This is a genomic window from Winogradskyella sp. SYSU M77433 (assembly GCF_029911945.1).
GTDB lineage: Bacteria > Bacteroidota > Bacteroidia > Flavobacteriales > Flavobacteriaceae > Winogradskyella.
The window spans coordinates 288,357-346,027 of the sequence record NZ_JARYTG010000005.1 but is presented as its reverse complement, the minus strand read 5'-3'; the positions used below and the strand labels follow the sequence as shown (position 1 = coordinate 346,027).

Genomic DNA, 57,671 nt, shown 5'->3' with positions numbered 1-57,671 from the left:
TATTACCCGAAGAGTTATTTGGAGCTCCTTGTGCATACCAGTTATTGAAGTTAGATAAACTACCACCAATAGTACCAAAAGCTCCAACTCGCCAACCAGGTAAGGCATCTATTTGAGCTTGAATAGCGTCAGCTTCTTTTTGAAACTTATCTGCTTGTGCTTGTTTCTCAGCTTTTTGAGCTTGTAGCTCTTCTTTAGTTTGTGCAAAACCAAAAAATACAGCGAACATTAAAGAAGCTGATAAAAGTAATTTTTTATTCATAATGGATTAAATTTTAATAACTTAAGTTGCAAATATAAGTCTTTGTCAATTTTTACCCACCACAAAGCGATAGAAATCAACATTATATTAGACTTGTTTTTCTAATGAAAGTCACATTTATTTTTTCTTGAATAGCGGAACTGAAGAACATGCTTCGCCAAACATTATAGACTTTGCAATAGGTTTTAGTTTTTGAGATAATAAAACCAAAGCATTAGATGGTACAGGTTTGTTAGAGCAACCTTTTATAATTACAGGCAAATCTTTATAAATACTGAGATCTAAGTCTGAAATAATTGAAGAATAAATCAGAGATTCTAAATCGTTAAGCTCACCAATAACAGAGAGTTTAGCATACTCTTGAAGTTGAATGGAAATAAGCATATAAGCCCAATCAGGAACAATAGCATCTGTTGAACAATATATTGCAACATAGCAATCTTGATATTGAGACCAATCGTTCTCAGCAACATGAAGTCTAAAATCTTTTTCTCTAAGGACTAGACCTTCAAGTAACCAATCTTTAATATCAATTTGAACACGTTTTCCAACTGGATAATAGTCTTCTAAATCAATGACTTTAAGTTTACTGTTAGCGACTCTATTTATAATTTCTTCTGCCATATTAAAGCATTCCGAGCTCTAATTTTGCTTCTTCGCTCATTAAATCTTGAGACCAAGGCGGATCAAAAGTAATTTCTACTTCTGCATCTTTAACCTCGTTGATAGATTTTACTTTTTCTTCAACTTCTAAAGGAAGGGTCTCAGCAACAGGACAGTTAGGTGTTGTTAAGGTCATTAGGATTTTAACATCGTAATCTTCATTAACAAAAACATCATAGATTAGTCCAAGTTCATATATGTCAACGGGAATCTCAGGGTCGAAAATAGTTTTTAAAACTCTAACTATTTTATCTCCAAGTACGTTAGTATCTATAGTGGAATCGCTCATATTAATTCAATTGTGTTTGGTATGCAATGGCATACATTTTTAATTGTTTTATCATGCTCACCAAGCCATTGGCTCTTGTTGGTGATAGATGCTCTTTAAGTCCAATTTCGTCAATAAAATCAGTATTGGCATCAATAATATCTTTTGGGTGTTGGTTAGAAAACACTCTAATCAATATTGCAATAATACCTTTGGTGATGATAGCATCACTATCGGCTGTAAAATTTACTTTTTCATCAACCATATCGGCATGAACCCAAACTTTACTTTGGCAGCCTTTTATGATATGATCTTCAGTTTTATATTTCTCATCTATTAAAGGCAATGTTTTCCCTAAGTCAATCATATATTGGTAACGTTCTTCCCAATCATCAAACATTGAAAACTCGTCAATAATTTCGTTTTGAATTTCTTCAATAGTCATAGTCTCATTCTTTAAAGCAAAATTACAAAATAGCTATTGCTTTATAACATTTTCTTTTATGGATAACACTTTATTAACTAAAGCTTCTATCTCTTTAGGTGGATTTCCATGGTCAAACTCTGGAGTCATGTAGTGAATATCACCAATTTGTAAAGCTAAGGTAGCAGCAAGCGCTGCATCTGTGGCTCTATTATCTGTAGGAGCTTCCAATTTTGAAATACTTTGTAGGTCAACAGCTTCCATTAAGGTTTTGAGTTCTGCCCAATCAGAAGAGTTAATGGAATGATTTGTTATAGTTTGTAATCCTCTATCTTTCGAAAATTTGATACTTTTTTCTGAAATATTGAAATACTCATAAATACCTCTTGAACTCGTTTCATAAATTACAGAAGGACCATTATTACCATAAGATTTTATTGGTTTCTCTTGAATATTTCTTGGCTTCCCTTCAACCTTACTTGCTAAAATAATGGTTTCTTCTCCGTCTAGAAGTGATAAAACACCGTCTTTTAGAGTGAATGTTTTTATAGCAATTAAAGCATTTAAAAATTCACTTTCTACTTTACCTATTTCTGGTCCACAGAATTTTTTAGTAGAACCAATTTTATCGAGCGATATGCTATCTCCTTCAACGGTATAACTACCAAAGAAATTATTACAACCAGAACGTCCTGAAACCCGATTTGTACCTTCCTCAAAGGTGATACTCAGGTTTGTAGAAAGTATATCTTGATTAACAAGTTTTGAAATGCTATAAGTTCCAAAAATAGGGTCTTGCATAGCTTTACTTTTTTCTGCAACATCTTTAGTTGATTTGCACGAAAATGCAGTAATTAAAACGGTAAATATGCTTAGTAAAAATTTCATCTTTAAGTGTTTTATTATTCTAAGTTACACTTTTGATGCCAAAGTTTTACGATAACATCATAATTGCTTTTTTAAGGGCAGTAATAAAGGTGTCAATTTCCTCTTTGGTATTATAAAACATAAACGAAGCTCTAACCGTACCTGGAATCTTAAAATAGTCCATAATCGGTTGTGCGCAGTGATGTCCTGTACGAACCGCAATACCCATTTTATCTAATATTGTTCCAATATCGTAAGGATGAATATCACCAACATTAAAAGAAATCACGGATGTTTTATGCTGTGAGGTACCATAGATTTTTACACCGTCAATAGCTTGTAACTGAGCTGTAGCGTATTCCAAAAGTTCGTTTTCGTAATTTGCTATCGTATCAAAACCAACATTGTTCATGTAATCAATAGCGGCGCCAAAAGCGATACCTCCACAAATATTAGGCGTTCCAGCTTCAAATTTATGAGGTAAATCTGCGTACGTGGTTTTCTCAAAGGTTACTTCTGCAATCATTTCGCCTCCTCCTTGATAAGGTGGTAATTTCTTTAGCCATTCTTCTTTACCATAAAGTGCGCCTACACCAGTTGGGCCACACATTTTGTGAGCAGAACACACATAGAAATCTACATCTAATTCTTGTACATCAGCTTTAATATGTGGTGCGGCTTGTGCTCCATCAACTAAAACTGCGGCACCAACTTTATGAGCCTTTTTTATTATGGTTTCAATAGGATTTACTGTACCAAGCGCGTTAGAAACATGATTAACAAAGACCAATTTAGTGTTTGCGTTTAAAAGTTTTTCAAATTCTGAAAGCACTAATTCTCCTTCAGTATTCATTGGAATTACCTTTAAACTTGCTCCTGTACGTTCGCAAAGCATTTGCCAAGGGACAATATTACTGTGATGTTCTAAAGCCGAAACTATAATTTCATCTCCCTTGTTTAAAAGAGAAGAAAAACCATTAGCTACTAAATTAATACCGTGAGTTGTGCCAGAAGTAAAAATAATCTCATAAGCTTTTGCGGCATTAAAGTGGTTTTGAATTTTAATACGCGCTTGCTCATAAGCATCGGTAGCTTCTTGGCTTAAGGCATGAACTCCTCTATGTATATTAGCATTGTAGTTAGAGTAGTAATCTACAATAACATCAATAACTGGTTGTGGAGTTTGCGATGTTGCTGCATTATCAAAATATATCAAAGGCTTACCATTAACCTTTCGATTTAGGATTGGAAAGTCTTGTCTTATTTTTTCGACATTAAAATCTATATGTGATTTTGCAACATTCATTTATAAATCAAACCCAATATTTACACCAAGTTTACCAGCAATAATTTTAGTAATTCTATTTTTTAATTCAGGTATTTTTACAGAATCTAAAACATTGTTACTAAAGGCAAACATCAAAAGTGCTCGTGCTTCTTTTTCTGGAATACCACGTGAGCGCAAGTAAAACATAGCACTTTCATCTAGCTGACCAATAGTACAACCGTGAGAACACTTTACGTCATCAGCAAAGATTTCAAGCTGAGGTTTAGTGTTTATGCTAGCTTTATCACTTAATAAAATATTGTTGTTGGCTTGAAACGCATCTGTTTTCTGAGCTTCTTTTTCTACTAAAACCTTTCCGTTGAAAACACCAGTAGAATTATCACCAAAAATACCTTTGTAATCTTGATGACTTTCGCAGTTAGGCTCTATATGGTGAACTAAAGTATTGTGATCTACATGTTGTTTATCACCAATAATAGTGATGCCTTTCATTGTAGAATCTATACGCTCACCATTTTGGTAAAAGTTGAGGTTGTTTCTTATTAATTTTCCGCCAAAAGAGAACGTATGTACTTTTACAATACTTTCTTGCTTTTGGTTGATGAATGTATTGTCTATCAATGATGCTGATTGATTATCATTCTGAATTTTATAATAATCTACAATAGCACGTTTGTTACCAAAAATCTCAGTTACAGAATTAGTTAAAACAGGATTTTCTGTTAAACTCTGATGACGTTCAATAATTTGAACATGAGAATTCTCATCTACAATAACTAAGTTACGAGGTTGTAACATTAAAGCAGCTTCATTTCCTGTTGAAAAATGAAGAATTTGAATAGGTTTATCTACTAACTTATTCTTTGGAATATGAATAAAAGCACCTTCTGCAGAAAACGCCGTATTCAAAGCTGATAAACTATCTTTGGTTGCTATTTTATTGAAATAGTTTTCAATGACAATTCTATATTTTGGCTTTGTTAAAGCCGCAGACATTAAGCAAACATCTAAACCATCATGAGTGGTTTGTGATAAGTAAGAAGAATACTTTCCGTCAATAAATACAATCTTATACGAATCAATATCGTGTATAAAGTATTTCTTAATGTCTTTAAATTCTAGAGCATTTTCATTTTTTGGAAATACGCTATAATCGTGCTTTAAAATGGAGTTAAGAGAAGTATATTTCCAAGCCTCTTGTTTTTTGGTAGGAAAGCCTTCGTCTTCAAATGTTTTTATAGCTTCGCTTCGTATATCATGAACAGGAGAGTTCACATCTACTGTGTCCTCAAAAGCCATAAATGACGATACTAATTTTTCTTTTAAACTCATATAATTTGGTTCTTAGTGTTTAGTTTTTTGTCTCTAGTATAGATTAACCAAAGACTGTTACTATTACTAAATTTATGCGTTTGCTTCTTCTTTTATCCAGTCGTAACCTTTAGCTTCTAACTCATGCGCTAATTCTTTTGTACCTGACTTAACAATACGTCCGTTGTAAAGTACATGTACATAATCTGGAACGATATAATCTAATAAACGTTGGTAGTGTGTAATTACAATAACAGCGTTGTCTTTACATTTTAACTTGTTAACTCCATTGGCTACAATTCTTAAGGCATCGATATCTAAACCAGAATCTGTTTCATCAAGAATTGCTAGTTTTGGCTCTAACATAGCCATTTGAAAAATCTCGTTACGTTTTTTTTCTCCACCAGAAAAACCTTCGTTAAGAGAACGTGATAAAAACTTTCTATCGATTTCTAAAAGCTCAGATTTCTCACGAATCATCTTTAGCATTTCATTTGCTGGCATATCTTCTAAACCTTTAGCTTTACGAGTTTCGTTTATAGCAGTTTTCATAAAGTTAGTAACACTAACTCCAGGAATTTCTACAGGATATTGAAATGATAAGAAAACACCTTTATGAGCGCGTTCTTCTGCAGCAAGTTCATCAATGTTTTCGCCTTCTAGCATAATTTCGCCTTCGCCAACTTCATATTCTTCTTTACCTGCAATTACAGAAGCTAAGGTACTTTTACCAGAACCATTTGGTCCCATGATAGCATGAACTTCGCCTGGTTTTACTTCTAAGTTTATACCTTTTAAAATTTCTTTATCTTCTACACTTGCGTGTAAGTTATTGATCTTTAACATAGTTTTAGTTTGCTAATTTTATAACGTCTTCTTTATTTGGATCTGGTGCTTCCACCTTTAATATTTCTTTAATTTCTACGCGCCATGGCCAACCTTCTTCTCCTTCAGGTTTTGCTATTTTTTTTACTCTAACAGTTACAGGAACCATATCGGTAGCTTCTTTTTGAAATGGTTGTATTTGTTTAGCCAGTTGATGCATATTTTCATCAATTACTACACCATATATTTCGCTGGTAGTTTGAAAAACCGCGGCATCTGCATAATATACAAACTCACCTTTCATGGTTATAAAACCATCATTTTGATCGTAAGATTTTGCGCGATTTTCTTCGAGATTTACCGCTTTATTTTCTTCGTTTTTGCAAGCGAATAAAGCTAAGCATACTAAGATGGCTAGACTAAGTTTTTTCATTTTCAAAGTTTTATCCTACGGAACCTTCTAAACTGATTTCAAGTAATTTTTGAGCTTCTACAGCAAATTCCATTGGGAGCTTGTTTAATACTTCTTTACTAAACCCATTAACAATAAGGGCAATAGCTTTTTCTGTATCTATACCACGTTGGTTACAGTAAAAAATTTGGTCTTCACCAATTTTACTTGTGGTAGCTTCGTGCTCAATTTGTGCCGATTTATTTTTAGCTTCAATATATGGGAATGTGTGTGCTCCACATTCATTACCCATTAATAAACTGTCGCACTGAGAGAAGTTACGAGCATTTTCTGCTCTAGAATTTATTTGAACCAATCCACGGTAAGAGTTTTGAGATTTACCGGCAGAAATACCTTTTGATATAATTGTTGACTTAGTATTTTTACCTAAGTGAACCATTTTGGTTCCTGTATCAGCTTGTTGGAAATTGTTAGTTACAGCAATAGAGTAGAATTCGCCAACTGAATTATCACCTTTCAGGACACAACTAGGATATTTCCATGTTACAGCACTTCCGGTTTCAACTTGTGTCCATGAAATTTTTGCGTTTTTCTCACAAAGTCCACGCTTAGTTACAAAGTTGAAAACACCACCTTTACCTTCAGAATTTCCTGGATACCAGTTTTGAACGGTTGAATATTTTATCTCAGCATCATCTAAAGCAATTAACTCTACAACGGCTGCATGCAACTGATTTTCATCTCTGCTTGGAGCTGTACAACCTTCAAGATAAGATACGTAGCTACCTTCATCTGCAACAACTAGAGTTCTTTCAAACTGACCAGTTCCTGCTTGGTTGATACGAAAATACGTTGATAATTCCATTGGACAACGAACTCCTTTTGGTATGTAACAGAACGAACCGTCACTAAATACAGCAGAATTTAAAGCGGCATAAAAATTATCTTTTTGCGGAACAACCGTACCAATGTATTTCTTTACAAGTTCAGGATGCTCTTTTATAGCCTCAGAAATAGAACAGAAAATAATACCTTTTTCGGCTAATGTTTTCTTAAAAGTAGTTGCTACAGATACAGAATCCATAACAATATCTACAGCAACACCAGCCAATTTCTTTTGTTCATCTAATGAAATACCTAATTTGTTGAAAGTTTCTAACAATTCAGGATCTACTTCATCAAGACTATCGTATTTAGGTTTTTTGTTTGGTGCAGAATAGTAAGAAATGGTTTGAAAATCGGGCTTTTCATAATGCACATTGGCCCAATCTGGTTCGGTCATTTCTTTCCAAGCTTTAAAAGCATTTAGTCGCCATTCGGTCATCCATTCTGGTTCTTCTTTTTTCTTGGAAATAGCAATTACAATTTCTTCATTTAGACCAACAGGAAAAGTATCAGATTCAATATCTGTATAAAAACCATATTCATATTCTTTGGTTTTTAATTCTTCTCTTAAGTCGTCTTCGGTATATTTACTCATTGCGTATTATTCTGAGTTTTAAAAATTTTTAAAAGTCTTCCCTTTAGGAAGATTTAGATGGGCTTATAGCGAAAAAGATTCGCCACAACCACAAGTTCTATTAGCGTTTGGGTTATTAAAAACAAAGCCTGTTCCGTTTAATCCGCCAGAATATTCTAGGGTAGTACCAATAAGATACAGAAAACTTTTTTTGTCAACTATAATTTTTACGTCGTTATCTTCAAAGACTTTATCATCTTCAGCTTTGGCGTTGTCAAATTTTAAATCATAAGACAGACCAGAGCAACCACCACTTTTAACACCTACACGAATGTAGTCTGTGCTTGGGTTAAAGCCATCATCATTCATTAACTCAATGACTTTCTTTTTTGCAGTATCAGAAACTTTTATCATATCCTTATATACATTTGCTCTAAATAGAGGGCAAAGATACGATATAAGTATGGCTTTACCATATTACCTAACATTATATTAGAATATGATTTAATAGAAGTAATTTATTATTAGGGGAATCCCTTAAAATATAGTGTTTACGATGCTTTCAGTTTTGAAAAGCGTCGTGTGAGATAATACAATTCCTTGAGTGTATCTTTTATTTGACTGTTCGAAACTGTATTGGTATCAAAATTACCATGCTCATCTGTTAAAACTACAGTATCACAATGTGTACATGTAAACTCTGCTGTATGGTCTATGTTGGTTTTTGATCTGATATAATTGTGACCAAAGATGGCACAGGATAGGGATTTCTCTGTGGTAGGTTTCATAATAAGTTTAAGTTCATTAGGGCGATACAATTAACTAAAAATTATAAAAAAAGACGCTAAAAGGTTTTATTTTTCGATGAAATACACGGTTTAGATGAATTTCTCTTACAAAAGCGTTTAAAAAAGTTAGTTTTTCAATTATTGTAAGCAAGACAAAGTTTTATGATTCTAAAGAGAATAATGACTTAGAATAACTTAGCTATCAGAAGATTTCTAGCAAATTGTATCATAAAATACGGTATTAATACAGAACTATTTAAAAAAGCATAATACTTTTGCATTATGATAGAAGATAAAAACCCAAAGCGTACTCCTTTGAGTGAGTTAGGTGAGTTCAAACTTATTGAACACCTTACGGAACATTTTAAAATAACTCAGAAATCAACAATAAAAGGAATTGGTGACGACGCTGCCGTATTAGATTATGGTAAAAAGCAAGTGGTTGTGTCCACAGATTTATTGGTTGAAGGCATTCATTTTGATTTGAGTTATGTACCATTAAAGCATTTAGGTTATAAATCTGTGATGGTAAATTTATCGGATATTTATGCTATGAATGCGACAGCAACTCAAGTTACAGTGTCTATTGCTGTTTCTAATCGCTTTCCTTTGGAAGCTTTAGAAGAGTTATATGCAGGAATTACTACTGCTGCTGAAATCTATAATGTTGATGTTGTTGGTGGCGATACGACGTCTTCTACTTCTGGATTGATTATTTCTGTAACTGCGATAGGTGAAGTAGAAAGCGACAAAGCTGTTTTAAGATCTGGAGCACAACCTAACGATTTATTAGTGGTTAGTGGTGATTTGGGTGGAGCATACATGGGACTTCAAGTTTTGGAACGTGAGAAAGAAGTTTTCAAGGTTAATCCTCAGAGTCAACCAGACTTATCAATGTATACTTATATAATTGAGCGTCAATTAAAACCTGAAGCTAGAAAAGATATCATTGAATTGTTGAAACAATTAGAGGTAAAGCCAACTAGTATGATTGATATCAGTGACGGCTTATCTTCTGAAATTATTCATTTGTGTAAACAAAGTAAAGTTGGTGCTGACGTTTACGAAAATAAAATTCCACTAGATCCTCAAGTTATTTCTACATGTGAGGAATTTGAAATAGATAGCACAACAATTGCTTTGAATGGTGGAGAAGATTATGAGTTATTAATGACAATCTCTCAAGAAGATTATCCTAAAATTAAAGGAAATCCTAATTTAACGGTTATTGGATATATTGCAGAAGAAAGTAGAGGTATGCACCTTGTAACACGAGCAGAAGAAAAAATTCCGATTATTGCTAAAGGTTGGAATGCGCTTAATAATCAAGCATAAAGAGTTTTTGACTCTTTTCTAAGCGTTTGAGATGAACGCGATGCAATACAGAATTGATTTCTTTGAACTTTGGAGTTAATGGAATGAAGTTGCCATTGCCATCAATAGTCATTTCAGATTTACAGTGTTTACACTTGTATTCTTTAACATGATAGGTCACGGTTTTAGAGACTTTATAATCATGTCCGAATAAAGAGCAGTAAAGGTTTTTCATTTTTTTAATCTAGTCTTCAGCGATTAATGGATTCCGAGGAATTTAAAGATAAAAAAATGAGTTATTTACAAGTTATCAACATTTAATAAATCGATGAACTGAGTGTTTTTTGCTTTAAACGCATCATTCTATTGTTATACACGCGCTCTAAAGCAGAATTTATGTCCTGATGTTTAGGTGTAAGTTCTGTTAATTTACCATTGCTGGTAGTGGTCACTTGTTTTTTACAACACTTGCAAGTGTATTCCTTAACGTGATTGGTCACTTTTTTTGTGACTCGATAGTTGTGACCGAAAAGATCACAGTATAGTTTAGTTGGAGTCATGGTAGGTTATGTTTAAGGTTTATTTTTTAAATACCTTATAAACCTAGAAAAAAGTTTTCAAAAAAACGTCAAAAGCAATTTAATTTTCGATAAAGTGTTTTAAAAAGTAAGATAAATCTGATTTATTTTCAATATGGCTCATATGACCTTCTGATAAAACTTCTAAATCGATAGTAGTATCCTCAATTTTTTTCATCAAATGGGATTTATCAATAAGATTATCTTTCTCACCAATTATAATCAGTTTTTTGCCTTTCAAGTTTTTTAAGATTTCTAATCTGTTTTTTCGTCGCATCATACCTTCTTGCGCTGCAATATACCCTTGAAGCGGAGTTTGTAATGCTAATTTCAAGGCTTTTTCGTAATCGGAAGCATAGGTTACTTTGCTTTCTTCAGTAAACAAATTAGCAAAAGACAAGCGCACTAAACTTTCATATTGGGTTTGTGCCATTTTTATAGCACGTTTTCTTAAGGTTTTTCGCTCATTGTCATCAGCTTCAAAAGTTGAATTCATCAAACAGACACTAGAAACCATATTTGGTTGTAATTCAGCTAAAGCCAAAGCAACATAACCTCCCATGCTGTGACCTATAAATTTAGCTGAGTTGATGTCTAAATGATTCAGCACGGCCAAAACCGCTTCAGCCATAGCTTCCATAGTGTGGATGTAACCTAAGCAATCTGTTTTTCCATGGCCTAGCAAATCTATTTGAATAACGGTATGAGATTTGGTGAATTCTGGAACAAAGTCATTCCACATATCTAAATTCTCAAGGAAACCATGTAGTAAAACAAGCGCATCGCCTTTGCCAGAAACCTCATAGTTAATGACACTATTTTTGTATTCTAAAGTCATGAGGGCAAAGATAGGTTTCAAAAGCTACTTTTGCGACTTCATCATAATCATTTTAGTATATTTGGTAGCTTTCAAAATTAAAACTTGAAATACATGAAACGCAATCTCATTTTTACACTTATATGTTTTGTTGGAGTATTTTCCCTTCAAGCACAAATTAAAGAACAACAACTTGATAAACTTGTTGAGAATACTTTAAAAACCTTTGATGTTCCTGGAATTTCGGTCGGTATTTTTAAAGATGGTGAAGTGGTATATGCCAAAGGTCATGGAGTACGCTCTTTAACCAATAAAAAAGATATGAATGCCGAAACGTTGGTTGGAGTAGCGTCTAATAGTAAGGGGTTTACCTGCTTTGCTTTAGCCATGATGATTGATGAAGGTAAATTGAATTGGGACGATCCCGTTAGAAAACACATTCCAGAATTTCAGTTATACGACTCTTGGGTAACTGAGAATTTTACAGTTAGAGATTTGGTAACACATAGAAGTGGTATGGGATTAGGTGCAGGTGATTTAATGTTTTTCCCAGAAGGCAATGATTTTAATGTTGAAGATGTTATTAATAATGTAAAATATTTAGAACCAGAAACCTCGTTCAGAAGTAAATTCGCCTACAATAACAATATGTTCATTATTGCGGGTGAAGTTTTAAAACGTGTTAGTGGATTAACTTGGGAAGAATTTATTGAAACCAAAATCATGAAACTTGTTGGCATGACAAGTTCTAAAGCGTCTTACAACAGAGTGACGGACAAATCGAATATTATTGATGCGCATACTAGAGCAGAAGGTGAAGTTATTCAAATTCCACACGATTGGAGTGAAACCGCAAATGCAGCAGGTGGTATAATGAGTAATGTGTCAGATATGTTGACTTGGGCTAAATTTTTAATGAATGAAGCCGTAACCGAAAATGGAGAGCGTTTATTGAGTGAAGAACAATTTCATGAACTTTGGCAGTTGCAGACTCCATTAAAAGTTAGTGCTAACGATTCGTACGATTCTAACTTTAGAGGTTATGGTTTGGGTTGGTTTGTGACTGACGTTAAAGGAGGCTACAAACAAGTGTATCATACAGGAGGTTTAATTGGTACTGTTACCCAATTCACTATGATTCCGGATTTAGATTTGGCTATTGTGGTACTGACCAATCAAATGAATGGCATGGCTTTTAACACTATTACTAATACTATTAAAGATTCATATTTAGGGTATGAAGATCGTCATTGGTTAGAAAAATATGGAGCTAGAAATAGAGATTACTTAAAGTATAACGACAGCATTAAAGCTGAGGTTTATAATAATGTAGAAAAGGCTAAAAAGCAAGTATCACTTCCAAGTCCAGAACAAATTGTAGGTACATATACTGATGATTGGTTTGGTGACATTACCATATCTCACGATGGTAAATCATATAAAATTAAGTGTGAGCGTTCTCCAAGATTATTCGGTGAGTTATTACCATACAATGCTACTACGTCTGTGGCAAAATGGAACGACAGAAGTTACGATGCCGATGTTTTTATGCAATTCACATTTAATGAAAAGGAAGAAGTCGTTTCTGCAACGATGAAACCAATTGCTCCAATAACAGATTTTAGTTTCGACTTTCAAGATTTAGAGCTCAAAAAAACAAAATAGGATTACAATCGCTAGAATGCCATGAAGTATATGGGAAGCAAAGCGCGCTTTGCTAAAGACTTATTGCCAATTATTCTAAAAAATCGAAAACCGAATCAGGTGTATTTAGAACCTTTTGCAGGTGGTATGAATATGATTGATAAGGTAGATGGCATTCGTATAGCTAACGATCAGCACGAAGAATTGATAGCTATGTGGCAAGCCTTGATTTATGAGAATTGGGATCCACCAAAATCAGTTTCTGAAGCTGAATATAGACACATAAAGTATAATCCGAGTGAATACCCAAAGCATTTAGTAGCTTATGTAGGTTTTAATTCGTTTGGTGGCAAATGGTTTGCAGGTTACCGTCGCGATAAGCAAGGTAAACGTGATTATTGGTCCGAGCATTACCGAAATATTACCAAGCAAGTGCCAAATCTTCAAGGGATTCAATTGCGTTGTCAATCCTATACCGATTTAGAGATTCCTGACGAAAGTGTTGTGTATTGCGATCCGCCTTATGCATCAACTACGAAGTATAGAGATAAGTTTAATCACGAAGAATTTTGGGAATGGTGTAGACAGCAAAGTAAAGCTGGTCATAAGGTTTTTATCAGCGAATACAATGCGCCAGATGATTTTGAATGCATTTGGGAAAAAGGCTCAAAAACTACATTTTCTTGGCATGCAGAAAATCTATCGACTAAGGAAAGTGTGGAGCGACTTTTTGTTTTTAAAGGGTAATAAGCAGTATCTCTCTTTCGTCTCTTTGTCACACTGAGCCTGTCGAAGTGAAAGTGAACAATCGTTTAAATTTTAGATTCCGCATCAGGTGCGGAATGACAATATTTATTGACTATTCAAATTCTTAATCGCAGAAAACGCCTGATCCACCAAATGAATTTCAACCAAAACCGTAAACTCATTTGTGGTTGAAATCACCTCATAAAGTGAAATACCTTCCCAAGCAAAACGCTTAAAAATCTGATAATACAATCCCGAAATTTTAGAATTGTTTTCTGGCAAACGAATACTAATGGCCGACAAATTATCTTGCATTCCAATTTGGTTTTCAGCCTTAAAACTTTCTAAAACCAACTGTTTTTCTGAAGCTGAAACCACGATATTACTTTCGTAAATGCCTCTCGAAAAGCCATAAAAAGCTTTCGGATTAAAATTTTCCAACACTTTAGCATGACTTTCAATCAAAGTATCTGAATTCTGAAAAGTGAAATCCACAAGATTAGAGCGTACCGTGATATCACCTAGTTGATTGAGAATATTCTTTAATTTCTGTGATTGACGCAAATGTGTTGGTGGATTATAACGTCTTAACGCCATCATAATTGCACCTGTTTTTATAGGCTTTCGCAACATGTTGCTAATAGGTTGTTGCAACTCTTCGGATAAGGCTGAAAAGTTAATGATTTGCCTAAATAAGGCTTCTTCTAAAAAAGGTTGGGTGATGAGTATTTCCTCAACGCAAGATGCTATAGTCTTCATATCTTATGTGTCATTCCGTGCTTGAAACGGAATCTATCATTTCGTTATAACCTAATCTACAATGTTATTTATTTAACAATATGTGCAAAAATAAACTATTTCTTTAATTTTTATGTTTCTCACGAGTAACACTTATACATTTGCTTAAAAATTAGAGAAAAATGTTAGTATATAAATTTGGTGGCACCTCAGTAGGTTCGGTAGTAAACATGAATCATGTAAAGGATATCATAAATACCAAAGACCAAAAAATAGTGGTTTTATCAGCCATGTCTGGTACCACAAATGCCTTGGTAGAAATTTCGAGATTAATTGAGGTTGGTGAGGGAGATGCTGCCAAAGCGCATATCAAAACATTACACGAAACATACACAAACGTTGTAAACGATTTATTGCAAAACGAATCGTTACGACAAGATGTGCATCATTATGTCAATACCAGATTCGAAATACTTTCAGATGCTGTTGGTACTTCGTTTTCACAATTGTTACATAACGAAATAGTGGCTAATGGAGAACTGTTATCTACCTATATGTTTAGTCGCTTATTGCAACAAGAAGGTTTCAAAGCTAGACTTTTACCAGCTTTAGATTTTATGCGTATTGATAGTCATAACGAACCTGACAATTTCTATATCAAACAAAACTTAAACCGTTTAATAGAAAGTTCGGATGCTGCTGATATTTATATCACACAAGGGTTTATTTGTTTAGATGCTGAAGGAAAAGTAACCAACTTACAACGTGGTGGAAGTGATTATACAGCAACCATTATTGGTGCAGCTATTGAAGCCGATGAGGTACAAATCTGGACCGATATTGACGGTTTCCACAATAATGATCCACGTTACGTTAACGATACACAAGCCTTATCGCACTTGTCTTACGATGAAGCTGCAGAGTTGGCTTATTTTGGAGCTAAGATTTTGCATCCGCAAACCGTAATGCCTGTGCGTAACCTCGATATTCCGTTACGACTCAAAAACACCATGGCACCACAGGCACATGGTACGTTAATTACTAACAAAGTTCATGGTGAAGGTATCAAAGCTATTGCGGCAAAAGATGGTATTACAGCTATAAAAATTAAGTCGGTACGTATGCTGTTAGCACACGGCTTTTTAAAGAAAGTGTTTGAAGTCTTTGAGCGTTACGAAACCTCAATAGATATGATTACCACGTCTGAAATTGCGGTCTCTTTAACCATCGATAATACCACGCATTTAAAAGCCATAACCGAAGAATTAGAGCAATTTGCTACTGTAGATATAGACGATTATATGAGTATTGTCTGTTTGGTGGGCAACCATATTATTTACCATCCTGATACGCCAGAACTCTTCCAGGTGTTACAAGATGTTAATGTACGTATGATTGCCTATGGTGGTAGCAACAACAATATTTCACTTTTAGTAAATACTAGTGATAAGTTAGAAACTTTGCAGAAGTTACAACGTTATGTTTTTGAAGGGAAGGGTGTTGGGGTTTAAGATTCTCTAATTAAGAATTTCCTTAATAGCTATAAAATGATGATGAATTCCATTTATAGCCTTGATTGCAGAATATTTAGCCAAAAACTCTTTATCGTTTACAAATTCTTCAAGCATGGACTCAATTATGTAGTTTTTTATAGCTTCTTCAGAGGTTGCTCCTTTTTGATTTCCAACATGATTTTTATTTTTAAAAATAGCATATAGCATTTTTTCGAATGTTTATTTATATGTTATTAGATTGATTTGATAGTTGCAATATACAAAAAATGATACTTATTGTATGTTGAAAGCTGCATACAATAAGTATAGTTTTGGTTTATGGTGAATCAATTCATACTTAAAGAGTTTGGAAATCGAATACGTTTTTTACGAAACGAAAAAAATCTTAGTCAAGAAGAACTATCCTTTGTTACAGGTTTTCATAGAACTTATATCGGAATGATTGAACGTGGTGAACGCAATATTTCGTTGACCAATATTTTGGTTTTTGCTAAAGCATTTGAATTACATGTTGATGAGTTATTAGATTTTAGAAAGTCTAACTCAAAATTATCCTTTAAAGATTATCAATTTAAAAAGGATGATTAGATGAATAGAGCATATTATAAAAACTCAATAACCGAATTTTTAAAAGAAGACTCTAGTTTAATTCTTGGAAAACTAAGTCTAAATCACACAAATCGTTCTCTTGAAGATTTACAAAGAAATGCATGGGTTAAGCAGATTGAAATCCTAAAAAAAGAGTTGATAGGCTTAAATGGTTCTTTGTATTTCGAATTTCAGATACCTAGAATGGGTAAACGTGTTGATAATATACTTATAGTTAATGATTATGTGTTTGTATTGGAGTTTAAGGTAGGTGATGATTCATTTGGAAAAAACGCGCAACTACAAGTAATAGACTATTGTTTGGATTTGAAAAATTTTCATGAAGGAAGTCATTTTGCAAAATTAGTTCCGCTTTTGGTAGCAACTAATGCATACAATTCAGAATTTAATTTGGTTGAGGTTCTTAATCATAATGAAGTTGTAAAGTGTAGCCAAATAGGAATAAGAAATGCGATAAATATAATTACCAAGTCTTCAAATGAAGTAATTGATGTGTCAGAATGGGAGAATTCAATTTACAAACCAACACCAACAATTGTTGAAGTTGCTCAAGCACTTTACAAAGGGCATAAAGTTGAAGAAATATCTAGACATGATTCGGGTAACATAAACCTCAACAAGACATCAAATTATATTAGCAATGTAATTGAGGAGTCTAAGCAAAATAGTAAAAAGTCTATCTGTTTTATTACAGGAGTTCCTGGAGCTGGAAAAACTTTGGCTGGTTTAAGTATAGCTAATGATAGAATGCGCTCGCAAGAAGATGAACATGCTGTGTTTTTGTCTGGAAATGGTCCTTTGGTTGAAGTGTTGCGAGAAGCTTTAGCCAGAGACTATGTAATAACATCTAAAGAAAAAGGGGAGCGTGTTACAAAAGATGAAGCAAAGAGAAGAACGAATGCTTTTATTCAGAATATCCATCACTTTAGAGATGAATATCTAAAATATATCATTGAGCCAACAGAAAAAGTAGTTGTTTTTGATGAAGCGCAAAGAGCTTGGTCTAAAGAGCAGGTACGCTCTTTTATGAAACGGAAGAAGGGTATTGAAAATTTTGAAATGTCAGAGCCAGAGTTTCTAATTGATGTAATGAATAGGCACAAAGATTGGTGTACGATTGTTTGCTTGATTGGAGGAGGTCAAGAAATTAATACTGGAGAGGCTGGTCTAGAAGAGTGGATAAGAGCATTCGAAAAAAACTATAAAAATTGGGAAATTCATTTTTCAAACTCAATCATTAATAGTTCAAATTATATAAAAGAAGAAAAGCAAAGAATTTGGTTAAGAGAAAATGGAGTCTCTGAAACTGATTTACATTTAGCTGTTTCTGTTCGCTCATATAGGTCAGAAAAAGTTTCAGAATTTGTCCATGAGTTATTAGAATTAAATAAAGGTAGAGCAAAAGAGCTTTATTCAGAAATAAAAAAAACATTCCCTATTTACTTAACAAGGAATGTAGAAGTTGCTAAAAAATGGTTAAGGCAACAAAGTAAAGGAACAGAGAGATATGGATTAGTAGCGTCTTCGGGTTCAAGAAGATTAAAAGCTATAGGAGTTAATGTTAAAAATGAAATTTCTGCGCCAAATTGGTTTTTAAATCCAAGTGAAGATATTCGTTCATCTTATTTTTTAGAAGATGTTGCAACTGAATTTGATATACAAGGTTTAGAAATTGATAGAACATGTTTGATTTGGGGAGCTAATTTCTATTTGCAAAATGATAATTGGATTTACCAAAATTTTAAGGGTAGTAGATGGCAAAATATAAACAAAGAAGTTGATAAAGAATATCTTAAAAACTCTTATAGAGTATTGTTAACAAGGGCGAGACAGGGAATGATTATTTGTGTTCCTAATGGTTCTGATATTGACCATACAAGACCAAAGAACTTCTATGATAAAACTTATGATTATTTGAAAGAAGTCGGAATAGAAGAATTAAAGTGATAAAAATTCATTTAAAATTGGAATATCTGCTTCTGCCCAATCCAAATTTAGCAACTCTTCTTTCCTTGCTAAAAGGAAATTCGAGTGTTCTTTTAAAATTAAATCTCCGGTTATATAATTAGCTATAAAAGGAATTAATTTGATTTTAAAATCAGAATACTCTTGTGTAACTGGAGTTAATCGTTTTGTAACCTGAATTTCAATATTTAATTCTTCTTTGACCTCTCTTTTGATACAATCAATTTCAGTTTCGTTTGATTCTAACTTGCCACCTGGAAATTCCCATTTCAAAGGGAGTTTCATCTTATCGCTTCTTTGAAAAGCGTAAATTTTATCATCCTTTAAAATGATAGCACAAGTGACAAGTATAGCTTTCAATATTTTTAAGAATTCATCAACTCCTCAATCTCTTCAGCTTCAATCGGAATATTCGCCATTAAGTTAAAGGGCTCACCTTGTTCTTGTACTACAACATCATCTTCTAAACGGATACCAAAACCTTCATCTGGAATATAAATACCTGGCTCAACAGTAAATACCATGTTGGCTTGCATTGGTTCGTGTAGTAAACCATAATCGTGCGTGTCTAAACCAATATGGTGACTTGTACCATGCATAAAGTACTTTTTGTACGCTGGCCAATCTGGGTTTTCGTTTTGCACATCAGCTTTATCCAATAAACCAAGACCCAATAATTCTGAGGTCATTAATTTACCAACCTCCACATGATATTGTTCCCAAAGTGTACCAGGAACTAACATCTTGGTCGCTTCATTTTTAACACGCAACACAGCATTGTAAACCGCTTTTTGGCGTTCAGAAAACTTACCGTTTACAGGAATTGTTCGGCTTAAATCACTGGAGTAATTGGCATATTCAGCAGCGGTATCAAACAGAATTAAATCTCCATCTTTACACTGTTGGTTGTTTTCAATATAGTGTAATACGTTGGCATTGTTTCCTGAAGCAATAATTGGAGTATATGCAAAACCTTTAGAACGATTTCTTAAGAATTCATGCATCATTTCGGCTTCAATTTCAAACTCCCAAACACCAGGTTTTACAAAACCTAAAACTCTTCGGAAAGCTTTTTCAGTAATATTACAAGCCTTTTGCATTAAGTCGATTTCTATAGGATCTTTAACCGAGCGTAAACGTTGTAAAATTGGATTGCTTTTCGCTACAGAATGCGCAGGATACAGATTTTTTAACCATTTCGTGAAACGATCTTCACGTGTTTCGGTCTCAACATTGGCTCTGTAATGTTCGTTAGTGTTAATGTAAACCGTGTCGCATTGCGTCATTAGTTCAAACATTATTTTTTCTAGGTCTTGTAACCAATACACGGTTTTTACGCCAGAGGTTTCAAAGGCTTTTTCTTTAGTAAGTTTTTCGCCTTCCCAAACAGCAATATGATCGTTAGTTTCTTTTAAGAATAAGATTTCACGATGCTTTTCTTTTGGGCAATCTGGAAAAATAACCAAAATACTTTCTTCCTGATCTACACCACTGAGGTAAAAAATATCACGATGCTGTGCAAAAGGCAAGGTGCTGTCTGCACTCACAGGATAAATATCGTTAGAATTGAAAACGGCTAAACTGTTTGGCTTCATCTGAGAAGCAAAGTTTTTACGGTTTTTTATGAATAGGTTACGGTCTATAGGATGGTATTTCATTTGTTATTATGTATTGTCATTCCTGCGAAGGCAGGAATCTCATTAATATTAGTTAAGTGTCTGCTTGAGCGCAGTCGAAAGCTAAATCGAGTGGATAAAAAACATTTTGACTAAGCTTAAACTGACGTTTTATTGTCATGTTTTTTTTGTTGACTCAAAAATAAACAAACTAAAACGCAAGCCCAAGCAAGTTGTGATAATCTGTTAAACTTTATAATCAAATTTTGAGGATATATGGATTAATGGTTAAATTCAGCAATCTTTAATTGCTGTCACATTGAGCACTGTCGAAATGTAATTGAACAATATTTTTTAAAATTAGTTCTCGACTGCGCTCGAACTGACAATAGAAACTAAAACCAACCAACATGTCTAAAACTAAATTCCTATCGTTTGCATTTGCCGTAAGTTCTTTAATGGCCTTGGCTCAACAACCAGCAACGTCTGTTGAAACTGTGAGAGCAGCTTTGGCTCAAAAACAAAAAATGACTGAAACCTCTTTGGTAAAAAACGTGCCTTTTAAAAATATTGGGCCAACCATAATGAGTGGTCGTGTTGTAGATGTTGATGTGAATCCGGAAATGCCATCGGAATTTTATGTTGGTTATGCGTCTGGTGGTGTGTGGCACACCACAAATAATGGCACCACTTTTACACCGATTATGGATAATGCGACAACACAAAACGTTGGTGATATTGCTGTGCATTGGCCAACCCGAACGATTTATGTTGGTACAGGCGAAAATAATGCCTCGCGTTCGTCGTATGCTGGTATTGGTTTATTAAAATCTACCGATAATGGAAAGACATGGGAAAATTTAGGATTGATGGATGCGCATCATTTTGCTCCTATTTTAATCCATCCAGATAATCCAGATGTGGTTACTGTTGGTGCTACAGGTCATTTGTACTCTTCAAATAAAGAGCGAGGTGTTTACAAAACGACCGATGGTGGTAAAACATGGAAGCAGACGCTTTTTGTAGATGATGAAAGTGGTATTATTGATTTGCAACACAGTCCGAAAAATTACAACGTGATGTTTGCAACGTCTTGGACCAAAGATCGTAAAGCGTGGAATTTTACAGGAAATGGAAATAACTCAGCCATCTATAAAAGTACGGATGCTGGTGAAACTTGGACGAAAGTATCTACAGAAAAAAGTGGCTTTCCAACAGGTGAAGGTGTAGGAAGAATTGGTATCGCTGTGTTTAATGAAAATGTGGTATATGCTGTTCATGATAGTCAGTTTAGACGACCAGAAGAAAAGAAAAAGGAAGACAATACGGACTTGACAAAAGAAGACTTTAAAACCATGTCAACAGCTGATTTTTTGGCTTTAGAGGATAAAAAACTGAATGCATTTTTAAGAACCAACGGCTTTCAGGAAAAATACAGACCAGAAAATGTAAAGCAAATGGTACGTTCGGGTAACGTAAAGCCTGTTGATTTAGCAAAATATCTTGAAGATGCTAATTCTATGTTGTTCGATACTCCTGTTGTTGGTGCTGAGGTGTACAAAAGTACTGATGGTGGTAAAACTTGGAAGAAAACTCATGAGGATTATTTAGATGGTATCTATTACAGTTATGGCTATTATTTTGGTCATATCCACGTGTCACCAGTAAATGAAAATGACATTTACATTTATGGTGTGCCGATTGTGAAATCTAAAGATAGCGGAAAAACATGGACGTCTATCAGTGCAGAAAATGTGCATGCCGATCATCATGCGCTTTGGATTAATCCTAAGAACCCAAATCATTTGGTAGATGGGAACGATGGTGGTGTTAATATTTCTTACGATGATGGTAAAAGCTGGATTAAAAACAATTCACCTTCCGTAGGACAATTCTATGCCATCAATGTGGATAACGAAAAACCATACAATGTTTATGGTGGTTTACAAGATAATGGTGTTTGGTTAGGTGCTAACAATGCACCTGAAAACAAAGCCTGGCATCAAGAAGGTCAGTATCCATGGAAATCTATAATGGGAGGTGATGGTATGCAAATTCAAATTGATAGCAGAAATTCTAACATCGTTTATACAGGTTACCAATTCGGGAATTATTACAGATTAAATCTTGAAACTGAAGAACAGAAATACATTCAACCTAAGCATACTTTAGGGGAAAATCCGTACCGTTTCAATTGGCAAACTCCAATTTTATTGTCGCCTCACAATCAGGATATTTTGTATTTAGGTGGCAATAAGTTGATGCGTTCTATGAGCCAAGGTAACGATTGGGAAGCTATTAGTGACGATTTAACCAATGGAGGTAAAAAAGGAAATGTAGCTTACGGCACGTTGACGTCGATTTCAGAAAGTCCATTTCAATTTGGTTTACTTTACACAGGTAGTGATGACGGTTTGGTTTACGTTTCTAAAAATGCAGGTGGCAGTTGGACAAATATTTCAAACACTTTTCCGAAAGATTTATGGGTAAGTCGTGTGATTGCCTCTCAGCATAAAAAAGAACGTGTTTATGTAACTTTGAATGGTTACCGTTGGGACGATTTTAAAGTCTATGCTTACATGAGTGATGATTACGGACAAACTTGGAAAGACATTAGCGGAAACATACCAGCTTCTCCAGTAAATGTGATAAAGGAAGATCCTAAAAACGAAAACATCTTGTACATAGGAACCGATAACGGAGCCTATGTGTCTTTTGATATGGGTAAATCTTGGAATGTGTTTTCACAAGGCTTGCCAAACGTAGCAATTCATGATATTGTAGTGCAACCAGAAGCTGGCGATTTATTATTAGGAACGCATGGACGTAGCATTTACAAAGCCAACATTTCGGCTTTACAGAAGGTAAATTCAGAAATGGACGCAAAAGCCATAACGTTTTTTGATATGGAGTCTGTACGTCATTCGGGTCGTTGGGGAAGTTCTTGGGGAAGGTGGTACGATGCATTTGAGCCTAAAACAACCATTCAGTTTTACAGCAATGCTTCAGGTACAAAAACCTTAAAAATCTTGTCAGAAAATGGATCAGAATTAAAAAGTATGTCTGTTGATGTTGTTAAAGGATTAAACTATGTAGATTATGATTTAACGTTAACAGAAAAAGGAAAAAAGGCGCTTAAAAAAGAAAATAAAAATATTGAGTTTAAAGAAACAGGTAATAAGAAAGATTACTTGCCAAAAGGAACTTACACCGTAAAAATTGGTGATAGCTCTACAACGCTCGAAATAAAGTAATGGATGAACAGGAACACTATATTTCTGTAAAGCCTTCAAGCAAGAGTTTACAGAACTATATTGCGTATTATTATTTCAATTTTTCTAATCGAGACGACTATAAAAAGCGATACATTTTTTATCCGCATTTTAGGAATGCCATTACCGTTTACAAGCGTTCAAAAATCAGTTTTTCAAAAACGGGATCTATTGTGGTGCCTGATGCATCCAAAGAGTTTGAAATTATTTACACAGGGATTCATAATGAAAGTCGAACAGGTGAAATAAAAGCACCTTTTGATAAAATTGGCATTGTGTTTCAGCCATTGGGAATCAATAATTTCATGAAAGTCCCTTTTGGTGATGTTGTTACTGAAAACCCGATTAAGGACTTTGACTATTTTGGAAATAATTTTGAAGTTGCTCTAAAAAAAGTTTACGACACCAATAATGTAGATGAAAAAGTAGCTGTGTTAGATGCCTTTTTTAAAAATGAACTCAACCCTTTAGCTGAAGCTAGAATTATTAAAGCAGTCAACTATTTGTTTGAAGAAGATTTAACCATCCAAGAATTGTCTGAAAAATTGCAATTGAGCAGAAAAACAGTGCTTCGGTTGTTTAGGAAACATCTTAATTGTTCACCAAAAGAATTCTCTAATTTGGTGAAGTTTAGAAAAGCCATAGAAATTTATCGGAAAGGAAATTCCAACTTAACAGAATTGGCGCATGCTAATAAATATTATGACCAATCTGATTTTATAAAACACTTCAAAAAAGCAACAGGTTTTAATCCCAAAAAATTCTTTTCTGGGATTTCTCATTTGGGTACAGAAGACACGTTTTGGACACTTTTAAAAAATTAACTGTCCCATTTCTACAATTTTTATACAAGCAAGGCTGATAGATTTGCGATATGTTTTTAATAAATCATCATATCATGAAACGAACTTTTAGCCTCATAGCCATACTTTTTACATGCATTGTGTCTGCTCAACAATACAGCGGAATTTCAAAATCTCATAAAATAGCATCTACGGTTTTTGATACCGAACGTGAAATAAGAGTATTTGTGCCATTTTCTTACACCGAAAGTTATACACAGAAATACCCAACAATATATCTTTTTGATGCGCAATTCGATGCCTTTTTTGATATGACAGCAGGTTTAATGGATTATATGGCACAAATTGGTGAGCTCAATGAGTTTATTGTTGTTGGCATAAAAACAGAACATAGACCAAAAGAGTTTACTCCAATGTACGTTAACGAAAAAACTAAAACCGATTGGGAAGATGTAGAAATCGGTAAGTCAGAACTTTTGGAAAATCATTTAAAAGAGGAGGTCTTTCCTTTTGTTGAACAGAATTATAGAGTAGAGCCTTTTAAGATGGCAATAGGTCATTCTTTAGGTGGAACTTTTGTGCTCAACACTGTGTTCTCGCAACCTGATTTTTTTCAGGCAATAATTGCGATAAGTCCCAATTTATCTTACGATTATGAGCAGTTGATAAAAGCGTTTGACGACTACTTTAAGTCTAACGAAAGTCTGAATAAATTAATTTATATGTCGGCTGGTACTATTGGAAATATGGAAAATAGATTCCGAAAATCAGCACAGAAATTAGATAACATTATTGAATATCATAATCCAGAAGATTTAAACTACACGTTTAGAATTTTTGAAGGTGAAAATCATTCCACCACACCAATCTATACCATTAGTAATGCCTTTAAAGAAGTTGCGAAAATCTGGACGATACCAGAAGACCAAAAGCAAAAGATGCTAGAGGATAAATCAAAATTTTTTGTTGACGATTTAAAGGGTTTTTACGCAGAGTTATCTGTTTGGGCGAATTACGATGTAAAGCCAGGTGTAGATGAAGCTAATGGCTATGGCTACTTTTGCTTGAATGCCGAGAAAACAGAAGAAGCCTTAAAAGTTTTTGATTGGGCATTAGAGTTGTATCCAAATGATGCTAATCTTTATGATAGTAAAGCGGAAGCATTAGAAAAAAGTAATGATTTAAAACAAGCAAAAAACTACTACAAAAAGGCTATGGTTGTTCTAGAAAACACCAAAGATCAGTACGATCCTGAGAACTATGAATATTACAAGTCGATGTTTAGTGAGCATTTAGAAAATCTAAAAAACAAGAAGTAGAACCACTCTAATTATATTCATTCTAAATAATTAATTATAATACAGCGCAGTTGGCTAAAAACCATTTGCGCTGTATCTTTGTAAGACTAACAACTAAGATTAGATTTACAATGAGCGGAATTCTAAATTCGTCGATTGGAAGAAAGTTTGCCATGGCACTTTCGGCATTCTTCCTTATGATTTTTTTACTTCAACATTTTGCAATTAACAGTCTTTCAGTATGTAGCCCAGATACTTTTAACGAAGTGTCTCACTTTATGGGAACATTTTGGGTTATTCAATATCTGTTGCAACCCGTTTTAATTTTTGGTGTGATTTTCCATTTCATCATGGGATTTGTGCTAGAAATAAAAAACAATAAAGCAAGACAAATCAGTTATGCAAAAAATAATGGTGGTGCCAATTCTACGTGGATGAGTAGAAACATGATTTGGAGTGGAGGTTTTATCCTTGTGTTCTTAATCATTCACTTTATAGATTTTTGGATTCCAGAAATCAACACGAAATACATCGTTGGTGATATGTCTGGTACATTGCCAAATGGTGAGTTTAGATACTACGAAGAATTAGTACATAAATTTGAACCAATCTGGAGAGTAGCACTTTATTGTGTTGGTTTTGTATTCTTAGCATTACACTTACTTCACGGTTTTAATTCGGCTTTTCAATCTGTTGGTGCTAACAACAAGTACACAAAAGGTTTAAGAGGATTTGGTAAGTTTTATGCAATAGTGATTCCTTTAGGATTTATTGTTATTGCATTATATCATCATTTTAACCACTAAAAAATTTCTCATATGGCTTTAGATTCTAAAATACCTAATGGACCACTTGCAGATAAGTGGACAAATCATAAAAATAATATTAACCTTGTTAATCCCGCTAACAAAAGACTTATAGATGTTATTGTTGTTGGTACAGGTTTAGCAGGAGGTTCTGCAGCTGCAACTTTAGCAGAACTAGGCTATAATGTAAAAGCATTTTGTTTTCAAGATTCACCAAGACGTGCGCACTCTATTGCGGCTCAAGGTGGAATTAATGCAGCAAAAAATTATCAAGGAGATGGTGATTCTACATACAGATTATTCTACGATACTGTAAAAGGTGGAGATTACCGTTCTCGTGAAGCAAACGTATATCGTCTTGCTGAGGTTTCAGCAAATATTATAGACCAATGTGTGGCGCAAGGTGTGCCTTTTGCTCGTGAATATGGTGGACTATTAGACAACCGTTCTTTCGGTGGTGTATTAGTTTCTAGAACATTCTATGCAGCAGGTCAAACAGGTCAGCAATTATTACTTGGTGCTTATTCAGCACTTAACCGCCAGATTGGACGTGGTAAAGTGAAAATGTATAACCGTCACGAAATGCTAGACGTGGTTATTGTTGATGGAAAAGCAAGAGGAATCATCACAAGAAACTTAGTTACTGGTGAAATTGAGCGTCATTCTGCTCATGCTGTTGTTTTAGGTACAGGAGGTTATGGTAACGTATTCTTCTTATCAACCAATGCCATGGGAAGTAATGTTACTGCAGCTTGGAAAGCGCACAAACGTGGAGCGTATTTCGCAAACCCATGTTATACACAGATTCACCCAACATGTATTCCAGTTACGGGAGATCATCAGTCTAAATTAACATTGATGTCTGAGTCACTTCGTAATGATGGTCGTATTTGGGTACCTAAGAAAATGGAAGATGTAGAAGCGATTAGAGCAGGTAAATTAAAGCCAACTCAAATTGCTGAAGAAGATAGAGATTATTACTTAGAGCGTCGTTACCCAGCCTTTGGTAATTTGGTGCCTCGTGATGTAGCATCGCGTGCAGCTAAAGAACGTTGTGATGCTGGTTATGGTGTAAATACAACTGGTGAAGCGGTTTATTTAGATTTTGCTTCAGCATTTATGCGTTACGGAAAAGAACAAGCACACGTTAAAGGTTTAGATGAAAACGATGAAGCTTTAGTTAAAAAATTAGGTCAGGAAGTGGTGAGAACCAAGTATGGTAACTTATTCCAGATGTATGAGAAAATCGTAGATCAGAATCCATACGAAACACCAATGATGATTTATCCAGCTGTGCATTACACTATGGGTGGTGTTTGGGTAGATTATAACCTTCAAACTACAGTGCCAGGATTGTACTGTATTGGTGAAGCTAATTTCTCAGACCATGGTGCTAACAGACTTGGTGCTTCGGCATTAATGCAAGGTTTAGCAGATGGTTATTTTGTATTGCCTTATACTATTGGTGATTATTTATCTCACGATATTAGAACAGGACCTATCTCTACAGATTCACCAGAATTTGAAGCTGCAGAGAAAAGTGTAAGAGAAAATATTGAGCATTTAATCAATAATAATGGTTCACATTCTGTAGATCATTTCCACAAAAAGCTTGGTAAGATCATGTGGAATAAGTGTGGTATGGCAAGAAATGAAGCAGATTTAAAATCAGCTATTACAGAAATTGCTGAACTACGTGCAGAATTCTGGAAAGATGTAAGAGTTCCTGGTACTAATGACGAGTTTAACGAAGAGTTAGCTAAAGCGCTTAGAGTTGCCGATTTCCTAGAACTAGGTGAACTGTTTGCTAAGGATGCGCTTTTAAGAGAAGAATCTGCTGGTGGACACTTTAGAGAAGAATATCAAACAGCTGAAGGTGAAGCAATGCGTAGAAAAGAATTCCAATATGTTTCTGCATGGGAATATAAAGGTGAACCTAAAGATGCGGTGTTACATAAAGAAGATCTTGTTTACGAAAATATTGAAGTAAAAGAAAGAAGTTATAAATAAAAGGAAAGCTATGAATTTAACGTTAAAAATTTGGCGTCAGAAAAACGCAAGCGACAAAGGAAAAATGGTAGATTATCCTGTAAGTGATATCTCTCCTGATATGTCTTTCCTTGAAATGTTAGACGTTTTAAACGAACAATTAATAAATAAAGGTGAAGAGCCTGTGGCGTTTGACCACGATTGTAGAGAAGGTATTTGCGGAATGTGTTCCCTATATATCAATGGTGAAGCTCACGGACCAGATAGAGGTGTAACAACATGTCAATTACACATGCGTATGTTCAAGGATGGTGATACGATTACAATAGAGCCATTTAGAGCAACAGCATTCCCAGTAATAAAAGATTTAGTTGTTGACAGATCTTCATTCGATAGAATACAACACGCAGGTGGATTTATCTCAGTAAATACTTCTGGTAATACTATAGATGCTAACGCTATTCCTGTAAATAAGCATGATGCGGATGATGCGTTTGCTGCGGCAACATGTATTGGTTGTGGTGCTTGTGTGGCAAGCTGTAAAAATTCTTCTGCAATGTTATTTGTGGGAGCTAAAGTATCTCAATTTGCTTTGTTACCACAAGGACAAGTTGAAGCAACTGATCGTGTATTAAACATGGTGAAGCAAATGGACGAGGAAGGTTTTGGTAACTGTACAAATACAGGTGCTTGTGAAGTGGAGTGTCCAAAAGGTATTTCTCTTGAAAACATTGCACGTATGAACCGTGAATATTTAAAAGCAGCTTTTAAAGGCTAAATAAAGCTTATTTAATCTTATAATATTAAACCTCAAGTTATTAACTTGAGGTTTTTTTGTAACATAAAGTCATATTTTTCGTCTTTTATTATAGCATCTAATCAATCAAAAAATGAAAAAATTTATCCTTGTGCTTTCTGTACTATGTCTTTGTTTTTCCTGTAGTAAGACATTAGACCACACGATTAATTACACTATTACTCATTCTGAAGACCACTCTAGTTTAAACATAAAAATGACTTTCCAAGCCAATGAGAACGGACAAACAACTCTATTGTTTCAAGATAAAGCTTGGGGACAAGATAGTCTGCATAATGTAATACACGATATAAAAGTACTTTCTGAACAGGCTGAAATAACGACCAATAGAGATAGTGGTTGGTATGTGATCTCGCATCCTAAAAACTTAGACCAGATTGAAGTTGAATATGCAATAAACCAAGACAGTAAAGGTGATTTAAAAACGAGACAAGCCTATAGACCTATTATTCAACCTCAATATTTTCATTTGTTTTCGCACAACTTTTTTATGCTGCCAAAGCATGTTTTAAAACAGTCGGAAGATAGTTTTAATGTCAATATTTCGTGGAGTGATTTTCCTGAGGATTATAAGCTTGTCAACAGTTTTGGAAGTGGAGAGCACCTTCAAATTATAGAAGGTATTTCGGAAGAAAAATTTCATACTGCTGTTTTTGTTGGAGGTGATTTCAGAGCACATGAGATAAACATAAATGGTAATAAAGTAGTATTTGCCAATAGAGGTGATTGGGAGGTGTTTGAGGACTCTGAGATGTTGAGTATTCTAGAAAAAACGGTTACTGCTCAACGTGAATTTTGGCAAGACAATTCTCAAAAATATTATGTGGTCACTATGATTCCAACTGTACAAGAACGCGGCAGTTCTTTCCAAGGGTCAGGATTAACCAATTCTTTTGCGACAAATGCTTCAAATAATGAGTATTTAGAAGTTTCAGGATTGGTATATCTCTTCAATCATGAGTTGCAACACAACTGGATTGGATCCTTAATCAGAAATGATGATGAAGAAAAACAATATTGGTTTAGCGAAGGATTCACAGACTATTACACTTTAAAAAACATTGCCAAGAATGAAATTTATAATTATGATGAAAGTTATTTCATCAACGAATTTAATGCGTTTGTAAAGGCGCTTTATACCAATCCAGAAAGAGAAATGCCTAACAGTGAAATGACGTATGAAAACTTTTGGAGTGGAAAAGAAGGCATTCAAAAACTACCTTATAGACGAGGTGCTTTCCTTGCATTTTACTTAGATCAAAAAATAAAACAAGATTCCGATGGTACTAAAAGTTTAGATGATGTGATGCTCGATTTTAAAAATGATGCTGAAAAAACGGAACAAAAAATTACACATGCTTATTTTATTAAAACCGTAAATAAGTACTTAAAAGAAGACTTTCAGCCATTCTTTACTAAGCACATTGAAGAAGGAAAACTCTTTGATTTTAAATCAATTTATAACGAATTAGCTTTTGAATACGAGCCAACTTCTAAAGTATTTGATTTAGGTTTTACCTTTTCAGAAGATAGAAAGCAGATAGCATCTATTGATGAAAATTCAGAAGCTTATAAAGCTGGTCTAAGACAAGGAGATTCGGTAAAAGGAATGAGTTATTACTATGATTCCATAGACCACGAAGCCGAATTCACTATTGAAAGAGAAGGTAAAGAAGTTCTGGTAAAATACTTACCCATAAAAGAAGTAGACTTGCCTAAATTATTGGATAATGATTTTAATAAATCGCATTTAGACTTTTAATATAAAGCTAAAGTTACACTATAAAGTATGGGTTTTTTATATATTTCGACTTCGAAAAGTTTATGATGAAAAACCCAAATACATTTTACAAAGCACAACTGCAAATACACCAACAAACCGCAAAGGATTTGTATAAAAAGATGGGCTTATACAGCGTGCTTAGACTTACCGTGTTTTTACTGGCAGGTTTTGGTGTGTATTTAACGTATCAGAATTGGCAAATTGCTACAGTTATTGCGGTTGTAGGTATTGCTGTGTTTTTGTTTTTATTATCGAGGTATACTGATCTAAAAACTAAACGCGAGTTACATAAACGATTGGCTATCATTAACGAAGATGAAATTAAAATAGCTTCAGGTGATTTTCATGATAGAGCAGATGGAAAAGTATTTCAAAATCCTGCTCATGCCTATAGTTTAGATATTGATTTGTTTGGAAGAGGTTCTTTCTTTCAATACATCAATAGAACAACTATAAATGAGGGCACGCAATCGCTTGTAAACTGTTTGTTGGCAAACGATATTACTAATATTGAAGCACGACAAAACGCGATTAAAGAATTAGCTGATGAGCCTGAATGGAGGCAGTATTATTCTGGAGTGGCTCAAGGTGTAAAAGTGGAAAATTCTGCAAAATCCATTATTGAATGGCTAAAGGATTACAAACCTTTTTTAACCAATACACATTATTGGTTGACCATTGGTTTTAGTGTGACTTCAGTAGCACTTTTGGTATTCGGCATAATCGAAATTATTCCTATAAAATATGCAGGTTACTGGCTGGTTTTAGGTTTAGCGATTACCGGAAGATTTTTAAAACCGATTAATAACGTTGCTCAAAATACCGAAAAAGCCAAAGACACTTTTAGGCAATATGCCTTATTACTGAAAGAAATTGAACAGAAAGAATTTCAGTCTGAGTTATTACAACAACAGCAACAAAAAATTCAATCCGAAGGTGAAAAGGCCTCAAAGATATTTACAAAATTCTCAAAAGCTTTAGATGCTTTAGATAACAGAAATAACTTCATTTCAGCCATTTTTGGAAATGGGTATTTGCTTTGGGATATTAGACAAACTTATCGTGTAGAGCAATGGATTAGCAAGTATGCGCATAAGGTTGAGGATTGGTTTGAAGTGGTAACATTTTTTGATGCGTATAACACTTTGGGGAACTATGCTTATAATCATCAAGACTTTACCTATCCTAAAATTACCACAGAAAAAATCACTATTAAGGCAAAAGATTTAGGACATCCTTTATTGAATTCAGAAAAACGAGTTAATAGCGATTTAGAACTCCTACAAGAGCAGTTTTTTATCGTAACAGGAGCCAATATGGCTGGTAAGAGTACCTTTTTAAGAACGGTTGCGTTGCATATTGTTATGGCAAATGTTGGTTTGCCAGTTTGTGCTGAAGAGAGTAAATACAAACCTATTAAACTCATTACAAGTATGCGTACTACAGATTCGTTAACAGATGATAGTTCGTACTTTTTTAGCGAGCTCACACGACTAAAATTTATTGTAGACACTATTGCTGAAGACAAAAACTATTTTGTGATTTTAGATGAAATCTTAAAAGGTACCAACTCAACAGATAAAGCCATTGGCTCAAGGAAATTTGTTGAAAAATTAGTGGGTCAAAATGCTACAGGAATTATAGCCACGCACGATTTAAGCCTTACTGAAATAGAAGCTGAACTAGAGGCTGTAAAGAACTACTACTTTGATGCTGAAATTAAAAACGACGAACTCTTTTTTGACTACAAACTAAAGAAAGGCGTTTGCCAAAACATGAATGCAAGTTTTCTTTTGAAGAAGATGGAAATTGTTTAGTTATTAATAGAAAATGTCATTCTGAACTTGTTTCAGAATCTCACTTCAAATAGAATAAACAAGATGCTGAAATAAATTCAGCATGACAAAAATTTATGACAAAAAAAACCCTTTCCAAAAACAGAAAGGGTTCTTAACCAAATACAAAAATTAATTTGAAAAAATTATTTTAGTTTTAATGAGTCTAAAGCATGATAGAAAAAATCTTTTTCATCATTCATAGACACAAATAATCCATTAGGATATTTTTTTCCAAGAGGAGTTGTTACTACATCACAACCATCCGTTTCAATAGTTGCTAAGTTGATAGCCTTTACAAAGCTATTATCACCTCGTTTGTAAATATTAAAGCTATGATTTTGCTGGTCAGATACAATAATGAAACCTTCACCGTTAGCATAGGTTGCAATGGCAATACCTTCTATATCATCTTTAAAATCTTCGGTAGCAAATAATGAAATTTCTTCACTTCCTTTTTTAGGATCAGCATAATATTTTCTTATACCAATTCCTTCATCAGAGAAATATACATAACCCATTTCGTCATCTACAGCAATGGCTTCAATTTCTTTTTGTCCACTGAAGGTCCCCATTTTACGCAATAATTTAGAATGTACGCCTAATGAATCGCTAACTAAAGCATATTGGTATAAATAACCTTCTTTAGGGCCTTCTTTTCTACTTACAAATGCAGAAATTTCAGCAGTTTCTGGGTTTCTGTATAATGCAATTCCCATTGGTCGTTTTAGGAGTACATCAGTTTCGTCTTCAAAGACTTTAAAACCACCGTTGTCTAATGGCTTCATATCTGGCACAGAAAACACACGGATTTGGTTTTTTTCTCTTTCAGTAAATACCATAATATCTGTTTCTGTAGAATCTGTTAGTTTAAAACCGTATTCTACATCAACATTATTAGGATAACTTACGCCTGTTATAGATTTTTCTTTAATTATTTTTCCGTCTAAATCAAATGCGTATACACCACCATTGGTTTCATCTTTATCAGTACCAAAAATAATACTCTTTTCAGGGTTTTTACTGTTAATCCATATAGCAGGATCATCACTATCGTGAGGTAATTTTTCGGTTTTTAATGTTGGCGCAACTTCTGGCAAACCATTTCCGCAAGAAAAAACAACTGCAGAAATGACGCCAAGTAATAATGTTTTCTTCATTTTTTATTTTTTAAATAAGTCATATTTTAAACCAAAAGTTAAACGCATGTCGTAGTATTCCATTTGCATGGTTCTGCTACTTACGCCTTGGTAATAACGTAGAGGTTGATTAGTAATGTTGTTTAGGTTAACATACAGGCTTAGGTTTTTATTAAGTGCAACATTAGCATTAAAGTCTAAGAAAAACTGCTCATCATAATATCTATCGTCAAAAGCATTACCACCTATTTCATCGATATAAGCATCAGAGAAGTTAGCTGATAAACGTAAGCTGAATTTTTTACCAGCATAGCCTAACGAACCATTAAACATGTTTGGTGATGTTTGAGGTAAATCTAAATCTGTACGCTCTTCACCATCTTCGTTGCGGATACCATCTGCACTAGATGTTAAGTACGTGTAGTTTAAATAAATACTGAAATTCTTAGCAAAACCAGGTAAGAAATCTAAACGGCGTTGGAAAGATACTTCTGCACCAAACACTGAAGCGTCATCACCATTTAAAGGTTGATAAACTTGGTAACCTTCTTCATCTTCAGATTGGAAAATATAAGTGAAGTCAGATATACTTTTGTAGAATAATCCACCAGAAACAATACCAACAGACTTAAAGTAATGCTCTGCCATAAAATCAAAGTTCATAGATGTAGTTGGATCTAATTCTGAGTTTCCTAAGAAAATTTCTCTATCTTCATTACTTATTTCTCTGTAAGGCACTAAGTCTACATAGTTTGGTCTTGCTAAAGTGTTTGTCCATGCAAAACGAAGAATAGTATTATCTGTTACGTTATACTTAAGGTGAACACCAGGTAATATGTTAGTGTAAGAGTTTTTATCATTTACATCTGCAATACCTTCAACGTCACCATCTTCATTAAAAACAAGTTCGTTACCTGTACTTTCAATAGAAGTGTGTTCTAACCTAACACCAGCCAAAACACTAAATTTGTCTGTGATGTTTTGGTTAAGCATAGCGTAACCAGCATAGACGTTTTCATCTACATCAAAATTTGCTGTAGCATATTCTTCAGGTAAATCTTCTCCTTCAAACAGGTCTGTATTATTTAAGTTTAAACTTCCTATAAATTCTGGACTAGCAAAGCTACCTACTTGATATTGGCTACCAGCTAAATAATCAGAATCAGAATAGTCTCTTGTAGGTACCATACCTAAAAATTCTAGAGCACCAGTTTCGTCACTGTATTCAGTGAAGTCGTTGTCTCTGTTTTTGTTCTTTAATCTTGCTTTTGCACCAAATTTTAAGAAACCATCCTCACCATCAATAATAGATAATGGAGCTTGAGCATTTACAAAAAAATTGAAGTCTTTTTCTTCAGTATATTGGTTTTCTTCTGAAATCTCACTAAGTTCAAAATCTTCAAAGCTAGAATCTATTGCACTTACAGGAGAGAAATATGGCTTGTCTTGGTTATTGTTGAAATTAATGGCATACTCGCTTTCATATTCTAAATAACGTTCGTTTAAACGCTCTTCTGAAGCTTTAGAGAAAGATGCCATCCAGTCTAATTGTAAGTTACCTAATAAGTGTTCACCACCTAGACTGTAGTTTTGCATACGTTGGTCTTCTAAACGCGCATTTTTGGTTCTGCCACCACTAATACCGCCTTTAGATTGGCGTTTTACTTCAGCAGGAAACATTGTTAAGTTACCATTTCCATCTACTGAGAAGTCTCCAAGACCAATATCCTCACCATCTAAAATTTCATGCTCTAATCTAAAGCGATTTTCTCTATCATCTCTCCAGTTATAAATAGATTTAAAGTAGATATTGTTATTATCGTTTAATTTATAATCAAAGTTTGCAGAAAAACTTCTACGTACACGTTGTACTAAATATTCTCTGATTTCAAAAACATTTGCATAAGGATTTACATCGACTTCAGTTAAGTTATCTTCGTCACCGAATTCATTAAATTCAAACTCGTCTGTCCATTCAGCTTCAACGTTATCACTTCCAAAGTCGTTATCGTTAATAGATGCAGAAACCATCCAACCGAATTTGTCATTTTTACTTCTGTCACCAACTAAGAAAGATCCGTTTAAAATTCTTTTGTCTGTGATAAAGTTAAGACCAGAACCAGCAGTGGCAGACAAACGAAAACCTTGAGGCGATGTACGTGTAATTAAGTTTACAGAACCACCAAGAGCATCTGCATCCATATCTGGAGTTACAGCTTTATTTACTTCGATAGTTTGGATCATATCCGAAGGAATTAAATCCATCTGAACGTTACGGTTATCACCTTCAGCAGAAGGAATTCTACTTCCGTTTAAGGTTACAGAGTTCAATTGAGGAGCAAGACCACGAACAATAATGTTACGTGCTTCACCTTGATCTACCTGCATTGTAATACCAGGAATACGTTTTACAGCATCACCAATATTGGCATCTGGAAATTTACCGATTTGGTCTGTAGATACTACGTTAGTAATGTTTTGTTTATTCTTTTGCGTGTTTAAGGCTCTAGCTTGTCCGCTAAGACCATAGCCACTAATCATAACTTCTTCTAAAGCAGTATCTTCAGAGTTTAGTGTAAAGTTTAGAGTTACAGTTTCGTCAGCAACTACAGTAACTTCTTTGTTAATATCGGCATAGCCAAGGTACTCTACAGTTAATGTATAAGTTCCTTCAGGAATGTTAACTAAGGTATATTTACCATTAAAGTCTGTAGTAGTTCCCTTTTTTAAAGATAATATAGCAACGGTAGAACCAGGAATGGTTAATCCATTCTCATCTGAAATCGTACCTTGAATATTACCAGTTTGCGCATAACCTGTATAGGCTAATATCGTAATTAGTAAAAGTGTAAAATAATGTTTCATTAGAGGGTTGATTTTGTTTGAGACAAAACTAGAATGAAACCCTTTTTTTTACCTGAAGCTATTGTTAACAAAAAGTAATAGAACCCTGTAAAATGGCTATAAAACAAGGCAACATTTACACTGGCTTAACATTTGGAAAAGATTTGAGAAATATAAATTATAAATTGAGTAAATAGGCTTGAAGATCATCGTTAGAATCTAAGGGAAGCTTTTTTCTTAATCTGTAACGCGCAATTCTAACACTATCTGGAGTAATGTGAAGAATATCTGCTATTTCTTTAGATGATAAATTAAGCCTTAGCAGCATGCAAAGTCGCATCTCGGAAGACGAAAGTTTTTTTAGTGCGATTTTTTTAATGATTTTGAAAAAATCTGGATGAATTTGTCCAAAATAGCCCATAAGTTCTGTCCACTCGTTATTTTGGTTAAGATCTTGTTCAATGTCTTTTACTAAGTGTTTTAATTTCTTTTGAACAAGTTCATTATTTCTTCCCTGTATTTTGGTTAATGTTTTTGAAACATCTGACAGCATTTTGTTTTTATGAGCAATATGAAGACTGTAATTAGTAAGAGAGGATACTTTTATGTCTATTTCACGCTTTAAGGCTTCTTCTGCGGCGGTTTTCTTATCTAAATCTGCCTGAAGTAATTGTTGTTGGTATTCTAAAATATGCTTTTCATGTTTTCGTCTTTTTTTCCAGTAAATAAAACCTACTATTAATGCCAGAATTATTGCTCCTGTAGTTATCAAAATAACATATTGGCGTACTTTATTTATTTGATTTTCTTTATTCAGTAGTTTAACTTCCGCCTCTTTTTCCTTAACATCATAAAGTACTTGCATGGCACTAACCATTTCAGTATTATTTCTTTTGAGCTCTTTTTCATTTACAATACTTTGATTGTTGAGGTAGTTGTAGGCTTTTTCAAAATCTCCTGTTCTTGCATAGGTTCTTGCAAGATCTTTTAAGGCACTTTCAATTTGAGACGCATTATTAGTTTGTTGTGCTAATTTTAGTGCTTCTTCTGTGTAGCGGAGAGCTTTTTCAAAATTTTTGGTCTTACGGTTGGCATCACCAAGATTATTTATAATGTTTATCTGTAAATTTGAGTTACTATGCTTCGCAAATTCATGTGCTTTTTTAAAATAACTCAATGCAAGATCATATTGTTCTAGGTCTTCATAAATACTTCCAATGTTTTCGTTTACCGTTGCAAGACCAGTACTGTCATTTAGCTTTTTAAAAATAGCAAGACTTATATTTTGATGTTTTAAAGCATTGTCATAATCACTTTGTTTTTCAGCAATACTACCTAATAAGGCATTTGCTTCTGCTTTACCCTTTTCATAGCCGATAGTTTTAGAAAGTTTGAGACTTATATGTGAGTATTTTTTAGCTTCATTAAACTTTTTAAGGTCGAGATCTATAGAAGCCAGTGCGCTATAAACGTATACAGAGCTAGAGTCTTGTTTTTTTTGAATATCTAAATAAGCCTGATAGTTCTTTAATGCTTCTGCATAAAGCTCAATATTCTTGAAGAAATTTCCAAGATCAATATAGGTTTTGGCTATTTTTTGAGTGTTTGATTCTGCTTTTGCAGATTCTAGTCTATCTTTTAATTTGTATAATTGTTGGTCTAACTGTTCATTATTTTTTAAAGACTGCGAATTGGCAATTCCGGAAATTAAAAGATATATAAAAAAAAGGGTTTTGTGAAAACTCAAGATCGCTTTATTTTAAACTCATAAATAAACGCAACCAATGTTATTTAAACCTGTAATTTTTATGATGAAAATGTTATCAAATAAAAAAGCGGTTAGAAATTTTCTAACCGCTTTAATTTATTTTATTAAGAAACTAGTTTCTTAAGCTTCAAATGGAGCTATAGAAACATAAGACTTATTGTCTTTCTTCTTAGTAAATGTTACAATACCATCAACTTTAGCATGTAAAGTGTGGTCTTTTCCTTGGTATACGTTTTCACCTGGGTGGTGAGTGTTACCTCTTTGTCTTACGATTATGTTCCCTGCAACAGCAGCTTGACCACCAAAAATCTTTACACCTAAGCGTTTCGATTCTGATTCTCTACCGTTTTTAGAACTACCAACTCCTTTTTTATGAGCCATTGTCTTAAGGTTTTATTTTGTTAATATTAATGGATTAGAAAAATTACTTTTCAATTCCACCGTCTAATTTGTCTTGTAATTCTTTTAATTCGTCCCACTTACCATCAGCAGCTAATTTAGCTTGCTTTGGCCAAGTATCTGTAACGATGTGAGCTAATCTAGAGCTAGCTTCAGAAAGAACATTACTTAATTCTTCTGGAGTTGCTTTAGCTACTTTAGCAAAAGTTTCATATCCAGCGTTTACTAAAGCTTCAGCAGCTTTTGGTCCAGCACCTTCAATTTTCTTTAAATCATCAGCTTTACCAGTTGCTTTTTTAGCTGCTGCTTTAGGAGCGGCTTTTTCAGCTTTAGGTTCAGCCTTTTTAGTTTCCTTCTTAGGAGCAGCTTTCTTAGCTCCAGAAGTAGTAATACCTTCAATTACGATTTCAGTTAAGGCTTGTCTGTGACCGTTTTTTACACGGTAACCTTTACGTCTTTTCTTTTTGAAAACTATTACTTTGTCACCTTTAAGGTGCTTTAAGACTTTTGCACTTACTTGTGCTCCGTCTATAGCTGGGGCGCCAACAGTTACATTGTCACCATCACCTATTAAAAGAACGTTGTCAAAATCAACGTTTTTACCTTCTTCAGTAGATAAACGGTTAACAAAAACTTTTTGGTCTTTTGCAACTTTAAATTGCTGCCCTGCTATCTCTACAATTGCGTACATAGCGTAACGTTTTTATTAATTTGTTTGTTAATTAAAAAGCCTCCTTTTCAGAAAGCGGATGCAAATATAGTTCTAAATTCTTAATCTACAAACGTTTTAAGGCTTTTCAGTACCATTTCGTGCTTATTTGCTGAGGATTTTATAGTTCCTTCAAAAATGAGAAAGCTTTTTTATATAGTTTTCACATTTTATTATGTTAAAAAGCGGAATCATTCCTTATTTTTGTGGGGCTTCGTGTAACATTTTACACTCAACTAATACAAACACTAGTAGAATTTAAATTTTAAAAAACATTTTAATAATGAAAAAAAGCTTATTTACTCTTTCGCTTTTAGCGTTAGTTGGATTTGGTTCCAATGCGCAACAAGTAGAGTTTGAAGAGTACAATTTAGATAATGGGATGCATGTTATTTTGCATCAAGATAATTCGGCACCAGTTGTAACAACATCAGTTATGTATCACGTAGGTGCTAAGGATGAAAATCCAGAACGTACAGGATTTGCACACTTTTTTGAACATTTATTGTTTGAAGGTACAGAGAATATTGAAAGAGGTGAGTGGTTTACAATAGTAACATCTCAAGGAGGAAGTAATAATGCAAATACCACAGATGATAGAACGTATTATTATGAAGTTTTTCCATCAAATAGTGTTGAGTTAGGTCTTTGGATGGAGTCTGAGCGTTTAATGCACCCAATTATTAATCAAATTGGTGTAGATACTCAGAATGAAGTTGTAAAAGAAGAAAAGCGACTTCGTGTAGATAACCAACCTTATGGAAATCTTTTGGCAGAAGTAAAAAAACGTCTGTTTAAAGTTCATCCTTATAAAGGGACAACCATTGGTGAAATGGAGCATTTAGATGCAGCTACTTTAGAGGAGTTTCAAGCATTCAATAAAAAATTCTATGTGCCAAACAATGCTGTATTGGTTGTAGCTGGTGATATTGATAAGGCTGAGGTAAAGAAAATGATTAAGGAATACTTTGGGCCTATTCCAAGAGGTGAAGAAATTACAAGAGATTTACCAAAAGAAGAGCCAATTACAGAAGCTATTAAAGGAACAGCTTATGATTCTAACATTCAAATACCAGCAGTAATAGCTGCTTATAGAACTCCTTCTTTTAAAGAAAGAGATGCTTATGTGTTAGATATGATTTCTAGTTACCTAAGTGGTGGTAAAAGTTCGGTTTTATACAAGAAAATGGTAGATGAGCAAAAACAAGCTCTAGCTGTACAAGCTGTAAACATAAGTCAAGAAGATTATGGTGTTTATGCTTTATTTGGTTTGCCATTAGGTGAAGTTTCTTTAGACACGTTAGTAGCAGAGATGGATGAAGAAATCGTAAAGATTCAAACAGAATTAATTTCTGAGCGTGATTACCAAAAACTTCAAAATCAATTTGAGAATGACTTTGTAAGCTCAAATTCTAGTATTTCTGGTATTGCAAATTCTTTAGCACGTTACTACATGTTATATGATGATGTAAATCTTATCAATAATGAAATTGATATTTACCGTTCAATAACAAGAGAAGAAATCAGAGACGTTGCCAAAAAGTACTTAAATCCTAACCAAAGATTAGTACTTGAGTATTTACCAAAAAAAGATGAACAATAAGATGAAAACAAATTTTAATATGAAAGCTAAAATACCTGCATTTATTGTATTGTTTTTAATGGCAGTAGGCGTAAATGCACAAATAGATAGATCGGTAATGCCAAAACCGGGACCAGCACCTAAAATTACTTTAGAGGTTCCTGATGAGTTTGAGCTTAAGAACGGAATCAAAGTTCTTGTAGTTGAAAACCACAAATTACCAAGAGTATCTTATACTTTAACAATAGATAATAAGCCTATTACGGAAGGTAAAAAAGCTGGTGTTTCTAGCTTACTTTCTGCAATGTTAGGAAACGGAACAACAACCATTTCAAAAGATGAGTTTAATGATGAGATTGACTTTTTAGGAGCAAGCTTATTTTTTGGAGCTCAAAGTGCTTACGCAAGCTCATTAACTAAATATTCTGATAGAATAGTTGAATTAATGGCAGATGCAGCAATGAATCCTTTATTAACAAAGGAGGAGTTTGAAAAGGAAAAAGAAAAGTTACTAGAAAGCTTAAAATCTGAAGCAAAAAGTGTTGACGCTATAGCTGGGAGAGTTGGTGGAGCTTTGTCTTATGGTAAAAAACACCCTAGAGGTGAATTTACAACTGAAGAAACTGTTAACAATGTTGAGTTTGGTGATGTATTAGCATTCTATGAAAAATACTTTAATCCAAACAATGCTTATATCGTTGTTGTAGGAGATGTTAAAAGTAGAGATGTTAAGAAACAACTAAGCAAGTATTTTGGTAAGTGGGAGGAAGCAGCCGGTGTAGATGTTACAATCCCTGAGCCTGCACCAAATGCACAATACACACAGATTAATTTTGTGGATATGCCAAACGCTGTTCAGTCTAATATTTCTTTGACTAACAATGTAGATTTAAAAATGAATGACGAAGATTATCATTCAGTTTTAATTGCTAATAAAATTTTAGGTGGTGGTTTTAATAGTTACCTAAATATGAATTTAAGAGAAGAGCATGGTTATACTTATGGTGCGCGTTCTAACGTAGGAACAAGCAGATGGAATGCTTCACGTTTTACTGCTGGTGCTTCTGTAAGAAATGCTGTTACTGATAGTGCTGTTGTTGAAACTTTAAAGGAAATCAACCGTATCAAAACTGAACCAGTAGAAACAGATGCTTTAACAAACGCAAAAGCTAAGTATGTTGGTGATTTTGTTTTGGCTTTAGAGCGTCCGCAAACTATTGCTAACTATGCTTTAAATATCAAGCTTAACGATTTACCGAAGGATTTTTACTCAACTTATTTAGAAAAAATCAATGCAGTAACAAAAGAAGACGTTCAGCGTGTAGCTAATAAGTATTTCAAGACTGAAAATGCTCGTGTAATTGTAGTTGGTAAAGGAAGTGAAGTATTAGAAAACCTTGAAAAAACAGGAATCCCTATCAAGTATTATGATACTTATGCAGAACCAACTGAAAAGCCAGTTTTTTCTAAGCCAATTCCAGAAGGTGTTACAGCTCAATCAGTAATTAAAGGTTATATTGCTGCTGTTGGAGGAGAAGACAACCTTAAGAATGTTAATACTGTTTTAATGAATGCCGATGTTACAATTCCTGGTGCACCATATAAGCCAACAGCTGTTATGAAACAAATGGCACCAAACAAATCTTCTATGGAACTAATGATAGAAGGTATGGGAACTGTTATGAAACAAAATTTTGATGGTGAAAATGGTTACCAAGAAGGTCAAGGTCAAAAAATTCCTATGGGTGAAACTGAGGTAAACTCTAGAAAAGAAGAAAAAGGATTATACCCAGAACTGTATATAGATGCTTCAACAATCACTTTAGAAAGTGTTGCAACTATTGAAGGAAAAGACGTCTATAAAATTAGTGTAGCCAATTCAGATGGTCCAGCAGATGTAAGATACTATGATGTTGAAACTGGATTCTTAGTGAGAACTGAAGAAACTTCAGAAGCTAGTGGGCAGTCGATTGTTACAGTGACTGACTTTTCAGACTATAAAGAAGTAAATGGTGTAATGATGCCAAATACTATGAAAGTTACAACAGGACCACAAAGTTTTGAATTTAATATGACAGATATTAAAATAAACGAAGGGGTAACTGAAGAAGATTTCAAATAATAGATACCACCTATAATAAAAAAGCCGAAGTTTAAACTTCGGCTTTTTTTGTATGATTATTTTCTTCTATTAGCTAAATAGACACCTAATAATATAAGCAAAGTAGCTAGAGCTTGTATCAGACTAAATGATTCTCCATCTAATGTTCCCCAAATTAATGCTGTTATAGGAATAATATAAGTTACAGAAGATGCAAAAACAGGAGTAGACATCTGAACTAGCTTATTAAAAAGAACTTTGGCCATAGCCGTACCAAAAATAGAAAGGATTAATAAATACAGTAAAGCTTTTGGCAATGCGGTATTATTTAATGTTTCACTAGAAAAGAAATCAGTAAACAAAAGGACTATAAATGCAGGTAAAATTATAAATGCGTAGTTACCAGAAGCAATAGCCAAGGGTTTCACATTTTGTAAATAACGCTTTATAATATTCACATTTGCTGCATACATTAAGGTAGAGACAATAACAAAAAGAGCAAATAGGTAATTTTGATTCGGGTTTAATTCAGAGCCTTTATATATCAATATACAAGTTCCTATAAAACCTATTATTACACCAATAATCTGACGTTTTGTTGAAGCTATTTTAAAAACAGCAAAACCAAATAGTATAGTGTTTAAAGGAACTAATGAATTTAATATTGAAACAACAGCGCTATCAATTTGAGTTTCGGCAATAGCAAATAAAAATCCAGGAAAAAATGAGCCTAAAAAACCAGATAAAGCAATCCATTTCCATTTGTTTTTGTTGACAGTTTTCAATTTCCTATAACCAACAACTAATAATATTATTCCTGTTATTATAGTTCTTAATGCTCCAAGTTGATATGGTGTAAGACCAATAAGAGATTTTTTGATCAGAATAAATGAACTTCCCCAAATAATTGAAAGAACAATTAGGTAGACCCATTTTAAATTAAGGTTTTTCATACAAAAACTACTGAAAGTAATCACAAAAATCGTTAATTATTTCGCAGAAAACATCAATATTTATTAGATTTATCCAAATTTTTAATCCAAATAAATACATTACAATGTTTATTAAAAATATTTTTCTTGTTGCAATTATAACTGTAGCACTTACATCTTGTAAAAATCAATCAGAGCCTGAAGTAAAAACTGTAGGTATTGAAGTTTCTGAAAAAGATGTGGCTCAAAATTTAGATCCAAATGCTACTTACGCTAAAGTGGAATTTAATATTGAAGGTATGACTTGTGCTATGGGTTGTGCTAAGACTATTGAAAAGAAAGTGGCTAAAATGGAAGGTGTAAAATCTGCAAAAGTAGATTTTGATAAAAAGTTAGCTATGGTAGAATATGATGAGGCTAAAGTTACTCCTAAATCTATTGAAGCTACTGTGGCAAAAGTAGGTGAAGTATATAAAGTAAAAGATATGAAAGTTGTTGAAGACTTTAAATCTGAGAAATAAAGAATAAAAAATTATAAAACATAATAAACGCTATCAATTTTTTGATAGCGTTTTTTTTATTGTGCTTGTAGAATAATTAAGGCTAAAGCAATACAGCCAAAAGGTAAAAGCCATAACAAATAAATGGATGTTTGCTTAGACTTCATTTTTGCATTTAAAACATTCCTTCTCTTACCGTTGTAACGCATCCAGTTTTTAAAAATGATGAAAAGGGAAACCACTGCGAAAAGTACCCAAAACTTAGTAGAAGACATTATAACTAACTTCATCTGCGATGCAAACACTATTAAGAAAGATCCTAAAAGAAGAACAATAGACGCTTCTAAAAGATTGATATAAATTGATGCTAACTTTAGGCTCCTTTTACCTAATCCTTTCTTCTTATAAGAATTGAGAATAGAAATGTAATATGTGTCTAGCATAAAAACCTTAAGAAAAAAACAAAAACCTGCAGTAAGCAGGTTTTTGTACTTAATAACTTATATATTTTAAAGTCCTAAAACAGTTACGTTGTCTAGTTCAAAAGTTGCAGCAGCAGACGATGTAGATGTGTATTTAAAAGCGATATACAACATTTGTCCATCAGCAGCAGAAACATCAACATTTCCTGAGTTAGTCCATGTGTTCCAGCTATTAGCATTTGGGTCCATAGTAGCGTCTAGCATAGTCCAAGTTCCGCTAGTGTTTGGATCTCCACCAGAATAATCTGTAGACATGTAAACTTCTAAATCATTACCATCATACCTTTTATCTGTTTCAAAGAAAAAGAAAGTGTTTGTTACACCAGATAAATCAATAGCATTAGAGATTAACCAATCTTCATTTTCTTGTGCACCACTAGAGTAACCATTCATATATGCACTAGGTGCAGGGTTTCCAAAGTTAGTAGTTCCCCATATCTGAGCACCAGTTACGTTATAAGTAGACCAATTGTTTAGGTTGTTATCAAATCCGTCTTCGAATACTACTGTAAAATCATTAATATCAAGAGGTGTACATCTATCACTTTCAAAATCTACATCATTAGTATTATTTAAGAGTAATACTAAATTATCACCTCCAAAAGATTTTAATACAACTGCAGTAATAGTACCACCGTTTTGTGTAGGAAGTGGAGTGTAATAAAAATTAGCAAAAGAGCTAGTCTCTAATAAGAAGTTTGAGTATCCAAAACCTTCACAAGATTGAATTGTTCTTTGTGTATCAAAATCTTGTGTTGGGTCACCATAAGTACTACCGCTTAAGCTTTCAGGGAATTCAACATCATATGATGTAACAAGCATACCAACGTGACTTTCATTTATTTCAGATAAATTTAATTCTAATGGCACCATTGTTTCTGTTGTACCGGATCTAAGAATTTTTGTTGGAATTTGGTTTGCTGTAAACTGACCTACTTCATCCTCGTCTGGCATACCTCCAATAGAAATTACTTCGTTAGAGTTGTAACCAAGGTACATATCCTTTAGCTTAACATATACTTCGCGACCTACATTGAATTGGTTGTAAGAGTCAACTTGATTTAAAATAACACCAATTGCAGCTGTTGGATTTTCTGGTGAATCTTGCATATAAAATTCCTTGTAGAAATTACCAGTAGCATCAGATGAAGTTACATAACCTTTTACTACAAGATTATCAGGAATTTGAATAAAGTGGTCATAGTCAAAACCGCTTTGTCCAGCCTCATAAGTTTCATATAGTAATTTTAAGTCAGCTATTGATACTTCTTCATATTCAGGTTCTTCTGAATTAAGATCATCTAAAATTTCGTTCAATAATCTATTCTCTTCCTCTCCTAGGCTATTAGGAATGCTGTAGTCGTCATCTTCCACACAAGATGTAATAGCAATACTTACAAAGGCAGCAAGTAAAAGTGTTAGTAATTTAGTTGTTTTCATAATTTGAAATTTATTTTTCATAGTTTTTTTAGAATCTAAAATATACATTTAAAAAGTAGTTAGCGCCACGTCCATACCAATATTTTGAACCAAAACGTCTTTTAGGGTTGGTTGTGTCTTCTAGTAATTCTCTATAATTAGCATTTCTACCTTGCTCAAAACCACCAGTTTTATATACTTTGTCTAGAATGTTACCAACGCTAGCAAAGAAACCGATGTAATAATCATCTATTTTCCAAGATTTACCACCAATTAAATTTACCACCATATAATCATCAAAACGTTCTTGTTTTAATAATCCTCTAGCGATTTCTGGATCATAATCGTTCATAGGTAAACCGTCTGTAGGCTCTTGGTAGAAACTATTAGTACGTAAAAGTGGACTAACATCTACATAAGTGTCAGCAAAGAAGTTTGCTGTTGCACCAAACCACCAGTAATCAGGGTCTCTATATTCAAAACCTACAGAGTAAGCTTTTTGAGGTCCACCTGCTACTCTGTAATCCTTTAATTTAGACTCACCGTAGAAAGCAGATCTGTCGTTTGCAGAAATATATAAGTTAGGATTATTTTCATAAGTATATTGACCATAAGAAGCAGCACCTTTTAATTTTATTGTTGGTGTCACTTGAGCCTCAACACCTAGTTCGGCTCCAATATGTCTTTTGTCTACCCCTTGTAATACTTCAGATATTAAGTTGTTTGTTTCTACATTACCTTGTTCATCAAAGAAACCACCGATACCATCAGCGTAGTAGAATGATATTTCATTAGCATCCTCAGTCTTGGTGTAAAAACCTGTTAATTTTGCATTAACTATTGGTGATCTAAAGATATAACTTGCATCAAAAGAAGTTATTTTTTCTTCTGTAATTTCTTGTCCTGTAACATTAACACCATTTACCTTTCCAACAACATCATTATTTACCCTAGCGTTAGAATAGGTGTTACGTAATGAAGGGGCACGTGTTATATAACCTCCGTTAACATCAATTAAATGCTTACCAGATATTTTATAAGTAAATCCTGCTTTAGCACCAAACCCAGTAAAATCTAGTTTATCTCCTTTTCCAAAAGAATTATTGATATTAGCTTCATTAAGGTATAAACCTTCTCTTTGGTATTCTGTTTTAGTTACACTACCAGCTAAGTAAAAATCTACTTTATTGTACTTAAAAACACCTTGAGCATAACCAGAAATGATATCTGCATATAGATTATAATTGTATCTATATCTATCTCCTTCAAAAGCCACTTGGTCAGGATTGTTTAAATCAAACTGAAACCCATCAAATGAATCTACATTTAATACACCTGTTTCACTTCCTAGTAAATCAATGATTTCAGCAAAGTTCTCAGATTTCAAATGTCTGTAATTAACAGAAGCATTAAGCATTATGCGCTCAGTTAACTCGCTATTAAATATTGTGTTAACTGTTGTTTGAGTGTCATCAGATCTATCTTCGTATAGTGCATAAGCTGCATATTCGCCAGCAGTATTATTTGTTATATTGGCATCAATTATACGATTCCAATCAATCTGTCCATCATTAATAAATTCTTGCTCAGCCTCATAAGCTCCAGCATAATCTGGGCCATCACTATCAGCTAAGAAGTAACTAGGTAATTTTTGATAATAAGCAGGACTTGGGTTGGCACCACCAGGAAAGTCTAAACGACTGTTTCCTAATTTTCCCCATTGATGAGCAACATTGGTATTTAAAGAAGTTTTACTACTAATATCCCAATAATGGTTAAGCATTAAAATTGGTTCTTCTGTTTCTTTAACACGAGAGTTTTTCTTTTCTCCATCTAAATAGCCCCAATATTCATTGTACTTAATACCTTTTAAATCGTATACTTCTTGAGTGTTTGGTGAAGATTTTCCACGTCTGTTAGGTGCATAAATAGAAGTGAAATTAATACTGTGCTTATCATTGATTTTCTTTTCTATAGAAACAAAGAAAGAGTTTGCATCGTATAAAGTAGCGTCTTGGTAGCCTTCATCTCCCCATCTTCTACCAGCCATAAAGGCATAAGACCATCCACCTTCTAATAATCCAGAAGCATAACTAGCCATAATTCTATTAGTATAACTTCTGTTAGAAGAAGAGTAAGTTACACGACCACCTTTTCTATAGCTAGAAGCTCTAGTAATAATATTTGTTGTACCTAATACACCACCAAAGTTATATTCAGAAGGTGTTAAACCTGTAGTTAATACTTGATTACGAACAACATCATTAAGACCACCCCAATTACTCCACTGAGGTCTACCATTGTAGATTTTATTCATTTCAATACCGTTAATTAAAACAGTACCGTTATCAGAGTCTAAACCTCTTACTCTAAAGAATGAAGAACTAAATTCAAAAGCTGCAGTTCTTTGGAAAATATCTTGTGAAGACGCCAATAAACCAGAAATATTATCAGCTCCACTGGTATCATCATTAAGCTCGTCGTCAGATAATGTAATTGTAAATAAGTCTTGAGCACTCGATGTATCAGCATCAAGAATCATATCCGTAATATTAACGGTTTGTCCTTCATTTACAATAATAGGATAACGTTTTGTTACATAACCAGGCTTAGATATTTTTAATACCTGTTCACCTAGAGGAACATTTTCAGAGAAAATAAACTCACCAAAACCATTAGTTATTGTGGTCTGTTCAGTCTCTTCAATGGTAATTGTGACATCTGGAATTGGTTCTGACGATGTAGCATCTATTACACTACCTTTAATAATAGTGTTTTGGGCTACCATCGCAAACGATGAAAAAACTCCAAATAATAAAATAATTAAACTTTTTTTCATGTCAAATTTTAAAGTTAATAGTCTTTGTAGATTAAATAAAGGTTATTTAGGGCGTGCAAATTTACATCTTTTATAATAAATACATACTTTTGGCGCGAGATTTGATTTGTAATTAATGATAACATAACATACGTTAAATGAAAAACTTAAAACTCAGTATTTTATTTTTATTAACAATGATATTTGTTAGTGTAAACGCTCAAGAAAAAAAGCGTTATAAAATACATACAGTAGCATTTTATAATTTAGAAAATCTTTTCGACACTATTAATGATCCAACAAAGTATGATGAGGCAAGTCCGATGATGGAGATGAATGAGTCATACAGATCTGCGGCTTATATCAAAAAGATACAGAGTATGGCAAGAGTTATTGCAGATATCGGATCTGAAGATACAGGAAATTCACCTGCAATAATCGGTGTTTGTGAGATGGAAAACAGACAGGTTTTAGTAGATCTTGTTAATGACCCACAACTTTTGCATAAAGATTATGGTATTGTACATTTTGACTCCCCTGATGCAAGGGGTATTGATGTGGCTTTATTGTATCAAAAAGCTTTATTCAAGCCAATTAACTCTAAGAAGCATGAGTTAAAAATTTATGATGATAATACTAGAAAGCGTGTTTACACAAGAGATCAGCTTGTTGTAAGTGGTGAATTGGATGGTGAACTTATTCATGTTATTGTTAATCACTGGCCGTCTCGAAGTGGTGGTGAAGCAAGAAGTAGATTTAAGAGAGTTGCTGCAGGTAAATTGAATAAACGTATTATTGATTCGTTACAATCAATCGATCCTTATGCTAAAATTGCTACTATGGGTGATTTCAATGATAACCCAACAAATAAAAGTATAAGTAAAGAATTAGGTGCTGAATCAGATAAGGATGAAGTTAAGTTTAAAGGGATTTATAACCCATATGAAGATCAATATAAAAAAATGGGCTTAGGAACTACGGGTTATAGAGATTCATGGAGTTTATTTGATCAGATATTGATTACACAGCCTTTTTTAGAAAAAGATTATTCTTCATTTAGATTTTACAAGGCAGGTATTTTTAATAAATCCTATTTAACAAATAAATCAGGGAGATATAAAGGTTACCCATGGAGAACTGTAAACGCAGGTTTAGATGGCGGTTACAGTGATCACTTCCCAGTATACATCTACCTTATTAAAGAGGTAAACGAAGACGATTCTACTGAAAAAAAATAACTCATATAAAGAGTAATAAATAAAAAAGGTGTAATTCTTATTGCACCTTTTTTTATGTTTTAAAACCAGAGATTCCAAGGAATTTTAGCTAAAACCAAAACCAAAGCTAGCGTATAGAAGATAGCTAACATTTTAAATTTAGGTTTCGATGTTAATTTCTTTTTATGTTTAGAATACCCAATAGTTACAAGAGCAATTGCTATTATCATAGTAAGTGGATGCTCTACAATAAGGTTTCTTAAAGCGGGTATTTTCATGACTTCTCCCATACCACCAACTTCTTTTATCGTACCAAAGTAATCTTTCATAAAAAATAAGACTATACCTATTAGAAGTTGAATATGCATTGTTATTAAAGTAAACAACGCAATTCTAAAATCCTTTGGATCAAATTCCTTATTGCCAAAAAACTTTATTAATGCATTTACTGTAGCAATAATTAAAACTACAAGAACCAAATAGGCCCATTTAGAATGGATAAATTGTACTATTTCCATGAAAGAAGAATTAAATGTGAAATACAAAAATAAGGATTTGACTGTGAAGCCAACTATTCCGAAATAGTAATTTTATGTTTCAACTCGTTTCCTAGTTCATCAACAACTGTAATTGTATGATCTCCAGTTGTTGGTAACAAAGCTAAATCATGAATGTCTTTTGTTGTACCTATATATTCATTGTCCACATACCAATAGAGTCGCAACTCAGGTTTAGAATGCGCCACTTTAAGAATAAGCTCATTTGTTTTTCCACTAAAATCTTTTGGTAAATAAATAGTGCTTTGTTGGGTTGGGTAAATGAATTCCATGCTAATTCCTGAAGCTTCTAAACAATCATTCCGGTAAGGTGGTAAAGGTTTATAAAAAGGATTTTTATTCTGAAAATAATAAGCTTGTAAAGGCGGTAAAACAAACCACGGTTTATTTTTTATGTTTGAAACCTCTTCACATGAAGAATTTACCTGAAAGTGCTCAGACATATCTAAATGCACCAACTTATGAAAAGGACAAGGTTCTGTTTTTTTTCCGCTTTGCTGAATATATCTTTTCTCAGTATCATTACAAATTGAAGATGCTCTATAGCCACTTTTTTTACAGATAGACACTTCAAGCATTTCATCATAAGGTTTAGAAAACCATTCGCTTTTTGGTAGCAAATCAAAAACATCAAACAAAATAGGAGCGGCAGCTTGCACACCAACCAAACCTGGTCTCCCTTCTCCATCAGCATTGCCAACCCAAACACCAACCACATAGTTTTTTGTAGTACCAATAGCCCACGCATCTCTAAACCCAAAACTGGTACCTGTTTTCCAAGCGATTTCTTGCGAAGAATCATAATATTCCCAACTGTCATCACCTTCAGGACGGTTCACTTGTTTCATGCTTTCAAACGTGAGGTAAATCGAAGCCGCATCAAAAATGGTTTTTTCTTGAGTGAGTTTACCAAAGTCAATTGGCGTGATAAAATTGTATTTAGGTTCGCAAAATTCTTGTGTAAAATATTGACTAGAATTGGCACTAAAATGATTTAAGGTCGACGCCATTGCTGCATAGCTTTTACACAAATCCCATAGGTTACTTTCCGCACCACCAAGTACCAAAGACAATCCGTAATGATTGGCATTGTATTTTAAATCTTTAAGATGAAGTTGCTTCAAATAGTGATAAAACCGATCCACACCAAAATCCTGAAGCATTCTCACTGCAGGCACATTAAGCGAGCGAGACAAAGCTTCATTAGCATGAACAGCTCCGTCGTAGCTATTATCATAGTTTTCGGGCTGATAACTTCCAAATTGTGTAGGGACATCTGGTACTAAAGTGTTCGGTAGTAAATCACCAGCGTCGAGCATAGCAGCATACAAAAAGGGCTTTAAAATACTGCCAGTACTTCTAGGTTTATCAATGATATCTACACTATTCTGATGTGCTTTATCGGTTGGTGAATTACCAATGTAACTTAAAACTTCTCTAGTGTTCACATCGAGAATCAATACCGAAATGTTATGAATTTCATTTTGTTTTAATCTATTGTAATGTTGTTCTACAATACCATTAGTTTGTTCTTGGAGTATAACATCTATAGTAGTTTTTATACGTTTACCTTTATATTGCTTAGCAACTTTTTGAAGCAAATGAGGTGCAATTTGTGGTAGTGGATAAGGTTTTTGAGGCAAGTTTTCCGCAACAGAAAGCTCATAAGTTAACTCATCTATTGTACCATTATTTAATAATTTTTTGAGTAAGCGATTACGTTTTTCAAGTAATCGTTCTTGATTTTTTCCAGGATAAATGAGACTTGGTGCATTAGGCAAAACGGCAAGAGTGGCACTTTCTGCCCAAGATAATTGCGAAGCTTCTCTATTAAAATAACGCCATGCCGCAGCATCAATACCCACAACATTGCCACCAAAAGGTGCGTGGCTAGCATAAAGGTTCAAAATATCGTCTTTAGAATGTCTAAACTCTAAGCGTGTGGCCAGAATAAGTTCTTTTAGCTTTTCAAAATAGGTGCGCGACTGCCCTTTTCTAGATAATCGAATGACTTGTTGGGTGATGGTGCTTCCACCACGTTTTACACTTCCAGAGCTTAAATTTTCCTTTAAGGCTTTAAAAATTGAAATAGGGTTGAAGCCAGGATGTTTATAGAAATATTCATCTTCAAATTGAAGAATACAAGTTTTAAATTTCTCTGGAATACTATCATTTGCAGGAAATCGCCATTGGCCATCATCAGCAATTTTAGCACCCAATAATACATTTGAAGAACTTGTAATAACGGTTGCGGTAGGATCTTTAAAAAGCTGTTTTGGTAAGCAGAAATAATAAACTACAAGTAGCACAGCAATAATTGCGGATTTGATTTTATGGCGTTTTATGTAGTTTATGAGTTTCAATTTATTTAATAATTTGTCCTTGCAAGCGTAGCGAAGCAATCTGTTTCTTGTTTGTAAGATTACCATACTTCGACTGCGCTCAGTACTGGCTCTTATTCGTGCCTCATTCTTCGTAATGACAGTTTGCTATTTTATTTTTGAGATTCATGCTTTTGCAGGAATTGGTACTCACGTTCAACTTTACAAATTTTCACATTGTACCAATTGTACCATTGCTCTCGTCCTTTTTGTTGTGCTAAAAGGTGTTCGGAATTTGTTTTCCAATTTTTTATAGCTTCTAAATTTTTCCAATAGCTGACGGTTATTCCGATAGCATTTCTTGCACTATCCATACCCATAAAACCTTTTTGTTGTTTGGCTAAGTCTTCCATTTTTTGAGCCATTTCGGTATAGCCATTAATATCTTCAGTTTGGGTAGAGGTGAAGATTACAGCGTAATAAGGTTTAAAGTTTTTCATAGATAATTTTTCTATCCTGCAAGGTTTCTAAAACCTTGTAGGTTATAAGTTCTTGTTTTTTTATAATAGACCTACAAGGTGCTCAAAACCTTGCAGGTCTTAATAGATTCTGATAATGCCCAAACTGACTACTGTTTTTCAACAATCATCTGGCATTTCAAATTCAATGATTTTTTCAGTAACATTATCCTCGAAATCAGTTAAAATAAGCTTTATATACACGCGATTTGTAGATACGCTTATAGGATAATCTTTGATACTTCTCACAGTACCAAAATAACTTAGCCATTCACTACCGCATTTGTCTGTGATTTCTTCATGTGACGCTGTCATGGCCATTTTAATGAAGTTTTGCCAATCATTTTCTGTGTACACTAAAGTTTCAAATGTATTAGATTTCAATTGCTTTAGAGGTTTCCACTCGGTGTCATAATTTTTCCAATGTGTAGCATCACATTTTGAATCTTCACTCATAAAAGACATACTATTTTCATAGCGTTGAAATAAACTAACGTGTTTATAATCATTATCTACTAAAACTATTTTCTTGGCTTCAGGTGTTGCCGCAATACCTACTCTTATTTTAGCAGAATCTTGCTGTGTTAAATGATGCGTACGTTTAAAATCTATGGTTTCTAAATTTTTAATTTCAATATTAAGATGGTCTAAATCCAATCTTATGGTTTTTGAAATTTTTGTCGGAGATAAATAACCATTAAAAACATAGCCAATATATTTGTCGGTCTCCACCTTTACCCATTCACCACTTATTTTTTCTCCATTATCTAATACCACAAGGCTTTTGTTGGTATTTTCTACCACGTTTATGACTTGGGCGTACGACAATTTGCTTAGGATTTTACCATTGATGTCGGGTTGCTCTCTAAGAGATAAACCACTTTCGGCAGCAACATAAGCATTTTGTTGCGCTGTTATTACTAGGATGTTGAATACAAATCCAATCGCTAAAATCATTTTTGAATTTTTCATAATTACTTGTTTTTAAGTTTAACGTTTTAGCGGTTTACGTTCTAGGATGCTTGTCTTCCGGACGACAAGTAGTTTAGCTTAGGTTTGTTTATTCTATTACTTCTCAACCGTAATCCACTGACCTTTGTTTCTCACCAAATAGTCATTATCATACATCGCTTCGGCTTGGGTTCCTGGTAAATAATAGGTGCCGAGGTAAGATGCATTTAGCATTACCGTAAATGTTTTAGTACCATATTTGCCTTTTGGCTGCATATCAAAATAAAAGTTTACTCTATCGTCTTTGATGTCTGTATATCTTGCTTGACTTACCGTAGTATCTCCAAAATCGGTGAACCTAGTATTTACAATATCCCAACCAGAAGGAAAAATCTGTGTCAGTGCTACATCATTAATCGAGCTACTTGTTAAGTTGGTAATGCTTACAGTTGCTACAAAATCTTGACCTTGCTGAAGTTTTTCAACATCAATTGTATTGCCTTGTAAATCTTTGTAAACCGTACTAATCGAAAAACCACGCGATTCACTAACTTCTTCACCAAGTTTTAGTTTACCAGAATTTAAGATTCTTGCATAAATAAGATTGTCTTTTAAATTGCTGATCTCAATAGTATTGTTGCCATCATTAACAGGAATACTACGTTGTGCTATAGCGTTTTTAGTATTGATAGTTTCAGATTTACCATTAATGCTGTAGCTTAGTTTTAGATCTTTTCCGCCATTTTTAACCACCATTTTTCCCATAGCCAATAAGCTATAAGCTGTTGTTTGTGTACTCATCCATTTATTGCTCGATAATTCTTTGGCTATTGATTTTGCTAGATCTCTCACTTTTGGATTATCTGTAATTATCATAGTTTCTAAAGCCATAGCTTTATTTCTATCTACCGAACCATACGTGTAATAATTAGATCTTGGAGGTTGAAAATCTATATTAGCCGATTTTGAAATGGCATTGCTAGCTTCTTGTTGTCCTGCAAGTGCATAGGCTGCAGCAAGCCTCCATTTGGCTTCATTTGAGATTTCCTCAAATTCACGTAAACGGTTCATGCTCGCTAAATCTGCACTACCAGCTAAAGCCAAAGTATACAAACGGTAAGCTTGTGCTAAATCGCTATGATAGTGTCGGTAACTTGGTCTCCAATTTCTAGCCGCTTGTTTTTGGTACGCAATCCAATTACTTTTAAAAGTTAATGGTAATATATAACCTTTCTTTTCGGCTTCTATCATAAAATGACCAGCATAACTTGTTCCCCAATCATTAGCAGAATTCTCGCCTATCCAATAACTCATTCCACCACTTGGTTGTTGGAAATTCCCTAAACGCTTAATACCATTTTCAATATTACTCTGAATTTCTTTTTTCTTTTCATAAGTTAAATCGAAAATATCTGCTAAGAACAACTGAGGGAATACACTCGATGTAGTTTGCTCTACACAACCATGCGGATAGCGGATAAGATATTGCATACGTTTTGTAAAATCCATAGGAGGTAAAGTTGAAAACTCAACAGTTGCCGAATTGGTACCTGATACTCCAAAGGTTGAAAACGCAATGTTTTGCTTAGCGTTGGCTTCAAGTTCGTTATCAATAACTTTTGAAGTCATTGGGTTTGGATTTTCAACATCAATTTCAACTTTATAAGTTGACTTCTCTCCATTTCCTGTAGCAATAACTTCAATAGTGTTAATGCCTTTGGCTTTAGTGACGTCTAAATCAAAGTAGACCATTTTTTCATCTGGCTTACTAAATTGAAGCGATTGTGAAGCCTGGCCTTTTACAGTTATACCATCGCTAAGTTTTAAGGATAGGTTGACGTTTTTCACTTTATTTTCCATAGCGAATACGGTAACAGGAAGTGTTACTTTTTCACCAGGACTTAATTTTCGTGGTAACGTTGCCAAGACCATTAAAGGCTTTTTAACTTTTACTGATTTTTCTACATTTCCATAAGCTTCGGTTTGGTTATTGCCTGCTACAACCATGGTTCTAACCGCTCCAACATAGTTAGGCATTTTTAGTTGATGCGTTTTGGTTTCACCTGCATCTAATACAAAAGGTCCTAAATACGTTACAACCGGTTTAAAACGATTCGCTTTTTTGTTTTTACCTTTTGCAGCACTACCATCTCCACCAATGGCAAATACTTGATCTATACTTCCAGAATAAGCTCCGATAACATCATCGAAAATATCCCAAGTTTTTACGCCAAGTGCTTCGCGAGCATAAAATTCATCCCAAGCATTAGGTGTTTTAAATCTTGTAAGATCAAGTAAACCTTCTTCAACAACAGCAACAGTGTACGTCATTGGTTTGTTGTTCTTTTCTGAGACTTTGATTTGGTAAGATTGTTCTGGTTGTATAACATCTGGCATGTTAATTTTTGGCTCCAGTCTTGTTGCAGGATTTTCTACCATCATAGGAATTACACCATATAAACGAATTGGTAAATCGTTAGATGTAATAGCGTGTGGTTGTAACAACGAAATGTTTATGAATACGTTTGGTGCCATTTCTGGTGTCACAGGAATATCTACTGTAGTTTCACCTGGTTGTGTTTTTACCCATTGATGACTGATGACTTCCGTGCCATTTTCAATACTAACCAAAGCTCTACCTTCACTTCCCGAAGGAAATGTTAGTCGTGCAGTTTCTCCAACATTATAATTGTCCTTATCTG

Annotated in this window: 50 protein-coding genes (2 of these 50 cut by a window edge); 18 read left to right on the top strand and 32 right to left on the bottom strand. The window is 33.9% G+C overall.

The annotated features are described in order from the left end of the window. From QGM60_RS12380 to QGM60_RS12325, 12 genes are all read right to left on the bottom strand, one after another. Positions 1 to 262, bottom strand: the start of a protein-coding gene (locus QGM60_RS12380) for a DUF3078 domain-containing protein (protein WP_281140562.1). The gene continues 680 nt to the left of window position 1, outside the view; 262 of the gene's 942 nt are visible here — the first part of the coding sequence; its start codon is at positions 260 to 262; its stop codon lies off the left edge, out of view. A 117-nt stretch (positions 263 to 379) separates the two neighbouring features. Beyond that, entirely contained in the window at positions 380 to 886 is a 507-nt protein-coding gene (locus tag QGM60_RS12375) for a DUF2480 family protein (RefSeq protein WP_281140561.1), read from the bottom strand. 1 nt (position 887) lies between these two features. After that, entirely contained in the window at positions 888 to 1,214 is a 327-nt protein-coding gene (locus QGM60_RS12370; RefSeq protein WP_281140560.1) for a DUF59 domain-containing protein, read from the bottom strand. A 1-nt stretch (position 1,215) separates the two neighbouring features. Further along, on the bottom strand, positions 1,216 to 1,638 hold the full coding sequence (locus tag QGM60_RS12365) for a SufE family protein (protein ID WP_281140559.1): 423 nt from the start codon (positions 1,636 to 1,638) through the stop codon (positions 1,216 to 1,218). Between the two features lie 33 nt (positions 1,639 to 1,671). Continuing rightward, a complete protein-coding gene (locus tag QGM60_RS12360; protein WP_281140558.1) occupies positions 1,672 to 2,505 on the bottom strand; it encodes an META domain-containing protein in 834 nt (277 codons plus the stop codon). Positions 2,506 to 2,551: 46 nt separating this feature from the next. Further along, the gene (locus tag QGM60_RS12355; protein WP_281140557.1) at positions 2,552 to 3,790 is read right to left on the bottom strand and encodes a cysteine desulfurase; all 1,239 of its coding nucleotides are present in this window, start codon (positions 3,788 to 3,790) and stop codon (positions 2,552 to 2,554) included. Continuing rightward, the gene (gene sufD / locus QGM60_RS12350; RefSeq protein WP_281140556.1) at positions 3,791 to 5,104 is read right to left on the bottom strand and encodes a Fe-S cluster assembly protein SufD; all 1,314 of its coding nucleotides are present in this window, start codon (positions 5,102 to 5,104) and stop codon (positions 3,791 to 3,793) included. A gap of 72 nt (positions 5,105 to 5,176) precedes the next feature. Next, entirely contained in the window at positions 5,177 to 5,929 is a 753-nt protein-coding gene (sufC, locus tag QGM60_RS12345) for a Fe-S cluster assembly ATPase SufC (protein ID WP_281140555.1), read from the bottom strand. A 4-nt stretch (positions 5,930 to 5,933) separates the two neighbouring features. Then, positions 5,934 to 6,341, bottom strand: a complete 408-nt coding sequence (locus tag QGM60_RS12340; RefSeq protein ID WP_281140554.1) for a hypothetical protein — start codon at positions 6,339 to 6,341, stop codon at positions 5,934 to 5,936. 10 nt (positions 6,342 to 6,351) lie between these two features. Beyond that, the gene (gene sufB, locus QGM60_RS12335; RefSeq protein ID WP_281140553.1) at positions 6,352 to 7,800 is read right to left on the bottom strand and encodes a Fe-S cluster assembly protein SufB; all 1,449 of its coding nucleotides are present in this window, start codon (positions 7,798 to 7,800) and stop codon (positions 6,352 to 6,354) included. Positions 7,801 to 7,863: 63 nt separating this feature from the next. Next, on the bottom strand, positions 7,864 to 8,193 hold the full coding sequence (locus tag QGM60_RS12330; RefSeq protein WP_281140552.1) for an iron-sulfur cluster assembly accessory protein: 330 nt from the start codon (positions 8,191 to 8,193) through the stop codon (positions 7,864 to 7,866). A 137-nt stretch (positions 8,194 to 8,330) separates the two neighbouring features. Continuing rightward, positions 8,331 to 8,567: a hypothetical protein gene (locus QGM60_RS12325; RefSeq protein ID WP_281140551.1), complete on the bottom strand. Its 237-nt coding sequence runs from the start codon at positions 8,565 to 8,567 to the stop codon at positions 8,331 to 8,333. A 282-nt stretch (positions 8,568 to 8,849) separates the two neighbouring features. Here QGM60_RS12325 and thiL point away from each other — a divergent pair, with 282 nt between their 5' ends. After that, entirely contained in the window at positions 8,850 to 9,902 is a 1,053-nt protein-coding gene (gene thiL, locus QGM60_RS12320) for a thiamine-phosphate kinase (RefSeq protein ID WP_281140550.1), read from the top strand. Here thiL and QGM60_RS12315 read toward each other — a convergent pair. Next, entirely contained in the window at positions 9,886 to 10,116 is a 231-nt protein-coding gene (locus QGM60_RS12315) for a hypothetical protein (RefSeq protein WP_281140549.1), read from the bottom strand. The genes thiL and QGM60_RS12315 overlap by 17 nt on opposite strands. 404 nt (positions 10,117 to 10,520) lie before the next feature. Next, the gene (locus tag QGM60_RS12305; protein WP_281140547.1) at positions 10,521 to 11,297 is read right to left on the bottom strand and encodes an alpha/beta hydrolase; all 777 of its coding nucleotides are present in this window, start codon (positions 11,295 to 11,297) and stop codon (positions 10,521 to 10,523) included. 93 nt (positions 11,298 to 11,390) lie between these two features. Here QGM60_RS12305 and QGM60_RS12300 point away from each other — a divergent pair, with 93 nt between their 5' ends. Further along, positions 11,391 to 12,941 (top strand): serine hydrolase, encoded by a 1,551-nt coding sequence (locus tag QGM60_RS12300; protein WP_281140546.1) that lies wholly within the window; start codon positions 11,391 to 11,393, stop codon positions 12,939 to 12,941. Between the two features lie 30 nt (positions 12,942 to 12,971). Then, complete coding sequence (locus QGM60_RS12295) at positions 12,972 to 13,667, top strand: DNA adenine methylase (RefSeq protein ID WP_281140545.1); 696 nt, start codon at positions 12,972 to 12,974, stop codon at positions 13,665 to 13,667. A 105-nt stretch (positions 13,668 to 13,772) separates the two neighbouring features. On the opposite strand, the gene QGM60_RS12290 is transcribed toward QGM60_RS12295, so the two are convergent. After that, complete coding sequence (locus QGM60_RS12290; RefSeq protein WP_281140544.1) at positions 13,773 to 14,426, bottom strand: hypothetical protein; 654 nt, start codon at positions 14,424 to 14,426, stop codon at positions 13,773 to 13,775. A 161-nt stretch (positions 14,427 to 14,587) separates the two neighbouring features. Here QGM60_RS12290 and QGM60_RS12285 point away from each other — a divergent pair, with 161 nt between their 5' ends. Further along, complete coding sequence (locus tag QGM60_RS12285; RefSeq protein ID WP_281140543.1) at positions 14,588 to 15,916, top strand: aspartate kinase; 1,329 nt, start codon at positions 14,588 to 14,590, stop codon at positions 15,914 to 15,916. Positions 15,917 to 15,922: 6 nt separating this feature from the next. Here QGM60_RS12285 and QGM60_RS12280 read toward each other — a convergent pair whose 3' ends face one another. Beyond that, positions 15,923 to 16,126: a hypothetical protein gene (locus QGM60_RS12280; RefSeq protein WP_281140542.1), complete on the bottom strand. Its 204-nt coding sequence runs from the start codon at positions 16,124 to 16,126 to the stop codon at positions 15,923 to 15,925. Between the two features lie 111 nt (positions 16,127 to 16,237). Between QGM60_RS12280 and QGM60_RS12275 the strand changes: the two genes are divergently transcribed. Together QGM60_RS12275 and QGM60_RS12270 are read left to right on the top strand one after the other, a co-directional pair. Beyond that, positions 16,238 to 16,507 carry a helix-turn-helix transcriptional regulator gene (locus tag QGM60_RS12275; protein ID WP_281140541.1) on the top strand — a complete coding sequence of 90 codons (270 nt, stop codon included), beginning with the start codon at positions 16,238 to 16,240 and terminating at the stop codon, positions 16,505 to 16,507. After that, positions 16,508 to 18,475 carry a DUF2075 domain-containing protein gene (locus QGM60_RS12270; RefSeq protein ID WP_281140540.1) on the top strand — a complete coding sequence of 656 codons (1,968 nt, stop codon included), beginning with the start codon at positions 16,508 to 16,510 and terminating at the stop codon, positions 18,473 to 18,475. It abuts the gene before it with no gap. Here the strand turns inward: QGM60_RS12270 and QGM60_RS12265 are convergent. Then, on the bottom strand, positions 18,467 to 18,853 hold the full coding sequence (locus QGM60_RS12265; RefSeq protein ID WP_281140539.1) for a (deoxy)nucleoside triphosphate pyrophosphohydrolase: 387 nt from the start codon (positions 18,851 to 18,853) through the stop codon (positions 18,467 to 18,469). The genes QGM60_RS12270 and QGM60_RS12265 overlap by 9 nt on opposite strands. A gap of 5 nt (positions 18,854 to 18,858) precedes the next feature. Beyond that, the gene (locus tag QGM60_RS12260) at positions 18,859 to 20,151 is read right to left on the bottom strand and encodes an aminopeptidase P family protein (protein WP_281140538.1); all 1,293 of its coding nucleotides are present in this window, start codon (positions 20,149 to 20,151) and stop codon (positions 18,859 to 18,861) included. Between the two features lie 368 nt (positions 20,152 to 20,519). Between QGM60_RS12260 and QGM60_RS12255 the strand changes: the two genes are divergently transcribed. The 8 genes from QGM60_RS12255 to QGM60_RS12220 all read left to right on the top strand — a co-directional run bounded on the left by QGM60_RS12255 (position 20,520) and on the right by QGM60_RS12220 (position 32,694). After that, positions 20,520 to 23,363 (top strand): glycosyl hydrolase, encoded by a 2,844-nt coding sequence (locus QGM60_RS12255; RefSeq protein WP_281140537.1) that lies wholly within the window; start codon positions 20,520 to 20,522, stop codon positions 23,361 to 23,363. After that, positions 23,363 to 24,205, top strand: a complete 843-nt coding sequence (locus tag QGM60_RS12250; protein WP_281140536.1) for an AraC family transcriptional regulator — start codon at positions 23,363 to 23,365, stop codon at positions 24,203 to 24,205. Before QGM60_RS12255 ends, QGM60_RS12250 begins: the two co-directional genes overlap by 1 nt. A gap of 74 nt (positions 24,206 to 24,279) precedes the next feature. Further along, a complete protein-coding gene (locus tag QGM60_RS12245; RefSeq protein WP_281140535.1) occupies positions 24,280 to 25,503 on the top strand; it encodes an alpha/beta hydrolase-fold protein in 1,224 nt (407 codons plus the stop codon). 110 nt (positions 25,504 to 25,613) lie between these two features. Continuing rightward, positions 25,614 to 26,288, top strand: a complete 675-nt coding sequence (locus QGM60_RS12240; RefSeq protein ID WP_243473554.1) for a succinate dehydrogenase cytochrome b subunit — start codon at positions 25,614 to 25,616, stop codon at positions 26,286 to 26,288. 12 nt (positions 26,289 to 26,300) lie between these two features. Beyond that, a complete protein-coding gene (locus QGM60_RS12235; RefSeq protein ID WP_281140534.1) occupies positions 26,301 to 28,298 on the top strand; it encodes a fumarate reductase/succinate dehydrogenase flavoprotein subunit in 1,998 nt (665 codons plus the stop codon). Between the two features lie 10 nt (positions 28,299 to 28,308). Further along, positions 28,309 to 29,055: a succinate dehydrogenase/fumarate reductase iron-sulfur subunit gene (locus QGM60_RS12230; RefSeq protein ID WP_281140533.1), complete on the top strand. Its 747-nt coding sequence runs from the start codon at positions 28,309 to 28,311 to the stop codon at positions 29,053 to 29,055. A 112-nt stretch (positions 29,056 to 29,167) separates the two neighbouring features. Further along, a complete protein-coding gene (locus QGM60_RS12225; protein WP_281140531.1) occupies positions 29,168 to 30,856 on the top strand; it encodes a M1 family aminopeptidase in 1,689 nt (562 codons plus the stop codon). Between the two features lie 65 nt (positions 30,857 to 30,921). After that, the gene (locus QGM60_RS12220) at positions 30,922 to 32,694 is read left to right on the top strand and encodes a DNA mismatch repair protein MutS (RefSeq protein ID WP_281140530.1); all 1,773 of its coding nucleotides are present in this window, start codon (positions 30,922 to 30,924) and stop codon (positions 32,692 to 32,694) included. 164 nt (positions 32,695 to 32,858) lie between these two features. On the opposite strand, the gene QGM60_RS12215 is transcribed toward QGM60_RS12220, so the two are convergent. From QGM60_RS12215 to rplU, 5 genes are all read right to left on the bottom strand, one after another. Continuing rightward, positions 32,859 to 33,872, bottom strand: coding sequence for a phytase (locus QGM60_RS12215; RefSeq protein WP_281140529.1), 1,014 nt, complete (start codon positions 33,870 to 33,872; stop codon positions 32,859 to 32,861). Positions 33,873 to 33,875: 3 nt separating this feature from the next. Continuing rightward, complete coding sequence (locus tag QGM60_RS12210) at positions 33,876 to 36,716, bottom strand: TonB-dependent receptor (RefSeq protein WP_281140528.1); 2,841 nt, start codon at positions 36,714 to 36,716, stop codon at positions 33,876 to 33,878. A 157-nt stretch (positions 36,717 to 36,873) separates the two neighbouring features. Continuing rightward, positions 36,874 to 38,442 (bottom strand): tetratricopeptide repeat protein, encoded by a 1,569-nt coding sequence (locus QGM60_RS12205; RefSeq protein WP_281140527.1) that lies wholly within the window; start codon positions 38,440 to 38,442, stop codon positions 36,874 to 36,876. A 141-nt stretch (positions 38,443 to 38,583) separates the two neighbouring features. Continuing rightward, positions 38,584 to 38,844: a 50S ribosomal protein L27 gene (gene rpmA / locus QGM60_RS12200; protein WP_243473561.1), complete on the bottom strand. Its 261-nt coding sequence runs from the start codon at positions 38,842 to 38,844 to the stop codon at positions 38,584 to 38,586. A 43-nt stretch (positions 38,845 to 38,887) separates the two neighbouring features. Then, positions 38,888 to 39,553: a 50S ribosomal protein L21 gene (rplU, locus tag QGM60_RS12195; RefSeq protein WP_281140526.1), complete on the bottom strand. Its 666-nt coding sequence runs from the start codon at positions 39,551 to 39,553 to the stop codon at positions 38,888 to 38,890. A gap of 301 nt (positions 39,554 to 39,854) precedes the next feature. Between rplU and QGM60_RS12190 the strand changes: the two genes are divergently transcribed. Together QGM60_RS12190 and QGM60_RS12185 are read left to right on the top strand one after the other, a co-directional pair. Beyond that, a complete protein-coding gene (locus tag QGM60_RS12190) occupies positions 39,855 to 41,174 on the top strand; it encodes a pitrilysin family protein (protein WP_281140525.1) in 1,320 nt (439 codons plus the stop codon). A gap of 19 nt (positions 41,175 to 41,193) precedes the next feature. After that, on the top strand, positions 41,194 to 43,275 hold the full coding sequence (locus QGM60_RS12185) for an insulinase family protein (protein WP_281140524.1): 2,082 nt from the start codon (positions 41,194 to 41,196) through the stop codon (positions 43,273 to 43,275). Positions 43,276 to 43,331: 56 nt separating this feature from the next. Here the strand turns inward: QGM60_RS12185 and QGM60_RS12180 are convergent, their stop codons facing one another. Then, on the bottom strand, positions 43,332 to 44,207 hold the full coding sequence (locus QGM60_RS12180; protein ID WP_281140523.1) for an EamA family transporter: 876 nt from the start codon (positions 44,205 to 44,207) through the stop codon (positions 43,332 to 43,334). A 104-nt stretch (positions 44,208 to 44,311) separates the two neighbouring features. Between QGM60_RS12180 and QGM60_RS12175 the strand changes: the two genes are divergently transcribed. After that, complete coding sequence (locus QGM60_RS12175; RefSeq protein WP_281140522.1) at positions 44,312 to 44,707, top strand: heavy metal-associated domain-containing protein; 396 nt, start codon at positions 44,312 to 44,314, stop codon at positions 44,705 to 44,707. A gap of 56 nt (positions 44,708 to 44,763) precedes the next feature. On the opposite strand, the gene QGM60_RS12170 is transcribed toward QGM60_RS12175, so the two are convergent. The 3 genes from QGM60_RS12170 to QGM60_RS12160 form a co-directional block, all read right to left on the bottom strand. Next, complete coding sequence (locus tag QGM60_RS12170; protein WP_281140521.1) at positions 44,764 to 45,129, bottom strand: hypothetical protein; 366 nt, start codon at positions 45,127 to 45,129, stop codon at positions 44,764 to 44,766. A gap of 66 nt (positions 45,130 to 45,195) precedes the next feature. Next, positions 45,196 to 46,608 carry a DUF5689 domain-containing protein gene (locus QGM60_RS12165; RefSeq protein ID WP_281140520.1) on the bottom strand — a complete coding sequence of 471 codons (1,413 nt, stop codon included), beginning with the start codon at positions 46,606 to 46,608 and terminating at the stop codon, positions 45,196 to 45,198. A 28-nt stretch (positions 46,609 to 46,636) separates the two neighbouring features. Then, the gene (locus QGM60_RS12160) at positions 46,637 to 49,426 is read right to left on the bottom strand and encodes a carboxypeptidase regulatory-like domain-containing protein (protein WP_281140519.1); all 2,790 of its coding nucleotides are present in this window, start codon (positions 49,424 to 49,426) and stop codon (positions 46,637 to 46,639) included. A 137-nt stretch (positions 49,427 to 49,563) separates the two neighbouring features. Between QGM60_RS12160 and QGM60_RS12155 the strand changes: the two genes are divergently transcribed. Further along, positions 49,564 to 50,643, top strand: coding sequence for an endonuclease/exonuclease/phosphatase family protein (locus QGM60_RS12155; RefSeq protein ID WP_281140518.1), 1,080 nt, complete (start codon positions 49,564 to 49,566; stop codon positions 50,641 to 50,643). 59 nt (positions 50,644 to 50,702) lie between these two features. Here QGM60_RS12155 and QGM60_RS12150 read toward each other — a convergent pair whose 3' ends face one another. The 5 genes from QGM60_RS12150 to QGM60_RS12130 all read right to left on the bottom strand — a co-directional run. Continuing rightward, positions 50,703 to 51,140 carry a hypothetical protein gene (locus QGM60_RS12150; RefSeq protein ID WP_281140517.1) on the bottom strand — a complete coding sequence of 146 codons (438 nt, stop codon included), beginning with the start codon at positions 51,138 to 51,140 and terminating at the stop codon, positions 50,703 to 50,705. A 53-nt stretch (positions 51,141 to 51,193) separates the two neighbouring features. After that, the gene (gene pbpC, locus QGM60_RS12145) at positions 51,194 to 53,608 is read right to left on the bottom strand and encodes a penicillin-binding protein 1C (RefSeq protein ID WP_281140516.1); all 2,415 of its coding nucleotides are present in this window, start codon (positions 53,606 to 53,608) and stop codon (positions 51,194 to 51,196) included. Between the two features lie 65 nt (positions 53,609 to 53,673). After that, positions 53,674 to 54,000, bottom strand: a complete 327-nt coding sequence (locus tag QGM60_RS12140) for an antibiotic biosynthesis monooxygenase (RefSeq protein WP_281140515.1) — start codon at positions 53,998 to 54,000, stop codon at positions 53,674 to 53,676. Between the two features lie 138 nt (positions 54,001 to 54,138). Further along, positions 54,139 to 54,990, bottom strand: coding sequence for an SH3 domain-containing protein (locus tag QGM60_RS12135; RefSeq protein WP_281140514.1), 852 nt, complete (start codon positions 54,988 to 54,990; stop codon positions 54,139 to 54,141). 96 nt (positions 54,991 to 55,086) lie between these two features. After that, positions 55,087 to 57,671 carry the 3' portion of an Ig-like domain-containing alpha-2-macroglobulin family protein gene (locus tag QGM60_RS12130; RefSeq protein ID WP_281140513.1) on the bottom strand. 2,992 nt of this gene lie beyond the right edge of the window, so the window shows 2,585 of its 5,577 coding nt (coding positions 2,993-5,577); its start codon lies off the right edge, out of view; it ends in the stop codon at positions 55,087 to 55,089.

Bases quoted from the DNA above. Each gene is read 5' to 3' on its own strand.
- QGM60_RS12325 (WP_281140551.1), bottom strand. From the start codon at position 8,567: ATGAAACCTACCACAGAGAAATCCCTATCCTGTGCCATCTTTGGTCAC.
- QGM60_RS12260 (WP_281140538.1), bottom strand. From the start codon at position 20,151: ATGAAATACCATCCTATAGACCGTAACCTATTCATAAAAAACCGTAAA.
- rplU (WP_281140526.1), bottom strand. From the start codon at position 39,553: ATGTACGCAATTGTAGAGATAGCAGGGCAGCAATTTAAAGTTGCAAAA.
- thiL (WP_281140550.1), top strand. From the start codon at position 8,850: ATGATAGAAGATAAAAACCCAAAGCGTACTCCTTTGAGTGAGTTAGGT.
- QGM60_RS12155 (WP_281140518.1), top strand. From the start codon at position 49,564: ATGAAAAACTTAAAACTCAGTATTTTATTTTTATTAACAATGATATTT.
- QGM60_RS12210 (WP_281140528.1), bottom strand. From the start codon at position 36,716: ATGAAACATTATTTTACACTTTTACTAATTACGATATTAGCCTATACA.
- QGM60_RS12245 (WP_281140535.1), top strand. From the start codon at position 24,280: ATGAAACGAACTTTTAGCCTCATAGCCATACTTTTTACATGCATTGTG.
- QGM60_RS12375 (WP_281140561.1), bottom strand. From the start codon at position 886: ATGGCAGAAGAAATTATAAATAGAGTCGCTAACAGTAAACTTAAAGTC.
- QGM60_RS12290 (WP_281140544.1), bottom strand. From the start codon at position 14,426: ATGAAGACTATAGCATCTTGCGTTGAGGAAATACTCATCACCCAACCT.
- sufD (WP_281140556.1), bottom strand. From the start codon at position 5,104: ATGAGTTTAAAAGAAAAATTAGTATCGTCATTTATGGCTTTTGAGGAC.
- QGM60_RS12365 (WP_281140559.1), bottom strand. From the start codon at position 1,638: ATGACTATTGAAGAAATTCAAAACGAAATTATTGACGAGTTTTCAATG.
- sufC (WP_281140555.1), bottom strand. From the start codon at position 5,929: ATGTTAAAGATCAATAACTTACACGCAAGTGTAGAAGATAAAGAAATT.
- QGM60_RS12140 (WP_281140515.1), bottom strand. From the start codon at position 54,000: ATGAAAAACTTTAAACCTTATTACGCTGTAATCTTCACCTCTACCCAA.
- QGM60_RS12160 (WP_281140519.1), bottom strand. From the start codon at position 49,426: ATGAAAAAAAGTTTAATTATTTTATTATTTGGAGTTTTTTCATCGTTT.
- QGM60_RS12225 (WP_281140531.1), top strand. From the start codon at position 29,168: ATGAAAAAATTTATCCTTGTGCTTTCTGTACTATGTCTTTGTTTTTCC.
- QGM60_RS12370 (WP_281140560.1), bottom strand. From the start codon at position 1,214: ATGAGCGATTCCACTATAGATACTAACGTACTTGGAGATAAAATAGTT.
- rpmA (WP_243473561.1), bottom strand. From the start codon at position 38,844: ATGGCTCATAAAAAAGGAGTTGGTAGTTCTAAAAACGGTAGAGAATCA.
- QGM60_RS12235 (WP_281140534.1), top strand. From the start codon at position 26,301: ATGGCTTTAGATTCTAAAATACCTAATGGACCACTTGCAGATAAGTGG.
- QGM60_RS12185 (WP_281140524.1), top strand. From the start codon at position 41,194: ATGAAAGCTAAAATACCTGCATTTATTGTATTGTTTTTAATGGCAGTA.
- QGM60_RS12300 (WP_281140546.1), top strand. From the start codon at position 11,391: ATGAAACGCAATCTCATTTTTACACTTATATGTTTTGTTGGAGTATTT.
- QGM60_RS12175 (WP_281140522.1), top strand. From the start codon at position 44,312: ATGTTTATTAAAAATATTTTTCTTGTTGCAATTATAACTGTAGCACTT.
- QGM60_RS12170 (WP_281140521.1), bottom strand. From the start codon at position 45,129: ATGCTAGACACATATTACATTTCTATTCTCAATTCTTATAAGAAGAAA.
- QGM60_RS12355 (WP_281140557.1), bottom strand. From the start codon at position 3,790: ATGAATGTTGCAAAATCACATATAGATTTTAATGTCGAAAAAATAAGA.
- pbpC (WP_281140516.1), bottom strand. From the start codon at position 53,608: ATGGTAATCTTACAAACAAGAAACAGATTGCTTCGCTACGCTTGCAAG.
- sufB (WP_281140553.1), bottom strand. From the start codon at position 7,800: ATGAGTAAATATACCGAAGACGACTTAAGAGAAGAATTAAAAACCAAA.
- QGM60_RS12340 (WP_281140554.1), bottom strand. From the start codon at position 6,341: ATGAAAAAACTTAGTCTAGCCATCTTAGTATGCTTAGCTTTATTCGCT.
- QGM60_RS12215 (WP_281140529.1), bottom strand. From the start codon at position 33,872: ATGAAGAAAACATTATTACTTGGCGTCATTTCTGCAGTTGTTTTTTCT.
- QGM60_RS12150 (WP_281140517.1), bottom strand. From the start codon at position 51,140: ATGGAAATAGTACAATTTATCCATTCTAAATGGGCCTATTTGGTTCTT.
- QGM60_RS12315 (WP_281140549.1), bottom strand. From the start codon at position 10,116: ATGAAAAACCTTTACTGCTCTTTATTCGGACATGATTATAAAGTCTCT.
- QGM60_RS12275 (WP_281140541.1), top strand. From the start codon at position 16,238: ATGGTGAATCAATTCATACTTAAAGAGTTTGGAAATCGAATACGTTTT.
- QGM60_RS12360 (WP_281140558.1), bottom strand. From the start codon at position 2,505: ATGAAATTTTTACTAAGCATATTTACCGTTTTAATTACTGCATTTTCG.
- QGM60_RS12220 (WP_281140530.1), top strand. From the start codon at position 30,922: ATGAAAAACCCAAATACATTTTACAAAGCACAACTGCAAATACACCAA.
- QGM60_RS12190 (WP_281140525.1), top strand. From the start codon at position 39,855: ATGAAAAAAAGCTTATTTACTCTTTCGCTTTTAGCGTTAGTTGGATTT.
- QGM60_RS12255 (WP_281140537.1), top strand. From the start codon at position 20,520: ATGTCTAAAACTAAATTCCTATCGTTTGCATTTGCCGTAAGTTCTTTA.
- QGM60_RS12285 (WP_281140543.1), top strand. From the start codon at position 14,588: ATGTTAGTATATAAATTTGGTGGCACCTCAGTAGGTTCGGTAGTAAAC.
- QGM60_RS12230 (WP_281140533.1), top strand. From the start codon at position 28,309: ATGAATTTAACGTTAAAAATTTGGCGTCAGAAAAACGCAAGCGACAAA.
- QGM60_RS12165 (WP_281140520.1), bottom strand. From the start codon at position 46,608: ATGAAAACAACTAAATTACTAACACTTTTACTTGCTGCCTTTGTAAGT.
- QGM60_RS12280 (WP_281140542.1), bottom strand. From the start codon at position 16,126: ATGCTATATGCTATTTTTAAAAATAAAAATCATGTTGGAAATCAAAAA.
- QGM60_RS12135 (WP_281140514.1), bottom strand. From the start codon at position 54,990: ATGAAAAATTCAAAAATGATTTTAGCGATTGGATTTGTATTCAACATC.
- QGM60_RS12330 (WP_281140552.1), bottom strand. From the start codon at position 8,193: ATGATAAAAGTTTCTGATACTGCAAAAAAGAAAGTCATTGAGTTAATG.
- QGM60_RS12305 (WP_281140547.1), bottom strand. From the start codon at position 11,297: ATGACTTTAGAATACAAAAATAGTGTCATTAACTATGAGGTTTCTGGC.
- QGM60_RS12180 (WP_281140523.1), bottom strand. From the start codon at position 44,207: ATGAAAAACCTTAATTTAAAATGGGTCTACCTAATTGTTCTTTCAATT.
- QGM60_RS12250 (WP_281140536.1), top strand. From the start codon at position 23,363: ATGGATGAACAGGAACACTATATTTCTGTAAAGCCTTCAAGCAAGAGT.
- QGM60_RS12270 (WP_281140540.1), top strand. From the start codon at position 16,508: ATGAATAGAGCATATTATAAAAACTCAATAACCGAATTTTTAAAAGAA.
- QGM60_RS12295 (WP_281140545.1), top strand. From the start codon at position 12,972: ATGGGAAGCAAAGCGCGCTTTGCTAAAGACTTATTGCCAATTATTCTA.
- QGM60_RS12240 (WP_243473554.1), top strand. From the start codon at position 25,614: ATGAGCGGAATTCTAAATTCGTCGATTGGAAGAAAGTTTGCCATGGCA.